The 57,671-nt window shown below is 67.4% G+C and carries 48 protein-coding genes (1 of these 48 running past the window's edge); 25 read left to right on the top strand and 23 right to left on the bottom strand.

Annotation, left to right across the window (positions count from 1 at the left end; all coding sequences use genetic code 11):
- On the top strand, positions 1 to 457 hold the 3' portion of the coding sequence (locus P0D62_RS03735; RefSeq protein ID WP_275701285.1) for a MarR family winged helix-turn-helix transcriptional regulator. 269 nt of this gene lie to the left of the window's left edge; 457 of the gene's 726 nt are visible here — the last part of the coding sequence; its start codon lies off the left edge, out of view; the stop codon is at positions 455 to 457.
- A gap of 93 nt (positions 458 to 550) precedes the next feature.
- Here the strand turns inward: P0D62_RS03735 and P0D62_RS03730 are convergent, their stop codons facing one another.
- Entirely contained in the window at positions 551 to 1,651 is a 1,101-nt protein-coding gene (locus tag P0D62_RS03730) for a glycerate kinase (protein ID WP_275701284.1), read from the bottom strand.
- 213 nt (positions 1,652 to 1,864) lie between these two features.
- Positions 1,865 to 2,737 (bottom strand): NAD(P)-dependent oxidoreductase, encoded by an 873-nt coding sequence (locus P0D62_RS03725; RefSeq protein ID WP_275701283.1) that lies wholly within the window; start codon positions 2,735 to 2,737, stop codon positions 1,865 to 1,867.
- Positions 2,738 to 2,782: 45 nt separating this feature from the next.
- Between P0D62_RS03725 and P0D62_RS03720 the strand changes: the two genes are divergently transcribed.
- The gene (locus P0D62_RS03720) at positions 2,783 to 4,186 is read left to right on the top strand and encodes an MFS transporter (RefSeq protein WP_275701282.1); all 1,404 of its coding nucleotides are present in this window, start codon (positions 2,783 to 2,785) and stop codon (positions 4,184 to 4,186) included.
- 75 nt (positions 4,187 to 4,261) lie between these two features.
- The gene (locus P0D62_RS03715; RefSeq protein WP_275701281.1) at positions 4,262 to 4,903 is read left to right on the top strand and encodes a DNA-3-methyladenine glycosylase; all 642 of its coding nucleotides are present in this window, start codon (positions 4,262 to 4,264) and stop codon (positions 4,901 to 4,903) included.
- Between the two features lie 79 nt (positions 4,904 to 4,982).
- Here P0D62_RS03715 and P0D62_RS03710 read toward each other — a convergent pair whose 3' ends face one another.
- Positions 4,983 to 6,014, bottom strand: coding sequence for a Gfo/Idh/MocA family protein (locus P0D62_RS03710; protein ID WP_275701280.1), 1,032 nt, complete (start codon positions 6,012 to 6,014; stop codon positions 4,983 to 4,985).
- Positions 6,015 to 6,135: 121 nt separating this feature from the next.
- Between P0D62_RS03710 and P0D62_RS03705 the strand changes: the two genes are divergently transcribed.
- From P0D62_RS03705 to P0D62_RS03685, 5 genes are all read left to right on the top strand, one after another.
- On the top strand, positions 6,136 to 7,047 hold the full coding sequence (locus P0D62_RS03705) for a hypothetical protein (RefSeq protein WP_275701279.1): 912 nt from the start codon (positions 6,136 to 6,138) through the stop codon (positions 7,045 to 7,047).
- 32 nt (positions 7,048 to 7,079) lie between these two features.
- Positions 7,080 to 8,027, top strand: coding sequence for a hypothetical protein (locus P0D62_RS03700; RefSeq protein WP_275701278.1), 948 nt, complete (start codon positions 7,080 to 7,082; stop codon positions 8,025 to 8,027).
- 252 nt (positions 8,028 to 8,279) lie between these two features.
- Positions 8,280 to 9,623 carry an adenylosuccinate synthetase gene (locus P0D62_RS03695; protein WP_275701277.1) on the top strand — a complete coding sequence of 448 codons (1,344 nt, stop codon included), beginning with the start codon at positions 8,280 to 8,282 and terminating at the stop codon, positions 9,621 to 9,623.
- Between the two features lie 169 nt (positions 9,624 to 9,792).
- A complete protein-coding gene (locus P0D62_RS03690) occupies positions 9,793 to 10,440 on the top strand; it encodes an NUDIX hydrolase (RefSeq protein ID WP_275701276.1) in 648 nt (215 codons plus the stop codon).
- Entirely contained in the window at positions 10,437 to 10,616 is a 180-nt protein-coding gene (locus tag P0D62_RS03685) for a hypothetical protein (RefSeq protein ID WP_275701275.1), read from the top strand. Before P0D62_RS03690 ends, P0D62_RS03685 begins: the two co-directional genes overlap by 4 nt.
- 453 nt (positions 10,617 to 11,069) lie before the next feature.
- Here the strand turns inward: P0D62_RS03685 and P0D62_RS03680 are convergent, their stop codons facing one another.
- The 7 genes from P0D62_RS03680 to P0D62_RS03650 form a co-directional block, all read right to left on the bottom strand.
- Positions 11,070 to 12,005 (bottom strand): aldo/keto reductase, encoded by a 936-nt coding sequence (locus P0D62_RS03680; RefSeq protein ID WP_275701274.1) that lies wholly within the window; start codon positions 12,003 to 12,005, stop codon positions 11,070 to 11,072.
- A 307-nt stretch (positions 12,006 to 12,312) separates the two neighbouring features.
- Positions 12,313 to 12,960, bottom strand: a complete 648-nt coding sequence (locus P0D62_RS03675) for a CBS domain-containing protein (protein ID WP_275701273.1) — start codon at positions 12,958 to 12,960, stop codon at positions 12,313 to 12,315.
- Position 12,961: 1 nt separating this feature from the next.
- Complete coding sequence (locus P0D62_RS03670; RefSeq protein WP_275701272.1) at positions 12,962 to 13,663, bottom strand: ABC transporter ATP-binding protein; 702 nt, start codon at positions 13,661 to 13,663, stop codon at positions 12,962 to 12,964.
- Positions 13,656 to 14,441 (bottom strand): ABC transporter ATP-binding protein, encoded by a 786-nt coding sequence (locus P0D62_RS03665; RefSeq protein ID WP_275701271.1) that lies wholly within the window; start codon positions 14,439 to 14,441, stop codon positions 13,656 to 13,658. Before P0D62_RS03665 ends, P0D62_RS03670 begins: the two co-directional genes overlap by 8 nt.
- Positions 14,438 to 15,415, bottom strand: coding sequence for a branched-chain amino acid ABC transporter permease (locus tag P0D62_RS03660; protein ID WP_275701270.1), 978 nt, complete (start codon positions 15,413 to 15,415; stop codon positions 14,438 to 14,440). Before P0D62_RS03660 ends, P0D62_RS03665 begins: the two co-directional genes overlap by 4 nt.
- 1 nt (position 15,416) lies before the next feature.
- Entirely contained in the window at positions 15,417 to 16,301 is an 885-nt protein-coding gene (locus tag P0D62_RS03655; RefSeq protein WP_275701269.1) for a branched-chain amino acid ABC transporter permease, read from the bottom strand.
- Between the two features lie 82 nt (positions 16,302 to 16,383).
- The gene (locus tag P0D62_RS03650; protein WP_275701268.1) at positions 16,384 to 17,607 is read right to left on the bottom strand and encodes an ABC transporter substrate-binding protein; all 1,224 of its coding nucleotides are present in this window, start codon (positions 17,605 to 17,607) and stop codon (positions 16,384 to 16,386) included.
- A 200-nt stretch (positions 17,608 to 17,807) separates the two neighbouring features.
- On the opposite strand from P0D62_RS03650, the gene P0D62_RS03645 reads away from it, so the two are divergent.
- Complete coding sequence (locus P0D62_RS03645; protein WP_275701267.1) at positions 17,808 to 18,386, top strand: thymidine kinase; 579 nt, start codon at positions 17,808 to 17,810, stop codon at positions 18,384 to 18,386.
- Positions 18,387 to 18,450: 64 nt separating this feature from the next.
- Positions 18,451 to 18,846 (top strand): sigma factor, encoded by a 396-nt coding sequence (locus tag P0D62_RS03640; RefSeq protein WP_275701266.1) that lies wholly within the window; start codon positions 18,451 to 18,453, stop codon positions 18,844 to 18,846.
- 12 nt (positions 18,847 to 18,858) lie between these two features.
- On the opposite strand, the gene P0D62_RS03635 is transcribed toward P0D62_RS03640, so the two are convergent.
- Both P0D62_RS03635 and P0D62_RS03630 read right to left on the bottom strand, forming a co-directional pair.
- Positions 18,859 to 20,457, bottom strand: a complete 1,599-nt coding sequence (locus P0D62_RS03635; RefSeq protein WP_275701265.1) for a cation:proton antiporter — start codon at positions 20,455 to 20,457, stop codon at positions 18,859 to 18,861.
- A 299-nt stretch (positions 20,458 to 20,756) separates the two neighbouring features.
- Entirely contained in the window at positions 20,757 to 22,469 is a 1,713-nt protein-coding gene (locus P0D62_RS03630; protein ID WP_275701264.1) for a glycerol-3-phosphate dehydrogenase/oxidase, read from the bottom strand.
- A 141-nt stretch (positions 22,470 to 22,610) separates the two neighbouring features.
- Here P0D62_RS03630 and P0D62_RS03625 point away from each other — a divergent pair, with 141 nt between their 5' ends.
- Positions 22,611 to 23,579: a sugar-binding transcriptional regulator gene (locus P0D62_RS03625; protein ID WP_275701263.1), complete on the top strand. Its 969-nt coding sequence runs from the start codon at positions 22,611 to 22,613 to the stop codon at positions 23,577 to 23,579.
- 88 nt (positions 23,580 to 23,667) lie between these two features.
- On the opposite strand, the gene glpK is transcribed toward P0D62_RS03625, so the two are convergent.
- Both glpK and P0D62_RS03615 read right to left on the bottom strand, forming a co-directional pair.
- Positions 23,668 to 25,188 (bottom strand): glycerol kinase GlpK, encoded by a 1,521-nt coding sequence (glpK, locus tag P0D62_RS03620; protein WP_275701262.1) that lies wholly within the window; start codon positions 25,186 to 25,188, stop codon positions 23,668 to 23,670.
- A gap of 56 nt (positions 25,189 to 25,244) precedes the next feature.
- On the bottom strand, positions 25,245 to 26,006 hold the full coding sequence (locus tag P0D62_RS03615; RefSeq protein ID WP_275701261.1) for an MIP/aquaporin family protein: 762 nt from the start codon (positions 26,004 to 26,006) through the stop codon (positions 25,245 to 25,247).
- A gap of 202 nt (positions 26,007 to 26,208) precedes the next feature.
- Between P0D62_RS03615 and P0D62_RS03610 the strand changes: the two genes are divergently transcribed.
- Positions 26,209 to 27,129: an enoyl-CoA hydratase/isomerase family protein gene (locus P0D62_RS03610; RefSeq protein WP_275701260.1), complete on the top strand. Its 921-nt coding sequence runs from the start codon at positions 26,209 to 26,211 to the stop codon at positions 27,127 to 27,129.
- Here the strand turns inward: P0D62_RS03610 and P0D62_RS03605 are convergent.
- The 6 genes from P0D62_RS03605 to P0D62_RS03580 all read right to left on the bottom strand — a co-directional run bounded on the left by P0D62_RS03605 (position 27,122) and on the right by P0D62_RS03580 (position 33,606).
- A complete protein-coding gene (locus tag P0D62_RS03605) occupies positions 27,122 to 28,153 on the bottom strand; it encodes a lactonase family protein (RefSeq protein WP_275701259.1) in 1,032 nt (343 codons plus the stop codon). The two genes, P0D62_RS03610 and P0D62_RS03605, sit on opposite strands and share 8 nt — an antisense overlap.
- A gap of 188 nt (positions 28,154 to 28,341) precedes the next feature.
- A complete protein-coding gene (gene trxB, locus P0D62_RS03600) occupies positions 28,342 to 29,283 on the bottom strand; it encodes a thioredoxin-disulfide reductase (protein WP_275701258.1) in 942 nt (313 codons plus the stop codon).
- Between the two features lie 128 nt (positions 29,284 to 29,411).
- Positions 29,412 to 29,630, bottom strand: coding sequence for a helix-turn-helix transcriptional regulator (locus P0D62_RS03595; protein WP_275701257.1), 219 nt, complete (start codon positions 29,628 to 29,630; stop codon positions 29,412 to 29,414).
- Positions 29,630 to 30,109 carry a hypothetical protein gene (locus P0D62_RS03590; protein ID WP_275701256.1) on the bottom strand — a complete coding sequence of 160 codons (480 nt, stop codon included), beginning with the start codon at positions 30,107 to 30,109 and terminating at the stop codon, positions 29,630 to 29,632. The genes P0D62_RS03595 and P0D62_RS03590 overlap by 1 nt, the downstream gene beginning before the upstream one ends.
- Positions 30,110 to 30,279: 170 nt before the next feature.
- Positions 30,280 to 31,620 (bottom strand): MATE family efflux transporter, encoded by a 1,341-nt coding sequence (locus P0D62_RS03585; RefSeq protein ID WP_275701255.1) that lies wholly within the window; start codon positions 31,618 to 31,620, stop codon positions 30,280 to 30,282.
- Positions 31,621 to 31,911: 291 nt separating this feature from the next.
- Positions 31,912 to 33,606 carry an Ig-like domain repeat protein gene (locus P0D62_RS03580; RefSeq protein WP_275701254.1) on the bottom strand — a complete coding sequence of 565 codons (1,695 nt, stop codon included), beginning with the start codon at positions 33,604 to 33,606 and terminating at the stop codon, positions 31,912 to 31,914.
- Positions 33,607 to 33,987: 381 nt separating this feature from the next.
- Here P0D62_RS03580 and P0D62_RS03575 point away from each other — a divergent pair, with 381 nt between their 5' ends.
- The 7 genes from P0D62_RS03575 to P0D62_RS03545 all read left to right on the top strand — a co-directional run bounded on the left by P0D62_RS03575 (position 33,988) and on the right by P0D62_RS03545 (position 44,061).
- Positions 33,988 to 35,160 carry an Ig-like domain-containing protein gene (locus P0D62_RS03575; RefSeq protein ID WP_275701253.1) on the top strand — a complete coding sequence of 391 codons (1,173 nt, stop codon included), beginning with the start codon at positions 33,988 to 33,990 and terminating at the stop codon, positions 35,158 to 35,160.
- 455 nt (positions 35,161 to 35,615) lie between these two features.
- Positions 35,616 to 36,620, top strand: coding sequence for an iron-siderophore ABC transporter substrate-binding protein (locus P0D62_RS03570; RefSeq protein WP_275701252.1), 1,005 nt, complete (start codon positions 35,616 to 35,618; stop codon positions 36,618 to 36,620).
- Positions 36,617 to 40,258, top strand: coding sequence for an immunoglobulin domain-containing family protein (locus tag P0D62_RS03565; RefSeq protein ID WP_275701251.1), 3,642 nt, complete (start codon positions 36,617 to 36,619; stop codon positions 40,256 to 40,258). The genes P0D62_RS03570 and P0D62_RS03565 overlap by 4 nt, the downstream gene beginning before the upstream one ends.
- Before the next feature lie 26 nt (positions 40,259 to 40,284).
- Entirely contained in the window at positions 40,285 to 41,157 is an 873-nt protein-coding gene (locus tag P0D62_RS03560) for a hypothetical protein (protein ID WP_275701250.1), read from the top strand.
- Complete coding sequence (locus P0D62_RS03555) at positions 41,154 to 42,206, top strand: FecCD family ABC transporter permease (RefSeq protein WP_275701249.1); 1,053 nt, start codon at positions 41,154 to 41,156, stop codon at positions 42,204 to 42,206. Before P0D62_RS03560 ends, P0D62_RS03555 begins: the two co-directional genes overlap by 4 nt.
- A complete protein-coding gene (locus P0D62_RS03550) occupies positions 42,203 to 43,267 on the top strand; it encodes a FecCD family ABC transporter permease (RefSeq protein ID WP_275701248.1) in 1,065 nt (354 codons plus the stop codon). Before P0D62_RS03555 ends, P0D62_RS03550 begins: the two co-directional genes overlap by 4 nt.
- Positions 43,264 to 44,061, top strand: coding sequence for an ABC transporter ATP-binding protein (locus tag P0D62_RS03545; RefSeq protein WP_275701247.1), 798 nt, complete (start codon positions 43,264 to 43,266; stop codon positions 44,059 to 44,061). The genes P0D62_RS03550 and P0D62_RS03545 overlap by 4 nt, the downstream gene beginning before the upstream one ends.
- A 22-nt stretch (positions 44,062 to 44,083) precedes the next feature.
- Here the strand turns inward: P0D62_RS03545 and P0D62_RS03540 are convergent, their stop codons facing one another.
- Both P0D62_RS03540 and P0D62_RS03535 read right to left on the bottom strand, forming a co-directional pair.
- Entirely contained in the window at positions 44,084 to 45,829 is a 1,746-nt protein-coding gene (locus tag P0D62_RS03540) for an Ig-like domain-containing protein (protein WP_275701246.1), read from the bottom strand.
- A 372-nt stretch (positions 45,830 to 46,201) separates the two neighbouring features.
- Positions 46,202 to 49,000: an Ig-like domain repeat protein gene (locus tag P0D62_RS03535; RefSeq protein WP_275701245.1), complete on the bottom strand. Its 2,799-nt coding sequence runs from the start codon at positions 48,998 to 49,000 to the stop codon at positions 46,202 to 46,204.
- Positions 49,001 to 49,348: 348 nt separating this feature from the next.
- On the opposite strand from P0D62_RS03535, the gene P0D62_RS03530 reads away from it, so the two are divergent.
- The 6 genes from P0D62_RS03530 to P0D62_RS03505 all read left to right on the top strand — a co-directional run bounded on the left by P0D62_RS03530 (position 49,349) and on the right by P0D62_RS03505 (position 56,742).
- Complete coding sequence (locus P0D62_RS03530) at positions 49,349 to 52,513, top strand: DEAD/DEAH box helicase (RefSeq protein ID WP_275701244.1); 3,165 nt, start codon at positions 49,349 to 49,351, stop codon at positions 52,511 to 52,513.
- Between the two features lie 99 nt (positions 52,514 to 52,612).
- Entirely contained in the window at positions 52,613 to 52,930 is a 318-nt protein-coding gene (trxA, locus tag P0D62_RS03525; RefSeq protein WP_275701243.1) for a thioredoxin, read from the top strand.
- Positions 52,930 to 53,538 carry a hypothetical protein gene (locus P0D62_RS03520; RefSeq protein WP_275701242.1) on the top strand — a complete coding sequence of 203 codons (609 nt, stop codon included), beginning with the start codon at positions 52,930 to 52,932 and terminating at the stop codon, positions 53,536 to 53,538. Before trxA ends, P0D62_RS03520 begins: the two co-directional genes overlap by 1 nt.
- A gap of 172 nt (positions 53,539 to 53,710) precedes the next feature.
- The gene (locus tag P0D62_RS03515) at positions 53,711 to 55,015 is read left to right on the top strand and encodes an aminotransferase-like domain-containing protein (protein WP_275701241.1); all 1,305 of its coding nucleotides are present in this window, start codon (positions 53,711 to 53,713) and stop codon (positions 55,013 to 55,015) included.
- 85 nt (positions 55,016 to 55,100) lie between these two features.
- Positions 55,101 to 56,039 carry a D-alanine--D-alanine ligase family protein gene (locus P0D62_RS03510; protein WP_275701240.1) on the top strand — a complete coding sequence of 313 codons (939 nt, stop codon included), beginning with the start codon at positions 55,101 to 55,103 and terminating at the stop codon, positions 56,037 to 56,039.
- A 7-nt stretch (positions 56,040 to 56,046) separates the two neighbouring features.
- The gene (locus P0D62_RS03505; RefSeq protein ID WP_275701239.1) at positions 56,047 to 56,742 is read left to right on the top strand and encodes an SURF1 family protein; all 696 of its coding nucleotides are present in this window, start codon (positions 56,047 to 56,049) and stop codon (positions 56,740 to 56,742) included.
- A 319-nt stretch (positions 56,743 to 57,061) separates the two neighbouring features.
- Here P0D62_RS03505 and P0D62_RS03500 read toward each other — a convergent pair whose 3' ends face one another.
- Positions 57,062 to 57,454, bottom strand: coding sequence for a DUF3817 domain-containing protein (locus tag P0D62_RS03500; RefSeq protein WP_275701238.1), 393 nt, complete (start codon positions 57,452 to 57,454; stop codon positions 57,062 to 57,064).
- Between the last annotated feature and the right edge of the window lie 217 nt (positions 57,455 to 57,671).

Genomic DNA, 57,671 nt, shown 5'->3' with positions numbered 1-57,671 from the left:
GCCATCCGAGACGGATCGTCGCGTGGTACAGGTTCGGCTCACCGACGCCGGCCACCGCGCGGCCGATGCCGCGGCGGCCCCGGGAAACGAGGCGAACACCTTGCTCGACTGCCTCTCCGACGACGAGGTGGCGCAGTTCGCCGACTACCTCGGCCGCATCATCGACAGCGTCCATGAGGAGCTGAGCGACGGCGAGGAGATGCGCCGCCAGATGTTCGGCGAGTTCATGCGCGGGCGCGCCGACGGCGACCCTCGGATGGGCGGCTTCCGTGGCGATCCGCGCCTTGGCGGCTTCCCCGGCGACCCCCGCTTCGGCGAATTCGGTCCGCCCGGTGGACCGGACGGACCCGGCGGACCCGGTCGCCCCGGTCGCCCGGGACGTCCCGGCGGCCGCGGACATCGCGGGCGTGGTCACGGACGCGGCTTCGATGAGCGCTTCCCCGATCAAGAGGACTGACTCCGGACGGCACCGCGACAAAGGCACCCACCTTTACGATGAGAACCGCACACTCGACGGCTCTACCCGACGAGAAAACCTCCCAGGGAGCCTCTAGTGTGCGTTTCTCATCGTTTGAGTGATCCACCTGGCGGGCTCCGCCATCGCCGCCTCCGCCGATCCCGTCACCTCCGTCAGCGAGACGACCTCCAGACCCGCCTCACGCCACTCCGTCGCCGGCGGATCGGTCCGGCCGGCGACGATCAACACAGGCACACCGGCCTCCATGGCCAGTTCCGCGACCCGCCAGGGCCCCTTGCCCTGGCGGCTCTGCGCGTCGAGGCTGCCCTCGCCGGTGATCACCAGGTCGTGCCGGGAGATCAACTCGGGCAGGTGATGCTGCTCCTCGACCAGATCGAAACCGGCCAGCACCCTGGCCCGCGGGGAGGCAGCCACCAGACCCGCACCCAAACCACCGGCAGCACCCGCACCGGGGAAGTCGATGGCCCGCCTGGCGCGGACAAGCAGCTCGCCCCAATGCCTCAGCCCGGCCTCGAGCACCTCGACCGCCGCTGCATCGGCGCCTTTCTGCGGGGCAAACACCTGCGCCGCCCCCGAAGGCCCGGTGAGCGGGGCGTTCACGTCGGTGGCGACGATGATCTCCTTGTCTGCGAGGCGGGCATCCAGGCCGTTCAACTCCAGCGTCTCCGCCCCACGCAACATCCCTCCGCCCAGCTCGACGGGCTGCCCATCGAGGTCCAGCAGCTCCGCCCCGAGCGCCCGCAGCGCCCCCGACCCACCGTCGGAGCAGGCGCTGCCACCCAGTCCGACGACCACCCGTAGCGCCCCCTCGTCCAAAGCCGCCCGGATCAGCTGCCCCACCCCGAAGGAGTGACTGGCCAGCGCCGTCTCGGGCGTGGGATCCACCAGGGCCAGACCGCAGGCGCGGGCCGACTCGATCACCGCGGTTCCGTCCGGCAGCAGCACCCACTCGGCATCGACGAACTCGCCGAGCGGCCCGAGCACCGGGGTGACCAGCCGACGACCACCGTCGACCCACAGCGCCTCCAATGTGCCCTCTCCCCCATCGGCGATCGGCACCACGGTGCAGGAGGCGTCCGGCCAGCGCTCTAGTACGCCTTCGCAGATGGCGTCGGCCGCCTGTACGGAGGTGAGGGTTCCTTTGAACTTGTCGGGCGCGATCAGCACTCGCATGTCGTCTCTACCTTCCACGTCCGCACGCACGGTCACGCCGGGTCATTTCGAGGCTCGCTAACGCTCGCACCTCAACGACCGAACGGGAAACCATCAGGACTCGCATATCGTCCCTACCTTCCACGTCCACACACACGGTCACGCCGGGTCATTTCGAGGCTCGCTAACGCTCGCACCTCAACGACCGAAGAACGAACCACCAACACTCGCATGTCAGTCACCGTTGAGTTCACGGGTGAGCTTGAGCAGGGCTGAGTCGTCGAGCTTGCCGTAGCCCCGGGCCTCGACGGCGACGAGCAACTGGGTGACCAGGGCGTTCAACGGCAAGGCCAGCCGGTTCTCCTGCACCGCGGCGGCGACGATGCGCATGTCCTTGTTGTGCAGTTCCGTTCGGAAGCCCGGGGTGAAGTCGTCGTGCAGCCAGGCCTTGCGCTTGGCCTCCATCACAGCGGAACCGGCGAAGCCTCCACCCAGGGCGGAGAGCGCCGCCTCCAGGTCGACGCCGGCGCTCTCCAGCAGCACCACGGCTTCGGCTACGGCCTGAATGTTGGCGGCGACGATGATCTGGTTGGCCGCCTTCGTCATCTGCCCACTGCCGGCGGGTCCGACGTGGGTGATCCGCGATGACATCGCCTCCAGCACCGGCCGCGCTCGCTCCAAGGCCTCGGCCTCGCCGCCCGCCATGACGGTGAGCGTGCCGTCGATCGCCCCCTGTTCTCCCCCGCTGACGGGGCAGTCGAGCGCGGCGACGTCGCGCTCGGCGAAGGCCTCGGCGATCCGCTTCGCGGCGGCGGGAACGATGGTGCTCATGTCGATGAAGATCCGGCCGGACGGCATCACAGAGGCCAAACCACCCGCGCCGAACACCGCCGCCTCCACGTCGGGGGTATCGGGCAACATGGTGATCACCACGTCGCAGTCGACGGCGGCGGAGAGATGGTCGCGCAGTTCCGCACCGGCGTCGACGGCTCTCCGACGCGACGTTTCCGAGCGTCCGATCGCACGCACGCGATGACCCGCTCGCACGAGGTTGGCGATCATGGGACCGCCCATCAAACCCGGACCGACAAACAGCACAGTGCTCATGGCCTCCATTGTTCCCCTGAACACCGCGTCGTGTTACGTTACCCCGTGCTTTCGACCCAAGCGACCCGCTCCCGCGCCTTCACCCACGTGCTCATCAACAGCGCCGCGGCGGGGCTCGGCACCGCCTTCATCTGGTTCGGCATCACCTTCTGGGCGTACCTCGAGACCCGCTCGGTACTCGCCACGTCGTTCCTCGGTGGCGCCTACATGCTGGGCATGGCGATCCTCGGCGTGCCGTTCGGCAGCCTGATCGACCGCTACCGCAAGCATCCCATCATGATGCTGTCGGCCGCGGGCACCGCCGTGTCCTTCGTGCTGGGCGGGCTGGTGTTCTGGCTCACCCCGCACGACGACCTCATCTCCCTCACCAAGCCGTGGTTCTGGATCTTCTGCGGGCTGATCCTGTTCGGCGCCCTGCTGGCCATGATCCGCGGGCTGGCGCTGACCACCTGCGTGACGATGCTCGTCGAGTCCGATAAGCGAGCCAACGCCAATGGGCTGGTCGGCGCCGTCAACGGCATGACCATGCTGGTGGTGGGCGTGCTGTCAGGCCTGTCCATCGGGCAGTTGGGCATCGGCTGGACGCTGCTGCTCGCCGTCGTCGTGGTGGTGGCGTCGCTGGTACATCTGCTGTTCATTCGGATCCCGGAGCCTGAGATCGTGCATGCCGACGGCGTGCCGAGTGCCGTCGACTTCAAGGGCGCCTGGCGCGCGATCGTCGTGGTGCCGGGTCTGATCGGGCTGATCATCTTCTCCACCTTCAACAACTTCCTGGGCGGCGTCTTCATGAGCCTGCTCGACCCCTACGGCCTGGAACTGATGTCGGTGGAGGCGTGGGGCATCCTCTTCGGCTTGAGCAGCATCGGCTTCGTCATCGGAGGCGCCCTGATCGCCAAGATGGGGCTGGGCGTCAAGCCGCTGCGCACGCTGCTGTTCGCCTGCCTGGCCATGTGGGTGGTCTCGGGCATCTTCACGCTGCGCGACAGCGTGTGGCTGCTGGCCGTCGGCGTCTTCGCCTACATGATCCTGGTGCCGTTCATCGAAGCCGCCGAGCAGACGATGATGCAGCGCGTGGTGCCGTTGGAGAAGCAGGGCCGTGTGTTCGGCTTCGCCCAGGCGGTGGAGGTGTCGGCGTCGCCGCTCAGCGCGCTGCTGATCGGCCCCGTCGCCCAGTTCTGGCTGCTGCCCTACGCCGACTCCGATCGCGGCCAGGCCCAATGGTCGTGGCTGCTCGGCACCGGCGACGCCCGCGGCATCGCCTTGGTGTTCGTGCTGGTCAGCGTGTTCGGTTTCATCCTCACCGCGCTGGTCTTCCTCACCCGCAGCTACCGGCTGCTGAACCAGGCCTACGACGCAGGCGACGTGAACGCCGACCTCACGACCGCCCCTGGCGCCTCGGACCCGATCCCCGGGCCGAACCCCCTGGGCAAGGGCCACGCCGAAAGCTGATCAGCCCACGGCGTCAGGCTAAGCCGCCACGTAACCCTCACCCGTGACCCCCGCACCCTTGTCATAATCGGGCGCATGGATCGGGACATATTCGTGGCGCACGCGCTGGAGGTGGCTCCCCAGCTGTTGGGAGCGAGCCTCACCGTCGGCTCCGACGACGGGCCGGTGACGATCCGGATCACCGAGGTGGAGGCCTACCACGGCGTGGGCGTTCCGGGGCCGTACGACGCCGGATCACACTCCCGCGACCGGAAGACCGCGCGCAACGCGTCGATGTTCGGCCCACCCGGCCACGCCTACGTCTACTTCACCTATGGGATGCACTTCGCGCTCAACCTGGTCTGCTCGCCGGAGCACACCGCGTCGGCGATCCTGCTGCGGGCCGGCGAGGTAGTGGCCGGCGCGGAGCTGGCCCGCTCGCGACGCACCGGCAACAGCGGCCGGATGATCGCGGACCGGGTGCTGGCCCGCGGCCCCGGCAATCTCGCCTCCGCGCTGGGCATCACGCGAGAGGCCCACGACGGTCTCGACCTGCTCGCTGCTCCCTTCCGGCTCGAGGCCCCGGATGCGCGGCCGACGGAGATCGCCACGGGCCCACGGGTCGGCGTCGCGGGAACAGCCGGCGGCCCGGAGTTCCCCTGGCGCTTCTGGCTCCCCGGCGATCCGACGGTCTCCGCCTTCCGCCCCGGCCGAGGCGCGCCCGTTCTCGCTCGTTGAGGTGCGAGCGCCAGCGAGCCTCGAAGCGGGCGCACTCACAGAGCCCACCCACAGGGCGTGAAATCGGCACCTCATCCGCCTACACCGTGACGGTGCGTCCCTCGTCGGCGCTCTGGCGCGCGGCGTCAAGGACGCGCAGCACGGCCACGCCCTGCTCCCCCGGCACCGGACCGGCGCCGCCGTTCTCGACGGCCGCCGCGAACTCGTCGTAGAGAACCGTGTAGTCGCCATGGGAGGACGGCAGACGCACCGGATCGGCACCGACGACGGCCAGCGTCCCCCACCGCGACTCCGCCTCGAGGCCCCATTCGCTCCGACGTCCGGCGGGGCGTTCTCCGCACTTGATGGCGGCGGCCTGCACGTCGGTGAAGTCGGACACGTACGACCCGAGAGTGCCGTGCACCCGGAGTTCTTTGGAGACCAGGCAGTTGATCTTGCTCGACGAGACGTGCGAGTGCCCGCCACTCGCGTGGGCGATGTTGATCACGAAGCCGCTGTCGGTGCGCCCGGCAGGTAGGTCGACATAGTCCATGTAGGCGGTGACGGAGACCGCCGGTCCCATCAGCGAGAGCGCTTGATCGACGACGTGGCTGCCCAGATCGCGCAGCAGCCCGCCTGTGGGCCCCGCCTCCAGGGTGCGGGCCTCGTCCAGGTCAAAACGCAGGTCGAGCCGCGTCACCTCACCCAGTTGCCCACCCGCGATGACGTCGCGAGCGGTCACCACGTCGGTGTCGTAGCGGCGGTTGTGAAAGACGTTGAGCACCACGCCGGCATCATTCGCGGCGTCGACCAGTTCCTGGGCGGCCTCCGCCGACGGCCCGAACGGCTTGTCAGCCAGCACGCTCACGCCACGCGCCACGGCCTCGAGCACCAAGTCGCGACGGGTCTCGGGCGGCGTCGAGATGGTCACGGCGTCCACCCCGGCATCGAGCAGATCCCTCAGCGAGGCGAACACGGCCACTCCCGGTAGATCCTCCTGCGCCTGACGGACGCGCTCGGGATTGCGCACGACGACGCCCACCAGGTCGCAGGCCTCCGATGCCTGGATGTAGGGCGCGTGATACAGCCGCCCGCCGTCGCCGTATCCGACCAACCCGATCCGGATCGCCATGTGAGACCTCCTCGTTCCGCCGCTCGACGTCACCCGACGTCCATTTGTACTTACATATTAGCGGCGACTTTCGGTGGCGAGAAGACTTGACAATCCAAATTACTCATATAGAGTAAAACTTATGAATCAGATGACCACCGCCAAGGCGATCCGCCACATCCTCGGGGCTCACGGACCCGCGGACGTGTTCGCGGGCGAGCCCGCAGTGCCCGCCGACACCAGGAGAGCGAAGCGGCATTACCGCACTCTCGTTGCGCTGATTCATCCGGATCTGGCCAGGGCGAACGGCGCACACATCGACGATGCCCAGCGCGCAACCGCGAGGCTAAACCAGCTCTACGACCAGTGGTTGGCGGGCGCTTCCGCGTCAGCGGCCAAGGCGGGACCGCACGTCGTCGGGCAGGACGCGGTCTACCGGCTGCGACAGAGGATCCGCCAGGCGAAGCGATTCAGCACCTACGCCACCGACACGGAGCGAACCTTCGTCGCCATCAGCCGCACCCCCGGCCCAGCCACCTCGACGCTGCGCCGGGCGCACCAGAGGCTCGCGCGAGCGGGGATGCAGGCCTTCGGCCCCGCGCTCGTCGATCGTGGGAGCGTCGGAGGCCGGGAATGGGTGGCGTACAGCCTGCCCGACGGCCTGCACACCTTGCGCGAGGTGCGCGACGCCTACCCCGCCGGCCTCGACGGGCGCGACTGGGCCTGGATGGCGCGACGGCTCTTCATGACGCTGGACGCGGCCACCGTCGCCCACGGGAACCTCGGGCTCGACACGGTGCTGATCCATCCGGAGGAACGCGGCGTCGTGCTCATCGGATGGGGCGACGACGACCACCCCGACGGTCAGTCCATCTCCGATCTCTTCGACGCCATGCTCAGCTCCTCCGAGCATCGCCAGCGCACCTTCGCCCGCCAGGCCGTCGGTCTCGCTCCAGGGCGTCGCCTCGGCGAATACGACCTGCTCCTGCAGGCCCTCTACGGCCCCCGCCGCTTCCGCCCCTTCACCATGCCGCCCTCCGGGCCGGCCGCCTGACCCATCAACCACCTCACGGATAGGAGCCCATCATGGGAACCGGATACTGGAACACCACCGCCTACACCAATGCCGCGTCGGCTCGCCGCGCCGCCGGCAAGGACGATTTCGGATACACCTCCGCCATGCGCAACACGCCTCGCAACCTCCGCAAGGCGGCCGCGAGCCTCGACGCCTTCGGCGCCACCGTGCGCGAGGCCAGGGACAGCGCCGACCACCCCAACTCGACGCCGATCGCCGTCCTCTTCGACGTCACCGGCTCGATGGGCGGCGTGCCCCGCACGCTGCAGAAGCGCCTGCCCGACCTGCTGGGCCTGCTCACCCGCGGCGGGTACGCGCAGGATCCGCAGATCCTCGTCGGCGCGATCGGCGACGACGTCTACGACCGGGTGCCGCTGCAGATCGGCCAGTTCGAGAGCGACAACCGCATCGACGAGCAACTGCGCGACATCTACCTGGAGGGCGGCGGAGGCGGCGACAGGCGCGAGGGCTACGCGCTGGCGTCGTGGTTCCTCGCCACTCGCGCACAGCTCGACAGCCTGGACAAGCGCGGCCGCAAGGGCTACTGCTTCCTGATCGGCGACGAGGCCAACAAGCGCTTCCTTTTCGCCGACTCGATCCGCCGCTACATCGGCGACGAGGTGGCTCAGGACCTGTCGATCGAAGAGGTCTACCGACTGCTGGAGGAAAAGTTCCACGTCTACTTCGTGGTGCCCAACCTCACTTCCTACTACGACCAGCCCTGGCTGGAGGAGCACTGGCGGGAGATCGTCGGCGAGCGCTTCCTGAAGCTCGACGACCCCGACGCGGTGTGCGACCTGATCGCGCTCACCGTCGGGATCATGGAGGAGTCGATCACCCTCGACGAGGGCCTGCAGGATCTCAACGACCTAGGCCTCAAGACCGGAGCGGCCGTCGGCAAGGCCCTCGCCACCCTCGGCGCCCCGAATGCCGGCGGCCTCCTCCCCGCCGACCTCTGACCCCCATCCACGCTCTTCGAGGTGCGGAGCACCAATGACGCTCTTTGAGGTGCGAAGCGCAGCGGAGCCTCGACAGTTAGGGCGAGCGCGGAGCACCAATGACGCTCTTTGAGGTGCGGAGCGCAGCGGAGCCTCGAAAAGAGCCACCGCAACCTCTGGCTGGGACCGTCCTTCGGCCCCCGCCAACTCCTTTCGAGGCTCGGCCGCGGGCGGCCTCGCACCTCAAGGAGCGTGAACTCAAAAGGAGACACCATGACACCGCTCACCACCGCGCCTCGGCAGGCCATCGTCGTCGTCGGGTTGGGCTATGGCGACGAGTCGAAGGGCGCCACCGTCGACTATCTCGCCTCCACCATCGACGACACGGTCGCCGTGGTGCGGTGGTCGGGCGGCGCCCAGGCCGCTCACAACGTGCGGCACGGGCCGCGGCACCACACGTTCCGCCAGTTCGGCTCGGCCACCTTCCTCGGCGTGCCCACCATCCTGCGGGCGCCGATGCTGGTCAATCCCCTCCTGCTGAACGCCGAAGCGGCTGAGCTGGAGACGAAAGGCGTGGCCGACCCGCTCGGCCTGATCACGGCCGATGCCACCTGCCTGGTCACCACCCCGATCCACGCGGCTATGAACCGCGCGCGAGAGATCCTGCGCGGCACCGCTCGGCACGGCTCGACCGGCCTGGGCATCGGCGAGACCGTCGCCTACGACCTGGCCATCCAGCAACTCGCCAAACGCAGCGAACTGATCGGCAACTTCCCCTGCCCCGCCGATGCACCTGCCGTTCCTGCCCTCCGTCTCGGCGACCTGGCCGATCGCACCACCACGACGGCAGCCCTGGACGCCCTCGCCACCTACGCCCGTCCTCTCCTCAACCTGGTCGACGACGCCGACGCCCGCCATCCCTCCGTCGCCGAGATGACCGACGAACTGATGACGGTCGCACGAGAGATCCGGATCGTCGACGACATCGACGCCGCCATCTCCGAGGCCCTCGACGCCGGCACGGTGATCTTCGAGGGCTCACAGGGCCTCCTTCTCGACGAGTGGCACGGCTTCCATCCGCACACCACCTGGGCGACGGTCACTCCGCGGCACCTCGTCGCGGGCCTGACCGCAGCCGGCCACCGACCGTACGTGCTGGGCCTCACCCGCACCTACGCCACGCGCCACGGCCACGGGCCGATGCCCACCGAGGACGGCACCCTGGAGCTGCCCGAGCCCGACAACGGTCCCGGCCTCTACCAGGGCAGCTGGCGCACCGGGCACCTCGACCTGCCGGCCCTGCGCTACGCCGCGAAGGTCGCCGGACGGATCGACGGCGTGGGCGTCTCGCATCTCGACGCCCTCGCGCACGGCGGGCTATGCGTCGCCCGTACCTGGGACGGCGACCCCGATCCCCTCCCCCTGCCAACTGGCCAAGACCTGAACCAGCTCGACGCCCTCACTGTCACCGCATCATCTGCCCACCCCAGCCTGGAACCGCTCCCCCACAACGACCACGAAGTCTTGGCGCTGATCTCAGAGGCCGTCGGCGCCCCCGTCGTCCTGACGTCCGACGGCCCATCTCGCCTCGACCGTCGGCTGATGGCATTCGTGTAGAGCGGTGAGCAACTCGAGCCAGGCCGACGCGCCCCTCAGCTCGACCAACGACGGGCCCCCTCCACGATGGGCGCGACCACCTCGGCAGCGTGCTGCGGCGGCATCCGGGTCGATCGCCTTCCCCTCGACCATCCCCAACCGACCGAGACGCGAGTAGGCTTGTCAGACCATGTCAGAGGGCATTTTCAGCGTAGTCTCGGTCGACGTCGTAGCCCTGGCCTACGACCGGTCGGCGCGTGAGGTGCTGCTCGGCGTGCATCACCGAACGGCGCCACCGTTCGACGGCGAACTGGCCCTGCCTGGCGTCGTCGTGCTCAGCGGCGAGCGGCTGGAGCACGCGGCTGGGCGGGCGCTCGACAAGCTGGGGCTGTCCCAACCGCCCACGGCACTCGGCCAGCTGCGCACCTTCGACGAACCGTCGCGAGATCCGCGCGGACCGTCCCTCTCCATCGCGATGTGGGCCGCGCTCCCCTCGCCGGACGACGGCGATGCGTCCATGCGCTGGGTTCGTCTGGACGATCCCCCGCAGCTGGCCTTCGACCACGACCAGATCGTCGCCCAATCGCGCCGGCTGCTGGCCGACCTGCTCTGGCGCGACCTCCACTTCACCCGGGCGCTCACCGGCCCACAGTTCACGGCCACTGACGCCGTCGCGATCACCACGCAGCTCGCCGGCCGCGAACCGCACCGGGCCAACCTCAATCGCGACCTGACCAAGACCCCCGGCCTCACCGAGGCCGGCCTGGCGCCCACCTCCGGCGGACGCCCACCCAAACTCTGGCGATGGACCGACGAAAACACCGAGGAGGAAAGATGACCGACGACCGCATCGACCCCACCACCGAGGTTCCCGAAGCCGACCTGGTGGATCAGCTCACCCCAACCGACCCCACCGAGGAACCCGACCGGATCACCTCGCCCTCCGACCTGGTCGACGAGGCCGACTGGCTCGACCAGCAGCGCACCGCCCCCCTCGACGACCCCGACAACTAACACCCGAGCCTGGAGTCCGTTCACGCTCTTTGAGGTGCGAGCGAAGCGAGCCTCGACAATCAAGGCCAGCGCGAAGCACCAACGACGCTCTTTGAGGTGCGAGCGAAGCGAGCCTCGAAAAGAGCCTGCGCGCAGCCGAAAGCAGACTCACCCACGGGTCCAAGTGCTCTGTTGATTAGATCAATTAGCTACTTACCAGGTGTATCAACTACGGGGTTCGCAGCACGAGTAGCCAACCGTGGCCAACTTCCTGCGGACCGTCGCGTGGGCTCTTTTCGAGGCTACGGCTCTGGGCTCGTTCCTCGCCTGACGCCTTCGCACCTCAAAGAGCGTGATCAGTGCTCCGCGCTCTCCCCACCTGTCGAGGCTACGGCTCTGGGCTCGTTCCTCGCCTGACGCCTACGCACCTCAAAGAGCGTCATCAGTGCTCCGCGCTCTCCCCAACTGTCGAGGTTACGGGACGAAGTAGCCGGCGGCGCGGAGCAGTTCGTACCACTCCGGGCGGGTGAGCACCACGTCGGAGCCGCGAGCGGCCTCGCCTATCCGCGATGGGGTGGTGGTGCCCAGCACCACCTGCATCTGCGCGGGATGCCGGGTGAGCCACGCGGTGACGATGCCGAGCGGGGTGACGTCGTAGGCCTTGGCCAGGCGGTCGATGGCCGCGTTCAGTTCCGGGAACTCGGGGGCGCCAAGGAAGGTGCCGACGCCCGGACGGCCCGACTGCAGCGGCGACCAGGCCTGCACCGTGACGCCGTTCAGTCGGCAGTAGTCGAGGACGCCACCGCCGTCGAGGGTCAGGGCTTGGTCGGCTCCGGCGATGTTCGCCGCGATGCCCTGCGCGATCGCCGGCGCGTGCGTGATCGACAGCTGGATCTGGTTGGCGACGATCGGCTGGCGCACGGCGGTGCGCAGCAAGTCGATCTGGCGAGGGGTGTGGTTCGAGACGCCGAACGCCCGCACCTTGCCGGAGGCCTCCAGGTGGTCGAAGGCCCGGGCCACCTCCTCGGGCTCGACGAGGGCGTCGGGACGGTGCAGCAGGAGGACGTCGATGTAGTCGGTGTTCAACGCCCGCAGCGACCCCTCCACCTGGCCGACGAGATGCTCGTAGGAGAAGTCGAAATAGGTTCCAGCCTCGGCGGGAACGATGCCGGCCTTGGTCTGGATCGTGATCTCTCCACGCTCCGCGGGGCTCAGTCGGAGTGCCTCGGCGAAGCGACGCTCGCAGCCGTGATCGCGTCCGTAGATGTCGGCATGATCGAAGAAGTCGACGCCCGAGCCACGCGCCGCGTCGTACAACTCGCGGATCTGCTCGTCGCTCTTGTCGATGATCCGCATCATCCCGGCGACTACCGCCGGTGCCTGTGCTCCCGCAAACGGAACGCTCTTCATCCTGATCCTCCTCGTTCGACCAGTCGACAGCCTATCGCCCACGCTCTTCGAGGTGCGACGAGCTCTGCGAGGAGCCTCGAGGAGAGCCAGCGTGACCTATGGCAGCGACCATTGTCAGGCTGCCAGTCAGCTCTTTTCGAGGCTTCGGCTTTGGGGCTCGTTCCTCGCCCCTGAGCCTTCGCACCTCAAAGAGCGTCATCAGTGCTCCGCGCTGGCCTTGATTGTCGAGGCTCCGCTGCGCTCCGCACCTCAAAGAGCGTCAGCCCGGCTTGGCCGACGGGGCACGCGGTTGTCGTCGTCTGGTCGGTCAGATGTGGACGTTGGTCAGTTTGGCGACGACCTTCATGCCCGCCGCAGCCAGATCGGCCTCGATCTCGTCGGTGTTCAACGTGTTCAACCCGACGATGACCACGCTGTACTCCCCGCTGCCGCGGTGCACTGCCAAGTGCGTGATGTTGGCGTCGTGGGCGGCCGTGATTCCGCTCATCTTCTCCAGCACGCCGGGCTCGTCCTTGGCCTCGATGGTGAGCCGGGTGCCATGCTCGCGGAAGCCGAGGATGTCGATGAACGAATCCAGGATGTCGCTCTCCGTGATCACACCGACCAACCGACCGTCGTCGACCACCGGCAGCATCTCGATCTTCTCGTCGCGCATGATGACGGCAGCTTCTTCCAGCAGCGCATCCGGCGAGATGGTCAACGCGGGCTTGCTCATCACCCGGTACACCTTCAGCTTGGACAGCAGATAGGTGGCCTCAGACGCGGCCAGCGTGGTGGCCTGCGACGGCCCCGCAGCGGCGATGTCGTTCTTCGAGATCACCCCGATCACCTGGCCTTCGTCGACGACGGGCAGGTGCCGCACGCCGTATCCGGCCATCAACTCGGCGGCCTCGGGGATGGGCACCCGTGGCCCCACGGTGAAGGGGTTCGCCGTCATCCGATACTTGACGAACATGTCAGCCTCCCAGGTACGCGCGTTTCACTTCGTCGGTCTGCGCCAGCTCCGCAGCTGTACCAGACAAGACTATCGAGCCCGTCTCCATCACGTAGGCGCGGTGGGCGATCTGCAGGGCCATATTCGCGTTCTGCTCCACCAGCAGCACGGTGGTGCCCGACTCCTTGTTGATCTTGACGATGATGTCGAAAATCTCCTGCACCAGCAGCGGCGCCAGACCCATCGACGGCTCGTCGAGCAGCAGCACCGACGGCTTGGCCATCATCGCGCGCCCCATGGCCAGCATCTGCTGCTCCCCGCCCGAGAGGGTGCCCGCCAGCTGCTTGCGTCGCTCGGCCAGCACGGGGAAGCGGTCGTAGACCTCGTCGTAGTCGGCCGCGTCGACGGTGCGCCGCAGGAAGGCCCCGAGTTCGAGGTTCTCGAGGACGCTCATCTCCGGGAACACGCGACGCCCTTCCGGCACCTGCGACAGGCCCTTGGTGACGCGCGCCTGCGCCGACATCTTGGTGATGTCGGCACCTTCCAGGGTGATGGTGCCCGACGTGGGCCTCTTCAGCCCGGACAGCGTGCGCAGCGTCGTGGTCTTGCCCGCGCCGTTGGCACCGATCAGGGTGACGATCTCGCCCTGAGCCACATCGAAGGAGATGCCCTTGATGGCGTTGATGACGCCGAAGTGCACCTGCAGATCGCGAACCTCAAGCATGGGGGGCCTCTTCTCCTAGGTACGCCTTGATCACCTTGGGATCGTTGCGCACCTCGGCGGGCAGGCCCGACGAGATCACGATCCCGTGGTCGAGCACGTAGATGCGCTCGCAGATCTTCATCACCAGCGACATGTCGTGCTCGATCAACAGCACGGTGAGCCCGAAGTCGCGACGGAGCTTGGCGATCAGGCCCGTCAGCTCCGCGGTCTCGTTGGGGTTCATGCCGGCAGCCGGTTCGTCGAGCAGCAGCAGCTTGGGTCGGGTGGCAAGAGCTCGCGCGATCTCAAGGTGGCGCTGCTCGCCGTAGGACAGGTTGCTGGCCAGCTCCTCGGCCTTGGCCGCGAGGCCCATCACGTCGAGCAGTTTCATCGACTCGTCGGTGATCCGCTGCTCCGTCGCCCGGTAGGGCGGGGTGTGCAGGAAGGCGGTGAACAACGAGTAGCGCTCGTTCTGCTGCAGCGCCGAGCGCACGTTCTCGAGCACCGTCAGTTCCTTGAACAGGCGGATGTTCTGGAACGTGCGACCCACGCCGGCGGCGCAGATCTTGTTGGGTGCCTTGCCACCGAGTGACGTGCTGACGCCGTCGAGGGTCAGCTCGATGGTGCCGCTCGACGGCGGGTAGACGCCGGTGAGCAGGTTGAACAACGTGGTCTTGCCGGCGCCGTTGGGGCCGATCAGGCCGACGAGTTCGCCCTCCTCCAGATGCATCGACACCTCGAAGACGGCGGTCAGGCCGCCGAAGTGCCGGGTGAGCTTGTCAACGGTCAAGACGCTCACTGCGCCACCTCCTTCTCGGCGGGCTTGGCGTCGTCCTTCTTCTTGCCGAGGCCGAAGACCTTCAGGCTCAGCTCGCGCGAGCCCATCAGTCCGCCCGGCCGGAAGATCATGGTGAGTATCAGCAGCAGCGCGTAGACGATCATGCGCGCGCTGGCGATGTCGGCCAGCATCACGGAGACGATCGCCAGCAGGGCCGCGGCGATGATGGTCCCGGTCATCGAGCCCAAGCCGCCGAGCACCACGATCACCAGGATGTCGATCGACTTCAGGAAGCCGAACTGTTCCGGCTTCAGCACGTAGAAGTACGACGCGTACAGCGCACCCCCGACGCCCGCGAAGAAGGCGCCGATGGTGAACGCCTGCACCTTGGCCCGCGTCGTGTTGATGCCGATCGCCTCGGCCGCGATCTCGTCCTCGCGCACCGCGATGGCACGACGACCCTGCGAGCTGCGGATGTAGTTCCACAGCAGCGCCAAGGTGAGGGCGGTGAACAGGAACAGCGAGTTCCAGTCGACGAAGCGCGGGATCCCCGAGAGGCCGGCGGCGCCGTTGGTGACGTCGTCCATGTTGAGCACCGCGACGCGGATGATCTCGGCCATGCCGAGGGTCGCGATGGCCAGGTAGTCGCCGCGCAGCCGCAGCGTCGGCAACCCGACGAGCACGCCCGCGACGGCGGCCAGCGCCGCTCCGGCGAAGACGCCGATGACGAAGCCCAGCAACGTCGGCATCCGCATGGTGATGATGGCGCAGGTGTACGCGCCGATCGCCATGAACCCCGCGTGCCCCAGCGACAGCTGGCCGGTGAAACCCACCACCAGGTTGAGGCTGGCGGCCAGGATGATGTTGATGCAGATGGTCACCAGAGTGGCGAAGTAGTAGTCGTCGATGATGCCAAGGTTCAACAGGGCCAGCACGATGAGGTACGCGGCGAGGAACGGAATCAACCGCAATGCAATGTTCTTGACGGCGCTCATCTCACACCTTCTCCCGCACGTTCTTGCCCAACAGGCCCGTGGGCTTGACGATGAGCACGACGATCAGAATCGCGAACACCACGCCGTCGCGGAAGAGCGAGTAGCCCAGCCCGGAGACGAGGGTCTCGGCTCCACCGATGACGTAGGCGCCGATGAGGGCGCCGGGGATGATGCCGATGCCGCCGAAGACGGCCGCGACGAACGCCTTCAGGCCCGGCAGCACGCCCATCAGCGGGTTGATCGAGTTGTAGTAGACGCCCACCAGCACGCCGGCCGCACCGGCGAGGGCGGAGCCGAGGGCGAAGGTGAAGGAGATGGTGCGGTCGACGGAGATGCCCATCAGCCGCGCGGCGTCCGGATCCTGGGAGACGGCCCGCATGGCCTTGCCCATCTTGGTCTTCTTCACCACGAACTGCAGCAGCACCATCAGTGCCACCGAGACTCCGATGATCACCAGCTGGCTGTTCTTGATCAGCACGCCACCGACGCTGAACGAGCCGGTCATGAAGCTCGGCAGGCCCGGGTAGGCGCGCGAGTCGGGACCGACGATGGCCATCGTCGTGTACTGCAGGAGCAGCGACATGCCGATGGCCGTGATCAACGCCGCGAGCCGCGTCGAGTTCCGCAACGGCCGATAGGCGATGCGTTCGATCGTCACGCCCAGCACGGTGCAGAAGATCATCGCGAGCAACAGGGCCACGAAGAAGTTCACGTGCAAGTGAGCCATCGCGTAGTAGCCCGTGTAGGCACCCAGCATGTAGATCTCACCATGGGCGAAGTTGATCAGTTTGATGATGCCGTAGACCATCGTGTAGCCCAGCGCGATCAGCGCATAGATGCTGCCCAGCGACAGTGAGTTGACGATCTGTTGAAACAGCTCGGTCACGCGGCCACCTCCCCTCAATCGTTTCGGGTGCGGACCGGAAGTTCCCTTCCGGTCCGCACCCTGACTAGACACGTGAATACGGTCAGATGATCTTCTCGCTGGTGTCCTGCTTGCCGTCCTTGAGGCCGACCACGACGATCGACTTCACCGGGTTGTGGTGCTCGTCCATGTCGAAGGTGCCGGTGATGCCGACGAAGCCCTTGGTCTCCGCCATGGCTTTCTGCACGGCCTCGCCGGTCAGCGCGCTCGCGCGGCCCACCGCGTCGGCGACGAACTTGGCCAGGTCGTAACCGAGGGCGTTGAAGGCGCTGGGCTCCTCGTCGTTGTTGGCCGCCTTGAAGGCCTCGATGAAGGCGGCGACGTTCTCGTCCTCGTCGAGAGACGAGTAGTGGTTGGTGAAGTACACGTCGTTGAGCGCGGAAGCGCCACCCAGCTCCAGCAGAACGGGCGAGTCGAAGCCATCGCCGCCCAGCACCGGCTGCTCCATGCCCAGCTCGCGCGCCTGCTTGATGATCAGGCCGGCCTCGCTGTAGTAGCCGGGCAGGTAGATCACGTCGAAGCTCTGGCCCTTGAGGCGGGTCAGGATGGTGTTGAAGTCGGTCTCCTTAGCCACGAAGGACTCCTCGGCGACGATGCTGCCGCCCAGGGTGCCGAACTCCGCGGTGAACGCGGCGGCCAGGCCCTTCGAGTAGTCGGAGCTGTTGTCCTTGACGATCGCGGCCTTCTTGGCCGACAGGTTGTTGGCCGCGAAGCGGGCCATGATCGTGCCCTGGAAGGAGTCGTTGAAGCAGATGCGGAAGGCGTACTCCTGGACGGTGGTGCCGTCCCAGGTCACGTCGTCGGCGGTGGCGGAACCGGAGACCACCGGAACCTTCTTGTCATTGGCGACCGGAATGGTGGCCTTGAAGCCGCCGGAAGTCGCGGGGCCCATCACCGCGATGACGCCGTCCTGGGTCATCAGGCGGGTGGCGAGGCTGGTGGCCTCCTCAGCCTTGGACTGGTTGTCCACCTGCACGAGCTCGATCTTCTTGCCGTTCACGCCGCCGGCGTCGTTGATCTCCTCGACCGCCAGATTGATGCCGGCCACCGACGCGAGGCCGTAGGTGGCGACGTCGCCGGAGAGCTCGTAGTTCACGCCCAGCTTGACGGTGTCGCCACCGCCCTCGCTGCCGCCGTCCTTCGGCGTCGAAGCCTGAGGGCTGGCGTTACAGGCGGTGGCGCCAACCACCGCGACGGCCGCGGTTGCACCCAAGAGCGTGCGTCGGCTCACATTCATGTTGATCTCCCATTGATTGATCGTCGTCATGGCGTGGCAACAAGACGGTCAGCACGCCGTTCTGCCTTGAATCTAAGCACTCCGCGTCGAGGCGCGCCCACCTGGGGTGCATTTCGGACGCGATTGTGACCCTATTGCAACCTTCTTCCCCAGCCGCTCGACGCCGAGCGTGGCGCTTTTCGCGGTCACCCCCGCGTCGTAAACCAGGGCCTGCCCTACTCTTGGCGTCCATGGCCAAGCTGTATTTCCGCTACGGGGCGATGAACTCCGGCAAGTCGACCGCCTTGCTCCAGGCCGTCTACAACTACGAGGAGCGCGGCCGGAAGGTGCTGGTGCTCAAGCCCGCCGTCGACACCAAGGGCAACACGACGGTGGTCTCCCGGCTCGGCGTCGCCCGCGAAGTGGATGCGCTGGTGCATCACGACGACGACGTCACCGCCCTGCTCACCCCGCTGCTGGATGGCGGCGACTATTCGGCGGTGTTCATCGACGAGGCGCAGTTCCTCGCCCGGGAGCAGGTAGACCAGCTGATGCAGGTGGTGGTCCGCCACGGCTTGCCCGTGCTGGCCTACGGCCTGCGCACTGACTTCCTGACCCAGCCCTTCCCGGGCGCGCAGCGCCTGCTGGAGCTGGCCCACAGCATCGAGGAGCTGAAGACCATCTGCCGCTGCGGCAAGAAGGCGGTGTTCAACACGCGCATGGTCGACGGGAAGGTGGTCTTCGACGGCGACCAGGTGAGCATCGAAGGCCAGAACGTCACCTACGAGAGCCGCTGCGCCGAGTGCTACTGGGCCGAGCGCTCAGCGTAGATCCTCCCCACCCCAACCCGAAGAGCCACCCGCTACGTCTAAGGGGTAATAAGAGGAGGTGGCGGTGAACATCGACGATGAGTTCGACCGGTTCGTGAGGGAGCATTTCGTCACGCTGTGCCGCACCGGCTATCTGCTCTGCGGCGACCGGCAACGCGCCGAGGACGCCGTGCAGGATGCGCTTCTGCGACTGCATCGGCGTTGGCGACGCGTCGACAACCGCTTGGCCTACGTACGGCGAGCCCTGGTGACGATCGTCGTCGACCAAGCACGTCGTCCCTGGCGCCGCGAGGTGCCCACCGAGATCACCCACGACCGACGGGCCGCCGACGCGAGCGGCACCGCCGACGACTGGTCGTCCGAGAAGTTCCACATTGTCGGCGTGGACGAGCACGACGACGATCTCGGAGGCGGCGGCATCGCCATCCCTCGCGCCAGCGAAGCGGACGAGGATTCGTAGCCTCGGCGGGCGCTACAACTCCGGGTTGCGCAGCCGCAGGCTGATCTCGTCGGCATCCAGGGCGGCAAGCTGGGTGGTCAGAGCCGCCGCGTCGAACAGGCCGTCGTCCCTGGCGACGAGCAGCGCCTCGCGTTTGGCCTCGATCACGGCCAGCTCGTAGCCGGGGCCGACGGGGTCGCCTGCCACCTCGGCAGCCGCCTGTTCGGTGAGGCCCACCAGGTCGGCCCGCTCGAGCGCCTGCTCCTCCTCCGACGGCCCCGGCGTGGGCTTGACCCGTCGCACGAAACCACGCAGCGTGCCGCCTTGGATGAGCAGCGAGAGGCCCGCCACCAGGAACGCGATCAACACGAGCAGCGACCGGTTGGGCGCCTCCACCGGAAGGGTCTGCGCCGCGGCCAGCGTCACGGCGCCGCGCATGCCGGCCCACACGACGACGGCACCGTCGCGGGCCGTGAGCGGGGAGGCGAGGAAATAGTCGATGTCGGCCAACATCCGACGCAGCCGCACCCGAAGCTGTTCGGGATCGCGGCCGAAGCGCGAGTTCTCCACCCGTTTCGGAATGACGCCCTGGTCGATGGCGTATTGCATCTTCTGCAGCATCGGCTGGATCTGGCGGCGCCGTCGCGAGCGGCCCTTCAACCAGTACAGCAGGGGCGCCACGAAGCCGGCCCTGACCAGCACCGACGCCACCAGCACCAGCAGCGCGACGCCCACGGCATGCAGCAGCACGGAGGACGCGTCGACGGGGAGGTCGAGGATCAGCGCATGCAGCTCCAGGCCCATCAGCAGGAAGATCGTGCCCTCCAGCACGAACTCGAGCGTGTGCCAGTTCTGGGTGTCGGAGAGACGCTGCATGGGTGAGAGGTGCCGCGCGGCCCCGTGTCCTGTGATCAGCCCGGCGACCACGGCCGCCACCAGACCGGACGCCTCCAGTCCCTCCGCGGGCAAGGCCGCGACGAAGGGCACCACGAAGCTGAGCGCGGTGGTCGCCGTCGGGTGAGCGATGCGGGACCGGATCTTGAGATTCAGCTTCCCCACCACCAAGCCGATCAGCGCCGCCACCACGACGGAGTACAACAGCTGCCCGGCCACACCCCAGAACGAGACCGACACGGCCGTCGCGGCGATCGCGGTGCGCAGCATCACCAGCGCCGTGGCGTCGTTCAGCAGGCCCTCGCCGTCGAGGATCGCGGTGATCCGGGGCGAGATCCCGATCGACTTCACGATCGACGTGGCCACCGCGTCGGTGGGGCTGACGATGGCGCCAAGCGCGATCGACCACCACAGTCCCAACCCGGGCATCAGCCACCACACCAGCAAGCCGATCAGGACGGAGCTGACGATCACCAGCAGCACCGACAGCCCGGCGATCGGGGCGAACTCGCGACGGAAGTTCATGGCCGGCATCGACACCGCCGACGAGTAGAGCAGCGGCGGCAGCAGTCCCGCGAGGATCCACTCCGGATCCACCTCTATGGGCGGGATCCCCGGCAGGAAGCCCACGACGATGCCCAGGGCAACCAACAACAGCGGGGCCGCGACGTTCAGCCGCGGGGCCAGCACGGCGGCACCACAGATCGCCACCATCGCCAGGAGCAACGCGATTTCCATGCTCATTTCCTACCTAAAATCGGCTCTCACACGACAAATCCGGACAAAACACGATCTCGACTTGATCGATGCGACCTACACAAGGCACAATAGGGGAGTGCTACGGCGCGCTGGTGCCCCCCAAGAGCCAGCGAGGTGCCGAGCACACTTAGGCCGGGTGTCCGCCCCCCAAGGGACGCCCGGCCTCTTACTTGCCCTTCGCTTCCCATGGCGAAACAGCGGCAAGCCGGAGGGCCGGGGTGCATCGATACGCACCTCGGCCCTCTGGCTTTCCGCCCCCTAGCGGTCCATCTTGGCGACTACCCGACGATGTCCTCCGCCACCACACGCGCCGCGGAAGCGGCCGCGTCGGACGACTCGTTCTCGGCCGCCAGCTCGGCTGCGGCTCGGGCCAGGTAGTTCTCCTTCTCCTTCGCGACGCGGGCCTCGTCCCACCCGAGCGCCTCGGCCGCGATCTCGGCCACCTCGTCGACGACGGAGGCGCCACGGTCGCGGGACTCGGAGTTGAGTCGCACGCGGGCCACCAGGATGTCCTCGATGTGCATCGCACCCTCCGTGGTGCAGGCCCAGCGCACCTCGGCTCGGAGGAACCGCGGGGCGTTCTTCAACGGCGCAGCCAGCGACGGGTCGGCGTCTATGGTGGCCAGCACCTCGGGCAGCTCCGAGCCGTACCGGGCCAGCAGGTGCTTCATCCGGTCGGCGTCGTAGCCGTAACGCGCGCCAAGGCTCTGGCTCCGGTTGCGCACGGCCGCGAAGCCGTCGGCACCGAGCAGCGGCAGCGTCTCCGTCACGGACGGACGGCGCTTCGCCTCGGGCTCGCCCAGGGCGAAGTCGACGGCGTCCTCCGCCATCACGCGGTAGGTGGTCAGCTTGCCGCCGGCGATGGCCACCATCCCGGGAACCACCTCGCTGACGGTGTGCTCGCGCGAGACCTTCGTCGACTTCGACTCGTCCAGCACCTTCGGCTGCAGCAGCGGACGCAGGCCGGCGTAGGTGCCGATGATGTCGTCGCGGGTGAGCGGCGTGGAGAGCACCGCGTTGGCGTGCTCGAGGACGTAGTCGATGTCGGCCGACGTGGGCACGGGATGCTTCAGCTGCTCGCGCCACGCCGTGTCGGTGGTGCCGATCACCCAGTAGTGCTGCCACGGGATGATGAACAGCACCGACTTCTCGGTGCGCAGGAACATGCCCGACTGGCCCTTCAGCCGCTCCTTCGGAACGACGATGTGGATGCCCTTGCTGGCCAGCACCTTGAGCCCGCCGGTGCCGCCGGCCAGATCCTGGGTCTGCTCGGTCCACACGCCCGTCGCATTGATGATGCGCTTGGCCCGGATCACCAGCGACTCGCCGGTCTCCAGGTCGGTGGCCTCGACGCCGACCGCGCGTCCGCCCTCCTTGAGGATGCCGGTCACGCGGACCCGGCTGGCGGCCTCGGCGCCGTACTTCAGGGCGGTGCGGATCAGCGTGATCACCAGGCGGGCGTCGTCGACACGGGCGTCGTAGAACTCGATGGCGCCGATCAGCGAGTCGGGAGCGATGTCGGGGAAGCGGGCGATGGCGCCCTTCTTGGACAGGTGCTTCTGGAAGGGCACCGTTTTCTTGCCGCCGGTGCCGATCCGAGCCAGAGCGTCGTACATGCCGACGCCCACCGCCGAGTAGGCGCGCTCGATGGCACGGGTGCGCAGCGGCCACAGGAAGGGCTGCGCCTCCACCAGATGAGGGGCGGTGACGCTCAACAGGCGTCCGCGTTCGCGAAGCGCCTCCGCCACCAGCTTGAAGTCGAGGTTGTAGAGGTAGCGCAGGCCACCGTGCACCAGGCGCGACGACCGCGACGAGGTCCCCGCTGCCCAGTCCTGCGCGTCGATGACGGCCGTGCTGAGGCCGCGCGCGGACGCGTCCAGCGCGATGCCGGCGCCCGTCACACCCCCGCCGACGACCAACACGTCGAACTCCTGCGATCGCATCGCCTCGATCGACCGATTCCGCTGACCAAGTGATAGCTCCACCGACATATCTGCTCCTTTGCGTGATGTAGGACACGGCCCTTAGGCCCACCTAAGTACGTTTGCACGAATAACTCAAGCCTTCTGAACGTTCATGCAGGCTGCGGGTAGGGTGAGTGCACGGATGCCGAGGAAGGTAGGCAGAGCACGATGGATGAGCAGCACTCACGCCGGCTGATGACGGTCGCCCAGATGTACTACATCCAGGCCGAGACGATGGAGTCGATCGCCCACCAGATCGGGGTGTCGCGCTCCACGGTCTCGCGACTGCTCAAGGAGGCCCGGGAGACCGGACTGGTGCAGGTCAAGATCGTCGACCCGGCCAAACCCCTCAACCACATCGCCGAGCAGTTCTCGCGCCGCTTCGGCATCACCGCGCACCTGGTGCGGGTGCGTCCCGGCGCATCGAGCCTCTACCGTCTCGACCAGGTGAGCAAGCTCGCCGCCGATGTCCTCGGCAGGTGGGTCACCGACGGCGACGTGCTGGGCATCGCGTGGGGCACCACCGTCGAGGCCGTGGCCCGTCATCTCCGTCCCCGTGCGCTCAACGGCGTGATGGTCACCGGCATGAACGGCGGCGCCAACCACCAGACCACCGGCCTGCCCTACACCGGAACGATCCTCGCGCAGTTCGCGCAGGCCTTCGGCGGCCAGGAGCAGCTGTTCGCACTGCCGGCCTTCTTCGACGACCCCGCCACCCGCGCGGCGATGTGGAAGGAGCGCAGCACCCGGCACATGCTGCGGGTCCGCTCCGAGTGCCGGATCGCGCTGTTCGGCGTCGGGAGCCTCGATTCGGAACTCCAGTCGCACGTCTATTCGGCGAACTACCTGAGCGGCGAGGATCTCGCCGAGCTCAGACGCGACCGGGTCGTCGGCGACGTCTGCACCGTGATGGTCCGCAGCGACGGCAGCTGGCGCGACATCCCCATCAACCAGCGCGCCACCGGCATCACCCCGTCGGAACTGCGCACCATCCCCAAGCGCCTATGCGTCGTCGCCGGCACCTCCAAGGTGGCACCCCTGCTGGGCGCGCTCCGGCTCGGCGTGATGACTGACCTGGTGATCGACGAGGAGACCGCGCGCGAGACCCTCCGTCGCATGGACGCCCACGGCGGCTGAGCTCCTGACCGTTGTGTTCCGGACGGGGCCACAACGCAGCGGTGCCGCCGGGCTGAGCCCGGCGGCACCGCTGTCGTGTGGTGTCAGTTCACTCCTTGACGTCGTCGTCGACCCAGTCGAGGGTCTTGCCGACGGCCTTCTTCCAGTTGCGGTAGAGGCGCTCGCGCTCGTCGGAGTCCGCGGCGGGCTCCCAGTTCTTGTCCTCGGCCCAGTTGTCGATGACGTCCTGCTCGCCCTCCCAGAAGCCGGTGGCGATACCGGCTGCGTAGGCGGCGCCGAGCGCGGTGGTCTCGGCGACCACCGGACGCACGACCTTGACGCCCAGCTGATCGGCCTGGAACTGCATCAGCAGTTCGTTGGCGGTCATGCCGCCGTCGACCTTCAGCTCGGCCAGCTTCACGCCGGAGTCGGCTTCCATGGCGTCCAGCACCTCGCGGGTCTGGTAGGCGGTGGCCTCCAGAGCGGCGCGGGCGATGTGGCCACGGTTGACGTAGCGGGTGAGGCCGACGATCGCACCGCGGGCGTCGGCACGCCAGTACGGGGCGAACAGGCCCGAGAACGCCGGCACGAAGTAGGCGCCGCCATTGTCGTCGACCGACTTCGCCAGCTCCTCGACCTCAGGAGCCGAGTCGAACATCTGCAGGTTGTCGCGCAGCCACTGCACCAGCGAGCCGGTGACGGCGATCGAGCCCTCGAGTGCGTAGATCGGGGCGTTGTCGCCGATCTTGTAGCAGACGGTGGTCAGCAGGCCGTTCTTGGACGGGACGATCTCGGTGCCGGTGTTCATGATCATGAAGTTGCCGGTGCCGTAGGTGTTCTTCGCCATGCCGGGCTCGAAGCAGGCCTGGCCGAAGGTGGCGGCCTGCTGGTCGCCGAGGATGCCGGCGATTGGCACGCCGGCCAGCATGCCGTGCGCGCGGCCCTCGCCGTAGACCTCGGCCGAGCTCTTGATCTGCGGCAGCATCGACAGCGGGATGGTCATGTCCGCGGCGATCTCGGCGTCCCAGTCGAGGGTCTTGAGATCCATCAGCATGGTGCGCGACGCGTTGGTCACGTCGGTGACGTGCACGCCGCCATCGACACCACCGGTCATGTTCCACAGCACCCAGGTGTCCATGGTTCCCATGACCAGGTCGCCGGCCTCCGCACGCTCGCGGGCACCGTCGACGTTGTCGAGGATCCACTTGACCTTCGGACCACAGAAGTAGGTGGCCAGCGGCAGGCCGACGCGCTCCTTGTAGCGGTCCTGGCCGATCTCGCCGCCGAGCTCGTCGACGATCTTGCCGGTGCGGGTGTCCTGCCAGACGATGGCGTTGTAGACGGGCTCACCGGTGGTCTTGTCCCACACGACGGTGGTCTCGCGCTGGTTGGTGATGCCGACGGCATGGATGTCGGCGGCGTTCAGCGAGGCCTTGCTCAGCGCCTCGGCCACCACGACGCGGACGTTCTCCCACACCTCGATGGGGTTGTGCTCGACCCACCCGGCGCGCGGGAAGATCTGCTCGTGTTCCTTCTGACCGACGGAGACGATGCGTCCCTCGCGGTTGAAGACGATGGCTCGCGACGAGGTGGTTCCCTGGTCGATGGCGAGGATGAATTTCTCAGTCATTTAGTGTGTGTTCCTTTCACAACGTTGTGGCTTGTGGCTGACGGGGACGGAGCGGATCAGGGGAGCAGGACGAAGGACGCTGCGCCGGCCAGGACGCCGCCGATGAGGGGGCCGACCACCGGAACCCAGGCGTAGCCCCAGTCGGAGGAACCCTTGCCCTTGATCGGCAGCACGGCGTGCGCGATGCGGGGACCCAGGTCACGAGCGGGGTTGATGGCGTAGCCGGTCGGGCCACCGAGGGAGGCGCCGATGCCGACGACCAGCATGGCCACGCCGAGCGCGCCGAGCCAGCCGAGGCCACCCGGGGTGGCGGTGTTGGAATCGCCCCAATTGCCGGAGGCGAGAACGACGAAGACCAGCACGAAGGTGGCGATGATCTCGGTCATGGTGTTCCAGAAGGGGCTGCGCACCTCGGGACCGGTGGAGAAGACGCCGAGCTTGGTAGCGGCCGGAGCGTCCTGATCGAACTGGTTCTTGTACGCGAGGAAGGCGAGAACGGCGCCGATGAAGGCACCCACCATCTGCGCAGCGATGTAGGTGAGGATCGAGGTGGCGTTGACGGGGATGCCCTCGACGAAGGTCTCAGCACCCGAGACCGCAACGCCGACGGTGACGGCAGGGTTCAGGTGTCCGCCGGACTTGTAGGAGACGAGCACACCGGCGAAGACCGCGAGGCCCCAGCCGAAGTTGATGTGCAGCGCACCGGTCCCGAATCCCTTGTTCTTCGGGAGGATGTTGTTGGCCACCACACCAGCACCAAGGAGGATCAGCATCGCAGTGCCGACTACCTCCGAGAGGAAGATCGTGCCTAGAGTCATGGTTGCTCACTTTCCGACACCAGCTCTGGTGTCAGTAGGGCGTCTGTCGTAGACGCAAAGGACTTACCCGCCATTGTTGTCCTGCGATGCACGCATGCGCCATATCTCTGAACGAACGTGCAAATCCCGTCTGGGAATCTGAACACTGGCCCGTGGCTAGGCACAAAACGTGCACCCCTTCTAGCAGGCGTATCCTTCGGCCATGACCGACGAGCTGCTCTTCGAGGTCCGCGACGGCGTGGGCCGGATCACCCTCAACCGTCCTCGGCCCATCAACGCCCTCACCCCCGCCATGATCGACGGCCTGCTCGACACGCTGAAGGAATGGGCGGATTCAGACGAGATCGTCGCCGTCGAACTGCACGGCGCCGGGGAACGCGGGTACTGCGCCGGCGCCGACATCCGCCAGCTCGCGGGCCTGGTCACCGACGGTGCCGATTGGGAGCGGTTCTTCGTCCGCGAGTACGAGATGAACGCCCTCATCGGCGCCTACCCCAAGCCGATCACCGCCTACATGCGCGGCGTCACCATGGGCGGCGGGCTGGGGCTGACCGCGCACGCCTCGCATCGCATCGTCTACGCCAACACCCTGTGCGCGATGCCGGAGACCAAGATCGGCTTCGCCCCAGACGTCGGCATCATGTATCAGCTCTCTCGAGCGGGTGCCCGCGGCGTGCACATCGCGCTGTCCTCGGCCACCTTCACGGGAGGCGACGCCATCCGGCTGGGCATGGCCGACGAGTCCGCCGACGGGGAGCTGCCCGCACCGATGTTCGACGACGACAAGGCCTGGATCGAGGAGTGTTACGTCGGCGACGACGCGCTGGAGATCGTGCGCCGACTGGAGGCCCATCCGCATCCCGACGCCAACAAGGCCGCCGCCGACATCCGAGAGCGCAGCCCGCTGGGCGTGCACGTCGCCCTCCGCGCCCTGCGCAACGCCACGTCGATGACACTGCCCGAGGTGCTGGCCCAGGACCTGGCTCTGGTGAAGGTGACGCTGCCCATCGACTTCCCCGAAGGCGTCCGGGCCCTACTGATCGACAAGGACAACTCCCCGAAGTGGCGCCACGACCGCCTGGAAGACGTCACCCCCGCCGAGATCGACGCCCTCTTCAGCTGACGAAGCGGACCCAGTTGGGCCCGGCTCCGGTGGCGATGTGGTCGAGGGTGGTGAGCTTTCCGTCGTCCTCGAGGCGGTAGAGCGTCGCGGCACCCGAGGCCTCGCCCACCACGACGACGTGCCGGCCATCGGGCGCGACGCCGAAGCCACGGGGTTGGGTCTCGGTACCGGTGAAGTCGACGACCTCGGCCAGCTCCCCGTGATCCCCCAGCCGCACGCTGGCCAGCGTCGATCCGGAACGCTCGGAGCACAACAGCCAGCGATCCCCGACGGCGAGGTGGAGGTCGGCGCCCCAGATCAGATGCTCGGCCTGGGGGTTCGCACCGTATCGGCTGACCGCCAGCCCGAAGGCCGGGTCGACGATGTCGACGGACTCGGCCATCGTCAATGCGCCGGTGGAGAGATCGCGGTCGAAGCGGATGGCCTTGCCGGTGTACTCGGTGACCAGATATGCGGAACGCTGGTCACTCGACAGCACGAGGTGCCTCGCCCCTGACCCCACCGGGACGCTCACGGTCTCGGGCGCAAGCGGCGACAAAGCGCCGTCACGGCCCACTTCGTACTGCGCCACTAGGTCGTCACCGAGGGAGACGAAGTACGCATGCTTTCCTTGGCGGTCGGCGAGCACGCAGTGCACGTTGCGATACTCGATCGCGGGCCCGGGCTCCCCGAGCACGCCGTCGACGATCGGCCACGCCCGACCCCAGCCTCCGTGATACGACGCCGCCAGCAGCACGGCCCCGTCACTGGCGAGCTCGACGTAGGCGACGGTGTCACTGATCGCCCGTCGCGAGACCTCCACCAGTTCGCCGGTCTCCCGGTTCAGGCGCAGCGTGACCAGGCCCGGCTCTGGCTCCCTCGTCGCGCAATAGACCAGATCACGGGCCGCGTCGACGGCGAAGGTGGCGCATCCCACGCCGACGGCGTTGCGCGAGACCGGCTCCAGCCGACCCTCCGTGAGCCGAAGGACGGAGACGCTGCCGTCCTTCGCATTGCCGACCAGAACCAAGGGCGTGTGAGTCATGGGCGCCATCGTAGTCACCCCACGCTCCTCGGATCGTGCTGCTCGCGTGACGAGAGCACCTTCCGCACGCTCCTCGAAGCGCAACGCCCCCTGGCCCCGCAGCTCCAGCCACCGTCGGTGAACGCACCTTCCTCACGCTCCTTGAGGAGCGACGAGCTCTGCGAGGAGCCTCGAAAGGAGCGTCCGTATCAGTCGGCCAGCGACTGCAGGTACTTCTCCGCGTCGAGCGCGGCCGAGCAGCCGCTGCCGGCGGCAGTGATGGCCTGGCGGTAACGGTGATCCACCAGGTCGCCGCAGGCGAAGACGCCGGGGAGGTTGGTGGCAGTGGAGTCGTTGGCGGTGAGCACATAGCCCTCGGCGTCCAGATCCACCTGGCCGGTGATCAGCTCGGAGCGCGGGTCGTGGCCGATGGCGACGAACAGCCCGCTCACGGGCAGCTCACGCTGCTCGCCGGTGACGGTGTCGGTCAAGGTGACGGACTCCACCTTGTTCTCGCCGTTGATGCCGCTCACCACGGAGTTCCATGCGAAGTCGATCTTGGGGTCGCGCTCGGCGCGGTCGGCCATGATCTTGGAGGCGCGCAGCTGATCGCGACGGTGCACGATGGTGACGCTGGACCCGAAACGCGACAGGAAGGTGGCCTCTTCGACGGCGGAGTCGCCGCCGCCGATCACGGCGATGGGCACGTCGCGGAAGAAGGCGCCGTCGCAGGTGGCGCACCACGAGACGCCACGGCCGGACAGCCGATCCTCATCGGGCAGGCCAAGCTTGCGATAGCCGGAGCCCATGGCAAGGATCACGGTCTTGGCGCGGTACTCCTCGTCGGAGGAGTCCTTCACGATCTTGATGTCGCCGGTGAGGTCGAGTTCGATGGCATCGTCGGTGATCAGCTCCGCGCCGAAGCGCTCAGCCTGGGCGCGCATGTTGTTCATGAGATCCGGGCCCATGATGCCCTCGGGGAAACCGGGGAAGTTCTCCACCTCGGTGGTGTTCATCAGCGCACCGCCACCGGTGAACGCCCCCTCGAACACGATCGGCTTCAAGTTGGCGCGCGCCGCGTAGATGGCGGCGGTGTATCCCGCGGGACCCGACCCAACGATGATGACCTCGTGTACCTGTGCCTCGGACATGATCCTCCTGACGAATGACAACCCCCTCATCCTATGCGCCCCTGGGTATAGGACTCACCTCGTTCTCTGCTGGCGTGCACAAGAGGCTCCGCGGATAGGCAACACCTACCGGCAGAACCTCTTGCGTGTCAGGATCCGTCGCCCGCAGCGGCAGGTGGATCCGGGAAGAACACGTCTTCGATGGTGCATTCGAACTCGGCCGCGATCCGGAACGCCAGGGGAAGCGACGGATCGAACCGCCCCTTTTCCAATGAGATGACCGTCTGACGAGAGACCCCGAGTTGGTCGGCGAGATGCTGTTGCGACCAGCCCCGGTCGGCCCGCAGCTCTGACAACGAGTTGCGCATCAGCCTTCCCTCCTCGTGAGCACGAAGTAGCGGATGCTGAAGTCCACTGAGCCGACGAAGAACAGCCCCAGCAGCACCCACGTGATGTCCAGGTCGATCTCGACGAAGCTGAGGACGCCGGCGACGACGCCGATCGTGACCATCAGATCGAGGAAGGCCGACGCGCCGGCTCGCAGCAGCCATCTGCTCTCGACCGAGTCCTCCGCATCCTCAACCGTCCCGGGAAGACTGTTGAAGTCGACGAGGATCCCCCACATGAGCCCCACAGAGAAGGGCAGGAAGACCAAGAACCCGACGATGAAGATCGCCAAGGGGGAGATGTCGGCTGGCTCGAGAAGAACGAACAGCCACCCGAGTCCGGCATCGAGCAGAAGACCGAGCACCACGGAGAGCACGATCAAGGTGCGGGTATTGCCGCCGAACCACGGGCGTCCCCAGCGGCTTTCGGTTGGCTGGGGTGTGGGGGTCGAGGTGTTCATGTCGGCTCCTTTCTACGCCTGTCTTGTAAAGTTGACTGTACAGTCAAGCTCACTTGACGTCAAGCACCCTTGACAGAACTTTCTCGTCCCCGTGCCCCTCCGGGCGCAGCGACGCTACTCCGTCCCGTTCCCAGCCGTATCTGGGTTTTCAGATATGTCGGGTGGATGGGCTACGTCAGAGACGGACGCGACACCCAACTGCCGCGCAGCAGGCGCCCCAAGAGCAGCACCGCCTTGACCCCCTCGGCCGCAGCGAGCGCCCAGAAGGCTCCGGCGACGCCCAGGCCCAGCTGGGAGACGAGCAGCCAGGACAGCGGCACCAGCACCACGACGCTGGAGGCCACCGAGTAGATCATCGGGATCACCACGTCGCCGGACGAGCGAAGGGCCCCGTAGACGACGGCGGTCACCGCCGAGAGCGGCAGTAGCACGATGCTGATCGCCAGCGCTTCCTTCGCACCGGCGAGGACCGTGGCGTTCGGGCCGAAGATGGACAAGGCCACATCTGCCCCCGCCCAGAGCGCGGCTGCGAGCAGCGCCGAGGCGACAGCCGTTCCGACGGCCGTGCGCAGCGTCTGGCGACGGGCATGGGCCGCGTCGCGCTCACCGACATCCCATCCGACGATCGTCTCGTTGCCCTGCGCCAACGCGAGGATCACTCCGGTGACCAATGCCGTCAGGGTGAGCGCATAGGAACGGGCGTTGATGGTGTCGGTGCCGAGCGCGTTGATCAGGGAGACGGTGGCGACGATGGCCAGGTTGTAGACCGCGTTCTCCACCACACTCGGCAGCGACAACTTCGCCATCCGAGCGGGCCCGCCATCCACCGTCCGTTCCCGCGGCGGCAGCGCACCCAGCACCCGCACGCCCGTGGCGCGCCGAACGAGCCACCACAGCAGCAGCATGCCCAGGCCGCGCACGATCAGTGTGGGCATCGCGGCGCCCACTGGACCCCACTGCAGCACCAACAGGAAGAAGGCGAGCAGCGCGACGTCGAGCAGGTTGACGAGGACGCCCAGCACCAGCAGGGCCACCGTGCGTCCGTAAGCGCGAAGCACCGCCGACGCAGTGACGATGTAGGCGTTGAAGAACAGGCCCGCTGCCACCACCCAGAGGTAGGCGACCGCGTCGTCGACGATCTCCGCCGGCGTGTTGATCCAGCGGACGAGCACCGGTGCCAGCGCCGCGATGCCCCCGGCGATCACCAGGCCGAGCACCATGCTGGCCCGCAGCGCCAGCACCGAGGAGCGCTGCGCCTCCCCGATCGCCCCGGCTCCCAGCAGCTGCGCGATCACCACGAGAGCGCCGATGCTGAAGATCACCGAGAGGTCGTAGACCACGCCCAGCAGCTGATTGGCCGTCGCCACGGCGGCATTCAGGTCTGCTGAGGCCATGCTGAGCAGCACCACGTTGCCCAGCGTCGCCAGCAACGTGAGCACCGTGACCACCAGCAGCGGCCAACTCAGTCGCAGAAGACCCTTGCGCTGAAATACAGGAGCAGTGCGCACCATGAAACCTCCGAATTAGTTAGGTGAGGTTAACCTAACGTATCCCGACCAGACCCCTACGGACGACCACCCTCCCAAGGCGAGCGCTGGTGGATTCGCAGCAGTTTGCTGGTCGATTCGCAGCGCTTTTCTGGTGGATCCGCAGTAACAGGAAGGGGCCGCCGGGTGGTCACCGGCGGCCCCTGGTCATTCACGCTCCTCGAGGTACAAGGCCATTCACGGGCCGAGCCTCCAGCGTTCTACGCTCTTCGAGGTGCAAGGCCGCTTGCGGCCGAGCCTCGAGGAGAGCGTCGACTACTTCAGCCGCGTGCTATTCGACACCTTCAGCGTCTTGGTCACAGACTTCGAGGCAGCCGTCGACTTCGCAGTCGAGCCCGAAGGCTTGAAGGAGACACTCACCTTGTACGAGCCCTTCTTCGAGATCTTCGGCAGCTTCACCGACACCTTGCCCTTCGCAGACGACGAGACGGTCTTCTTGACGGTCTTGCCATTCACCTTCACCGTCACCGTACCGGTCGGCTTCGACGTCGCCGCAGAGATGCTCACCTTGATCGTGGCCTGCTTACCCTTGGCCACCAAGGACGGCACGGACACCTTCACAGACGAAGCAACCTTCGCAACAGAGACAGTCTTCGACGTCTTCGACACCGTCTTGTAGCCCGACTTCGAGCCGGTCACCTTCACCGAGAGCTTCTTACCCGCGTCAGACTTCGTCACCTTGTACGAAGACTTCGTCGCACCCGAGATCGACTTACCATCGCGGAGCCACTGGTACTTCAGGGTCACCTTGGCCGGGGTCCAAGCCACCGACTTGGAGTCCACCTTCAGCGTCTTGCCGACCTTCGCCGAACCCGTGATCTTCGGGGTCTTGGTCGTCAGGTTCTTCACCTCGGGCTTCGGATCCACCGGATCAACCGAACCGGTGACCGTGAACGGGGACGATTTCATCGTCCGCGACGGACCGCCGTCGAGGTTTCCGGTGAGGAATCGCAGCGTGTACCCCTCCCCCGGCGTCAGGGCCGGCATGGAGCCCAGCGTCCCGCTGCTATCGGCAGTGGTGCCGTTGGGAACGGGCATATCGATCTCGAAGGAGCCGTTCTCATCGGCCTGCACGATCCACCAGATCGTCTGATTCTGGTGAAGCGACGCATCAACCCGCGAGTAGGCGCCATCGTCGATCTTGATCGCAATCTTCGAACCACCGTTGACCGGATGCGTGAACCCGACCCCGGTCACCTTGAGCGTGCCGCCCAGCTCGACCGACGGCGCAACCGTCACCGCAGACTCCACCGGCTCCTCCACCGTCAGCGTCCGCTCCACCGTCTTGGTTCCGTCGGTGAGGGTCACCTCGAAATCACCAGGCTCCACGTCGGCGGGGATCTGGACGCGCGCGTATTCCGCGCGGCTGACGTCGCCGTTCGCATCCAACTGCCAGGCCTTCTCCGAAGAGCTGATCTGACCGATACCACTCAACACGACGGCGTTGCCATCCAGCACCGCAGACGCGGTCAGCTTCCCTCCGGGCGCGAACCCGGAAGCCCGGAAGGTCCACACGCCACCGCGCTGCACCAGCACGTCTTCTTCGCCGCCGGCATGGTCGCCGGGGTTGTACACGCGAGTGGTCAGGGGCGTCACCGTCACCGCAGCGCTCGTGGCGAGCACCCCTCCGGTACCCGCATCGACGACGCGCAACACGTAGTCAGAGCCCGGAGCCACATCGCGCGGCAACGTCACGCGACGATAAGTCTGCCCGTCAGGATTGGCCGTGTTGCCGTCTGCACCGATCGTGAACGACGCCGAAACCACCGGATCCCCCACACCCTTCGCCAACTCGACGCGCACCTTGGCGCCCTCGGTGAAGTCCGAAAGGTTGAACCACAGGTTGTCGAACTGTTCGACCGCACTATTGGTCACCTGCACCGCTTGCTGAGCCGCCGCTGCCTGCGCCACCGGTCCGACGAGCGGGGCGACCAATAGCGCGACGAGCATCGCTAGGAACCTCCGGGACATCGCACCGCGACGTCGAGGAGAGGAACCCCGCAAGGCTGGCCTGGTCAGTTGTGTCATCTTGCTTCCTTCATCGAATCGCTTCACACGCTCAGCTCAACGAGCCTTCGAACGCACGTTCACACCACCACCTGGGCAACCTGGATCTCAAAACCACACCAATAAACGTCACGTCTTAGGGTTACCTAAGTTAGGTACCCCTAACGTATCCGAACCAACGGCATAGGCGCACCCCAGCGTGCGCCATCTGGACGCGAGCGACGCCGAGTTGCCCAGTCGACCAGTGGCGACGTAGCCTGGGTTGACTTGAGATTAGGTGAGCCTAACCAAATTTCCGACGTGAACCGCGAAGCAGGAGCAGTCATGGCACAACAGACAAAGAATCGGATGGCGGGACGGATCGTCGCCGCGTTGACGGCGGCGATGCTGGCAACCGCCGGATCGATCGGAGGAATGGCCACGGCACACGCCGATGACCTGGACCCCTTCACCCCCGTCGAGATCCACGGCGAGTCCTACGGACCCGTTCAGCCTGCCCAGCCGTTCAGCGTGAGCGCGCCGAACGCCGTGATCCAGGGCCAGCCCATCGTCATCACCGGCAAGAACTACCTGGCCACCGACGGCAAGACCGGCTCCGTGGCCAACTTCATGGTCGACGCCGAGCGCTCCGGCGACCCGAACACGCTGCTCACCTCCCGCACGATCATCAACCCGGTCGACGGCAAGGTGTTCGGCGACAAGCGGTCGCACGGCGTCGTCCAGGCCAACGCCGACGGCACCTGGCGGATGGAGATCCCGTGGCCCACCCTCTCCAATACCCAGGGGCGTGACGCCGCCTACTTCGCCAACAACTGGGCGCCCGGCACCCAGCACAGCGTGCGCATCCTGACCGGCTCGATGCTGACCAGCCCCGCCGACTACCAGCGCGGCATCAGCGTGCGGTTCACCGTCGTCCCGCAGCAGGATCTGACGACGAAGACCCCGAAGATCACGGGCACCGCGAAGGTCGGCAAGACGCTGAAGGTGGACTCGACGTCGGTGGCATGGACCCCGGCGAAGGTGACCCTGAAGTACCAGTGGCTCCGCGACGGCAAGTCCATCAAGGGCGCAACCAAGAGCTCCTACAAGCTGACCAACTCGGACGCTGGCAAGAAGATCAGCGTCAAGGTGACCGGCTCGAAGAGCGGCTACAAGACGGTGTCCAAGACCTCGAAGACCGTCTCTGTCGCCAAGGTGACCTCCTCTGTGAAGGTGACGGTTCCTTCCTCGGTGGCCAAGAGCAAGCAGGCCACCATCAAGGTGACGGTGTCTTCTGCGGCGACGAGCAAGCCCACCGGCAAGGTAACGGTGAAGGTAAACGGCAAGACCGTCACCAAGACGGTGTCGTCGTCGGCCAAGGGCAAGGTGTCGGTGAAGCTGCCGAAGATCTCGAAGAAGGGCTCCTACAAGGTGAGCGTCTCCTTCAAGCCTTCGGGTGATACCGCGAAGTCGACGGCCACCTCGAAGACGGTGACCAAGACGCTGAAGGTCAAGTAGTCGACTGACGCTCCCTTCGAGGCTCGGCCGCAGACGGCCTCGCACCTCACGGAGCGTGATCATGACGCTCCGTGAGGTGCAAGCTTGCGAGCCTCGACAATCAAGGCCAGCGCGGAGCACTGATGACGCTCTTTGAGGTGCGGAGCGCAGCGGAGCCTCGAAAAGAGCCGGCGTGAGCTATGGCAGGGATTGTCGTTCGGCTGCCGGCTGGCTCTTTTCGAGGCCCCGCACCTCAGAGAGCGTGGTGTGCGGTGTCACGTCAGACATGAGAAAGGCTTTCGTGACGCAATCCGCTAAGGTAAGCCTTACTAGTGCATGTGAGGCGGGCGTCGCTCGCCGCGAAGGGGTGGACCTTGACTCTCCAGGACGTACCGGCGCGCGCCCGCTCGTTCCCGCAGTCTCGATCGGATCGCCGGCGCCGCTCGTGGCGTGTTCTCCTGTGCGCGGCGGTCAGCGTGGTGGTGACCGCATGCGGTTCCACTCCCCCCGCTGAGCCAGAACAACCGACGACTCCCGCCGCAACCGGCGACGTGGCCCAGGGCATCCCGGGCCTGGCCGACGGCACTCCGATCCGCGTGATCGAGGACGTCAAACACGACGAGGTGATCGTCCCCGTCGAGCCGCAGCGCGTCGTCACGCTCTCCGAGCCCACCCTCGACGGCGCCCTCGCGCTAGGCGTGATGCCCGTCGGGTCGGTGAACGGCCGCGGCCAGAGCACCATGCCCAACTACCTGCTGGACATGGCCGACGGCATCCCGACGGTGGGCAGCGTCGCGCAGTTCAACTTCGAGGCGATCGCGCAGCTGAAGCCCGACCTGATCCTCACCTACGCGTCGGGCGGCAACAACCCCGAGGCCGTGCAGATCCTGGAGCAGATCGCCCCGGTCTATTTCGTCGGCTACGCCGGAGCGGACTGGCGCACCACCTTCACCAACGTGGCCAACGCGCTGAACAAGGCAGATCAGGCCGAGGACGTCCTCGCCGACTTCGACACCTACGCCGAGGATCTCAAGACCCGGCTCTACGAGGCCGGCTTCGAGGACAAGACGTTCTCCATCGTGCGCTGGCAAGGGTCCAACGCCTCCTTGATCCTGAAGGATCTGCCCCCCGGCATGGCGCTGGAGACGATCGGCCTGAAGCGCCCGCCCGCCCAGGATCGCGAGGGCCGGGGCCACTCCGAGCCCATCTCGCTGGAGAACCTGGCCGACGCCGACGCCGACTACATGTTCTTCGGCACCCTCGGCGGTTCCAGCGTCAACAACCCGGTTGCCGGCGGCACCGCCGACGTCACCGGCGCGGAGGCCGCCTACGCCGAGGCGCAGGAGGTGCCCGGCTTCCGCGAACTGACCGCCTACCGCGACGGCCACGTGATCCTGGTCGACGGATCCCTGTGGACCTCCACCGGAGGCCCCATCCTGATGCGCCGGATCATCGAGTTCGTCGAGAAGGAACTGCTGTGAGCTCCCCGCACCCCCTGGCACGCACCATTCGACTCTGGACCGCGGCGCTGATCGCGGCCGGCCTGCTGCTGCAGCCCTCGTTCGCGGCCGCCGACGACACCACCGCTCCCGACGCGACGCCGCCCGTCGCCTCAGCGGAACCAGCATCGGAGGAGTCGGCTTCCCCGGAGACGCCAGAACCCGCAGCCGAGCCCGAGTCGCAACCGAGCCGCACGCAGGCAGACGCTGCGGATCAGCCGACGGCCAACCCCGACCCGGCGCGCACCGCCACCCCGAAACCCGCTTCGGAAAAATCGGCCAATGGTCGATTCTCGGCAACAGACACCGAAAAATCGGCCATTGGCCGATTTTCGGAGGGGGGTGAGACGGAGACGACAGCGTCTGCCGATGCACCCGCAGACGCCGCCAAGCCAGCGGACGAGACCGAAGCCACCGTGGCGCCCCTAGCCGACGGCGACTTCGTCACCGGGACAACCACCACCTACACCCACTTCGGCGGCGAGACCGTCGTCTACAACGCCGAGGTCGAGCCCGGTCAGCCGATCCGGCTCTCCGGCACGGGGTGGACCGCCAAGCCCGAGCGCACCGTCGAGGGCGAACGGGGCTCCGTGATCGGCGTGAAGCTGATCGACGACGACCTCGGCCAGCTGCAACGCAAGACCGTGCTGGCCAACCCGCGGCCAGGCGTGCCGAACACCAACGACACCGTCTGGGGCGCCGTCTGGGCCGACAACGACGGCTCCTTCGAGCTCGAGCTCGAGTGGCCTTCCGCCGCCAACGCCGTCAAGGTTCCGGCATGGAAGCCCGGCAGCAGCTTCACGGTGCAGCTCCTCTCGGGCACCATGTACAGCGACCAGGCGGGCGTCGACCCGAACGAACGGCCCGACGTGTCGCGCACCGTCCCGCTGACGATCACCATCGCGGGCGCGGCCCCCGTCGATCCGACGGATCCCACCGATCCAGAGGAGCCGACGAAGGGCCAGGTGGCGATCACCACGCACCCGCAGAGCGCCTCCGTGGAGGCCGGCGAGAACGTCACCTTCACGGCGGCGGCAAAGGGCAGTCCCACCCCCACCGTGAGGTGGCAGCGCTCCCTCGACGGCGGCGAGACCTGGACCGACCTCCGCGGCGCCACCTCCACGAGCTACACCATGGAACGTGTGTTCCTGGCCCAGTCGTCGCAGCGGTACCGCGCGGTGTTCACCAACTCTGCCTCGCCGAAGGGTGTCGCGACGCAGGAGGCGACGCTGATCGTCACCCCGCGCGGCACGGTGCAGACCACCTGTGGCGCCTCATACGGGCCCGGCACGGCCCACACCGGGGTCGAGTTCTGCTTCAAGGGCCCCGAAAAGGTCGTCGCCGGCCAGGACATCGTGATCGAGGGCGTCGGCGGCTACCTGGCCACCGACGGCAAGACCGGATCGGTCATCAACTTCTTGCTCGACGCGCAGTACTCCGGCGACCCCAACACCGTCTACTCCACGCGCACTCTCCGCAATCCCGCCACCGGCAAGGCGCTCAGCGACACCCGCTCCCACGCCGTCGTGCAGGCACGTCCCGACGGCACCTGGACGGCCACCATTCCGTGGCCGACACCGACGGGCACCACGCTCACCAAGACCGAGATCGCCCAGCGCTTCGCACCCGGCACCGAGCACTCCATCCGGATGCTCACCGGATCGCTGCTGACCGACCCCGCCGATCGCCAGCGCGGCGGCTCGCTGTTCTTCACCGTGGTGAAGAGCCTGAGCGACGACGTGTCGCTGAAGGAGCCGGTCTACGAGCACCACACGTTCCGCTCGACGGTGGCGAAGGACCGCGCGGTGGCATGGCTGCCGACGCAGGTCGAGTCGAAGTCCGCGTTCCCGCTGACCGGCACCGGCTGGCTGACCAAGGACAAGTCGTGGGGATCGACGATCAACGTCCGCCTCCTGGACGCCAAGGGCAAGGCCTACACGCGGCCGAAGGCCGAGCGTCCCGTGTCCTCCGATTCGACGGTGTGGCAGGTGATCCGGGCCAACGAACTGGGCGAGATCGCGACCACCATCGCCATGCCCTCGGGCCTGACCGGCGGCGACCATCTCGCCGTGCAGCTGACCACCACCGACGACGGCACCGCGCTCGGCGACGTCGCCCGGACGTGGACCTCGTCGCCGCTGATCATCGACAACATCCCCTACGTCCCGAAGGTCTCCGACGGCGCCACCTGCAAGGCCAAGTCCACTGACTACAGCTTCCAGCTGGCTCCCGGCATGAAGCGCCCGGCGGCCAACGTCGGCGGCAGCATCCGGTTGAAGGGCGAGGACTGGTGCAACCTGGTGGGCGGCGGCTCGCTGATCGCGATCAAGATCAATGCCGGCGGCTACCAGCACCTGCCCACCGCGACGGCGGCGCACTACGACGCCAACCGGGGCAAGGAAGTTGGCACCTCCCCCGCGGGCATCAGCAAGACCAACAAGACCATCTGGTACGTGATCGAGGCCGACGAGCACGGCTCCTTCGACGTCGACATCCCGCTGCCGACGCGCACCAACTCCAAGCCGGGCTTCGCCGAGGGCTCCTACACGCTCCAGCTGCTCACCCGCACGCTCAGCGCGGATCCCTACTACGCGGGATCTCGTCCCGACCCGTCGCGCAGCGTCGTGACGCCCGAGTTCACCGTCGTGGCCGAGGGCGCCTCCCTCGACAACGTGAAGCCGGGCAAGCCGGCCGCCGCGCCCGATCCGCTGCACACCAAGGACGACCTGAAGAAGTCGCGAAAGGGCGGCGTCGAGGTGTCGAAGCAGAAGAAGCACTGGGTGATCTCGGTGCCCAAGGCCAAGGCCGGCGACTGGGTCTACGTCAACGTCTACGACGGCACCTCGCCCCGCTTCCCGTGGGGCGCGGAGTGGTTCAAGGTGAACAAGAAGGGCACCGTCAGCCTTCCGCTGGCCTCCGCGAAGCTGCCCTCCGGCACCAACAAGCTGTCCGTGCAGGACCGCAAGGGCAAGCTGCTCGGCTGGACGACGGTCACCGTCGCGAAGCCGAAGGCAGCGGCCAAGCCCACGGTCAACAAGAAACCGACGACGGTGACCAAGGCGCCGGTGAAGGTCAGCGCGCCGAAGCCCGCCAAGCCCGCCGCGCAGCCCGTCACCGAGTGGGCCGATCTGGACGAGAAGAACGCCGGCAAGGCCAGCGTGAGCGGCGCCGACGGCAAGCTCGTCGTCACCGTGCCGGAGGTGCAGGGCGGCGACTGGGCCTATCTGTTCCTCTACACCGAGACCGGCAAGGTGGTCGGCATCGACTGGGTGCAGGTGGGCACCGACCACAAGCTGAACGTCACCGTCGGGAAGCTGCCCGACGGCGCCCACAAGCTGGCGCTGGTCAGCGCCAAGGGCCAGCTCGTCGGCTGGGTGGGCGTCGACGGTCCCAAGCCGCTTGAGAAGCCGGAGGCCGAGGCCGCCATCAACGCCGAGGTGCCCCCGCTGGCCGAAGTCGACGCGACCACGCAGCTCGCCACGACCGACGCACCGGCCCCTGTCGCCAGCGGCTCCAACACCACCTGGACGCTGATCCTGGCCGGCGTCGCCGTCCTCGTCCTCGCCGGCTCCGCCGCGGGCGTCATCATCCTGCAAACCCCACCCCGGCCGCGCCCGTGAAAAACATGCCTGAGAAGGAACGACACATGATCAACCGATCCCTGACCGCCCTGCGCCGCGGCGCCGCCGCGTTGGCCCTCGCCGCCGGGCTCGCCATCGGCCTGACCAGCGCGGCCAGCGCGCTCCCGCCGGACGGCGCGGGCCCCGACTCCCCGGGCACCAGCTCCAGCGTCTGGCCCAGCGAGGTGAAGGCGGGCGAGACGCTCAACTTCAAGGTCTCCGGCTACCCGGCCGGGGAGACCGTCTATATCAAGATCGACGACGGCGAGATGTGCACGGACACCTCGCACGGCGCCTGCGTCTATCACACGCAGAAGCTGGACAAGAACGGCTCGGCGACCGGATCGATCGTCGTGCCCGACCTCGAGCCCGGCAAGCACTGGCTGCGGATGCTGGCCACGGGCGATGTCTTCGACGAGGAGACGGGCGAGAAGCTCGGCTACGAGGGCTACACCCGTCGTGGCGGCAACGACTTCACCGTCGTCGCCGGCGGTTCGTCGGACAAGAGCGCCGGCGGCTCCGACGAGGTGAAGGGCGGCGGCTCGACGAAGTCCGACGGCAAGGTCACCGGTGGGTCGGTGACCGTCGACCTAGGCGACGACGAGAGCGCGTCACCCTCCCCTGAGGCGTCGGCCAGCGCGAGCGAAAGCGCCTCCGTCGATCCAAGCACCGAACCGACCGCTTCGGTCGACGCTGCCCAGGCTACGCCCACCAGCAGCCCTGAGGCGGCCGTCGTCGACGCCGCGCAGGCGCCTCCCGGTGCCGCCGGTGGCGTGCCCGTCGCGGGCATCGCGATCCTGGCGGGAGCCGTGGTAGTGGGCGGCGGCGCAGTGGCCTGGGCCCTGGCGCGTCGCAACCGGCTGACGAAGCAGGCGGCCGCCACCGCCAGCCAGGGATGACGGCACCAGCGACGCCTGCGCCGACCTCGACGACCCCAGCACCACTGACGCGCCCCGGCACCGTGCGCGGTGCGGCCCTGGTGGGCGCGGTGGCGGTGCTGGCGCTGGCCGTGCTGCTGTCGCTGTCGCTGGGCTCGAAGGACATCCCGTTCCTGGACACCTGGTCGTTGCTGCTGGCGCCCGACGGGTCCAGCGAGTCCACTGTCCTGCATGAGCTGCGCGTGCCGCGCACCCTGCTGGGCATCGTCGTGGGCGCGGCGCTGGGCATCGCCGGCGGGCTCATGCAGTCGCTCACCCGCAACCCCCTGGCCGATCCCGGAATCCTCGGCGTGAACGCCGGCGCCTCCGTAGCCGTGGTGCTCGCCGTCGCCCTCACCGGCGTGAGCGGCATGTCCTTCTACCTGTGGTTCGCCTTCGCGGGCGCGGCGCTGGCGTCGACGGCCGTCTACCTGCTGGGCACCGCTCACCACCACGTGGCGACGCCCACCCGCTTGGCGTTGGCCGGCGTCGCGATCAGCGCGGCGCTCCAGGCCCTGACCCAGACGATCATCCTGGCCGACCAGACCGCCTTCAACGAGTTCCGGTTCTGGGTCTCCGGTTCCTTGGAAGGCCGGCTGTATCCGGTGCTGTGGACGGTGCTGCCGTTCATCGCGCTCGGCCTGCTCATCGCCCTCATCCTTGCCCCTGCGCTCAACGCACTGGCGCTGGGCACCGAGGCCGGCAAGGCGCTCGGCGTGCGGATTCAACGCACCCGCGTGGGCACCATGATCGCCATCACCCTGCTGTGCGGCGCCGCCACCGCCGCCGTCGGGCCCATCAGCTTCGTCGGCTTGGCCGTGCCCTTCGCCGCGCGGCTGCTCGTCGGCTCCGACCAGCGCTGGGTCACCGTCTTCTCCGCGCTCCTCGGCCCCGCCTGGCTGCTCGGCGCCGACGTGATCGCCCGCGTCGTCGTGCGTCCCGAGGAGGCCCCCGTGGGCGTGATCGCGGCGCTGATCGGGGCGCCGGTGTTCGTGGCCATCGTGCGTCGCAGGAAGATCGCAGCCCTATGAGCGCGCTCCAGGTGGTCCAGGCCAGCCTGCACCGTCGGCATGCCACGTTGCGGTTCGGGCCGTTCAGCCTCCGCTTCGAGCGGCGGGCCGCCATCATCTATCTGATTCTTCTCGCGGCCGCCGTCGCCGCCGCGATCGTCGGCATCGGCATCGGCGACTACACGATGGGGCCCGGCCAGATCCTTGCGGCCCTGCAAGGCACCGCCGAGGATCCCTTGGCCCAGTACTTCGTCACCCAGGTGCGGCTGCCTCGCGCGGTGACGGCCCTGCTGGTGGGCATGGCGCTCGGCATGTCGGGCGCGATCTTCCAGACCGTCTCCGGCAACCCCCTCGGCAGCCCCGACGTGATCGGCTTCACCACCGGCGCGGCAACCGGGGCGCTGGTGCAGATCATCCTGCTGGGCGGGGACACCCTCGCTATCGCGCTGGCATCCGTCGCCGGAGGGCTGGCGACGGCCGCCGTCGTGTACAGCCTGTCCTGGCGCTCCGGCGTGGCCGGCTTCCGGTTGGTGCTGGTGGGCATCGGGGTGGGCGCGGTGCTCGCGGCGGTCAACTCGCTGCTCGTCGTCAAGGCGCCACTGGAGGCCGCTCAGACGGCCACGCAGTGGCTGGCCGGGTCGTTGAACAGCACACTCTGGCCCGAAGCGGCGATCGTGGCCATCGCACTCGCTGTGCTGACACCCGTCGCCGTGTCCCTCGTCCGGCCGCTCGCCCAGCTTCCGCTCGGCGACGCCGCCGCGACGGGGCTGGGAGTCCGGGTGGAGCGTTCGCGCCTGGTGCTGATCATCATCGGGGTCGCCCTGATGGGCGTCGCGACGGCGTCCACCGGACCGATCGCCTTCATCGCCCTGGCCGCCCCCCATCTCGTCCGTAGGCTCACCCACACGCCGGGAGTGCCGCTGTTCGGTGCGGGGCTGATGGGTGCGGTGCTGGTACTGGTCAGCGACCTCATCGCCCGACGTCTCTTCGCCCCCACCGAGCTCGCCGTCGGCGTCATCACCGGATCGCTGGGCGGGCTCTATCTGGTGTGGCTCCTCGCCGTCGAAAGGAAACGACTATGACGACCCCGGCACGGCTCTCCGGCGAGGCATTGCGCGTCGGCTACAGCGCGCAGCGCACGGTGCTGCACGACGTCGACGTCGTCATCCCCGAGGGCGAGCTGACGGTGATCGTCGGACCCAACGCCTGCGGCAAGTCGACGCTGCTGAAGACCCTGGCGCGAATGCTCCAGCCCCAGGCCGGGTTGGTGTTGCTGGACGGCCAGCCGATCGGCAAGCTCGCCCCGAAGGCGGTGGCTCGGCGGTTGGGCCTGCTGCCGCAGGGGCCGACGGCCCCGGACGGCATCACCGTGTCCGACCTGGTGGCGCGCGGGCGCTATCCGCACCAGAACCTGCTGCGCCAGTGGTCGAAGGAGGACGAGCGCGCGGTGCTGGATGCGCTGGTGGCGGCCAACGTCGCGGAGCTTGCCGACCGGAACGTCGACGAGCTGTCCGGCGGCCAGCGGCAGCGCGTCTGGGTGGCCATGGCGCTCGCCCAGGAGACCCCGCTGCTGCTGCTCGACGAGCCCACCACCTATCTCGACGTGGCCCACCAGATCGAGGTGCTCAACCTCACCCGCCGGCTGCACCGCGAGGGACGCACCGTCGTGCTGGTGCTGCACGAGCTGCATCTGGCCTTCCGCTACGCCACCCACCTGATCGTGATGCGAGACGGGGTGATCGTCGCCGAGGGCCGCCCGGAGGACATCGTCACCGCCGAGCTGATCGAGAGGGTCTACGACCTCCCCTGCCAGGTGATCCCCGACCCCGTCACCGGTCGCCCCCTGGTACTCCCCCTCGACATCGACGCTCTCTGAGGTGCCACAGCTCCCCTGACGATCACGTCACCTTCAGGGTCTTCGTCACCGACTTCGACGTGGACGTCGACTTCGCGGTATCACCCGAAGGCTTGAACGAGACCTTCACTGCGTAGGATCCCTTCTTCGAGATCTTCGGCAGCTTCACCGACACCTGGCCCTTGGCCGACGCCTTCACCGACTTGGTGACCTTCTTGCCATTCACGGTCACCGTCACCGTGCCGGTGGGCTTCGACGTCGCAGCGGACACACCCACCGTGATCGTGGCCTGCTTACCCGCCTTCACCGACTTCGGCACCGTCACCTTCACGGAGGAGACCACCTTGGCCACGGTGACCGTCTTCGACGTCTTCGACACCGACGAGTAGCCCGACTTCGAGCCGGTGACCTTCACCGAGATCTTCTTGCCCGCATCCGACTTCGTCAGCTTGTAAGACGACTTCGTCGCTCCCTTGATCGCCTTGCCATCGCGCAACCACTGATAGGCGAACGTCACCCCCGACGGCTTCCAGGCCTTCACCGACGCCTTCACCGTCTTGCCGACGGCTTTCGTCCCGGTGATCGTCGGCGCCGAGGTACTGCCCAGCGCCCGGGTGGCCTTCAGCGTGTACTCGTGACCCCAGCTCGAGTAGGTGTACGAACCCGCCACTCGGAGATAGGAGCGGCCGGCGGGCAGAGCGATGTCCATGCGGTGCGTCTTGCCGACCGGCACGTCGTCGAACTGGAGCGTGACCTGGGATTCACTCAGCACGCGCAGCTCATAGGCCCGACTCGAGCCCTGCACCGCTGGTGCAGTGAGCTCCACGGCCAGCGTCGCGGCCGAGGAAAGGTCGACGTAGAAGTAGTCGTAGTCCCACGTGTTGTTGATCAGACTGGAGCCCTTCAGGCTCTTTCCCAGCGGAAGCTCGGTGGCGAGCTGGGCAGAGCCGTTCGGCTCCAGCTCGACGAGCCCCGCCGCGTGCGTCACCTTGAGCGTGTACTGCTTCGCCCATGTGTCCCAGGTCTGGGAACCCGAGAGCCTGAGGTAGAAGGTGCCCTTCGGCAGGAACAGCGCCTGAGAGCGAAGCCAGGCACCATCACGATGCGCAGAGGTGAGATCGAATCCCTGAACCGTACGACCCTTGTCGTCGAGGATCAGCAGACCGTAAGCAGCGGACGACCCGGACGGAGGGAACCGAAGGTCGATCGTGGTGCGGCCGGCCGCCGGCACATCGATGGCGTAGTAGTCGTAGTCCCACGTGCTGTTGATCAGCATGGAGCCGGCAATCGTCGTCCCCAACGGCAGTGTGGTTGCGAGTTGGCTGCTGCCGTTGGGCTCCAGTTCGACGTCGCCCGGCGCGTGGGTGACGGTGAGGCTGTACTGCTTGCCCCAGCTGTCCCAGCTCTTGGACCCGGAAAGCCTGAGGTAGAAGGTGCCCTTCGGCAGGAACAGCGCCTGAGAGCGAAGCCAGGCACCATCACGATGCCCAGAGGTGAGGTCGAATGCCTGAACCGTACGACCCTTGTCGTCGAGGATCAGCAGACCATAAGCGGCGGACGAAGTGAGCTCTGGGAAGCGAAGGTCGATGGTGGTGCGTCCCGCCGCAGGAATGTCGACCGCGTAGTGGTCATAGTCCCAGTTCGACGTTCCCTGCATTGAGCCTTGCATCGTCGAGCCGAGGGGCAGCACGTTCGCCGTAGAAGTGGAGTCATTCGGTTCTGTCTCGCTGATAGTGGCGGCCTGGGCTGGACTCAGGCTCGTCGACAGAAGCGCGAGGCCAGCGGCCACGGCCACCAATCCTCGTCTGATACGGATGGCGGATGGGTTGGACACGACTTTGCCCCCTGGCCTTATGGGATTGAGCGATCTCAGGTGGCGAGGTGGGTCGCGAACCGTTGACCTCTGGAAGGCCGACGCTATCAGCGAGAGCAGTCCGGCTTCGAGGGTTTTCGCTACCACCAGAACACAACAAGAGGCCGCCGGACTGAGTCCGGCGGCCCCTGGTCGTTCACGCTCCTCGAGGTACAAGGCCATTCGCGGGCCGAGCCTCCAGCGTTCCACGCTCTTCGAGGTGCGAGGCCGCTTGCGGCCGAGCCTTGAGCGTTCTACGCTCTTCGAGGTGCGAGGCCGCTTGCGGCCGAGCCTCGAGGAGAGCGTCGACTACTTCAGCCGCGTGCTATTCGACACCTTCAGCGTCTTGGTCACAGACTTCGAGGCAGCCGTCGACTTCGCAGTCGAGCCCGAAGGCTTGAAGGAGACACTCACCTTGTACGAGCCCTTCTTCGAGATCTTCGGCAGCTTCACCGACACCTTGCCCTTCGCAGACGACGAGACGGTCTTCTTGACGGTCTTGCCATTCACCTTCACCGTCACCGTACCGGTCGGCTTCGACGTCGCCGCAGAGATGCTCACCTTGATCGTGGCCTGCTTACCCTTGGCCACCAAGGACGGCACGGACACCTTCACAGACGAAGCAACCTTCGCAACAGAGACAGTCTTCGACGTCTTCGACACCGTCTTGTAGCCCGACTTCGAGCCGGTCACCTTCACCGAGAGCTTCTTACCCGCGTCAGACTTCGTCACCTTGTACGAAGACTTCGTCGCACCCGAGATCGACTTACCATCGCGGAGCCACTGGTACTTCAGGGTCACCTTGGCCGGGGTCCAAGCCACCGACTTGGAGTCCACCTTCAGCGTCTTGCCGACCTTCGCCGTGCCCGTGATCTTCGGGGTCTTGGTCGTCAGGTTCTTCACCTCGGGCTTCGGATCCACCGGGGGCTTCGGGGCCGCGACGGTCTTCACCGTCACCGGAACGCCGCGGACGCGGTCGCCGGGAGCCAGGCTACCCGTGAGCAGGTTGATGGTGATGTCCTCGCCGACCGTCGCCGGGGTCTTGGAGACACCCTCACCCGGGAAGGGCAGCGTGAGGCTCCAGTTGCCGGTGGTGTCGTCGGCCTTCACGACCGCCCACACGTCGTCGGGGAAGTCCACGCCGAGGGGGGTGACGGGAACCAGCGCGCCACGGTTCAGCTTGACGCCGACGGTGGAGCCGGTGCCGTTCTCCCAGGTCCAGCCGGTGCCGGTGATGGTGAGCGGCTTGCCCTCGACCCACTCGGCGGGGGCCTCGACTGCTGCCTTGTCCTCGCTGGGCTCGGGATCGACGGCGGGAGCGACCACGGTGAACGGGGCCGCGATGCTGCGCGACTGATCAGTGCCGCCCGGAGCGAGGCTGCCGGTCAGGATCCGGATGTACTGCACGTCGCCGGCCTTCCATGCGGTCGCCGGGGTCAGGGTGGAGTTCTCCGGGGTGGGGAACGGGATGGTGATGGTCCAGTTGCCCTCCGCGTCGCTCTTGAACACGCCATGCGCACGGGCGTCGCTGTACTCGACCTCCGGAGCCTGGTTCTCGATGGTGCGGTTCTCGACGTTCACCGGGCCGGTGCCCTGGGAGCCGCCGCCCTGGTTCACGAAGACCGGGCCGATGGAGCCGCCGCTACCGTCCTTGAGGAAGAAACCCTTGCCGGAGATGACGATGTCGGAGCCCAGCACCACCTGGCGCGGGGTGACCAGCGTGCCGCCGTTGGGAGACGTGGTCTCCGTGGTGGTCGGCTCGGTGATGGTGAACACGTCGACCTTGCCGGCGTTGCTGAAGTTGGACACCCACACATCGCGGCTCACCGGGTCGATGCCGATGTTGATCGCGTTGCCCGAGGTGGGCAGGGTGAGCAGCTTCTCGTAGGTGGTGGCGTCGAACACGACGACGTTCTGGTCACCCAGATTGGCCGAGTACAGCAGGTTGCGCTCACCGTCGATCTCCACCGCATTGGTGGGGCCGGTCTCGATGGTGTGCAGAACCTTGCCGTAGCCCGCGCTGGCGGGGTCGGCGTCGATGACGCTGATGGTCTTGGCATCGAACGAGGCGACGTAGAGACGCTTCAGCTCCGGGCTGTAGGCCGGGCGCTGGTTGGACGGGAGGGTGGCCTCGAGCGCGGTGATCGCGTCGTTGTTGAGCTCCAGGTTCTTGGCGTCGGTGGTCTTCACCTTCGAGCCGTCGATCACGTACAGGCGGCTTTCCTTCATGGCGCCCACGTAGATCCGGTTGTTGTCCTCGTCGACGGCCACGCCGACGGCGCCGACGGCCTCGGGCACGGTGATGCGCGCATCGACCTTCTTGGTCAGCAGGTCGATCTGCGTGATGAAGCCGTCAGAACCCTTGCCACGGGAGTTGCCCAGGCTGGTGACGTAGGCCTTGTGCGTCTTGGTGTTGACCGCGATGCGGCGCGGGCCGGCGAAGATCGGGCTGCCGTCTTCGAACTCGAAGACGCGATCGGCATCGGTGGGCGCGCCCTGGGACACGTTGTACACGACGACGCCACCGCCGAAGCCCTCGTCTGCGTCCTGCTGACGCGCGGTGGTGGTGACGACGGTCGCTCCACCGGGGGTGGTGCCGTCGACGGCTACGCCGTAGGGCGAGAAGGTGGTGCGCATCGAGTTGATCGACTTCGCATCCACGGCCGCGTTGGCCCAGCTGAAGGGCTCGCTCTCGCGGCCATTGCCGTCGTTGCGGGTCAGGTCGAGGAACGACTGGTCGGGCTCGCGCGTACGGCTGGCCGAGTCGAACACGGCCAGCTTGCCGCTGCCGATGGTGAACTCGTCGGGCCCGTAGGTGAAGGTGCCGTCTTCGTTCGCGGTGACCTCACGGGTCTGCCGGCTCCAGTACGCATCGCTCAGGTAGACCTTGCGGTTGGCGGTGTCCAGCGCGAGCTGGTAACCATTCTGCACGCCGGTGTCGAAGGACTCCTTCTCGTACGACCAGCCGTTCTCGGCGACCACGGGATCCGCGGCGGCGGTGGGCGCTCCAAGGATGGACGCCGAGCCGATAAGAGACAGGGATAGTGCTGCGATCAGGGGGGTTCGTAACCTCGACGCCTTCAGGGCGCCGTCAGGCACAGGGGACATGTTGCTCCTCGCACGTGCTTGGGGGGCCGGAGAATCGACCCAAAAGGACAAGGTAAGGCTCGCCTTACCCATGTTTCGCAAGGTTAACCTAACCTAAACGGCCTAAGCCAATCGGTTCGCTGAATGAGATCAAGGGGCGAAAAGGGCCCCGCGGAGGCGTCCGCTTCAGCAATCGGATCCACTCACGACGGCGGTCAGGGGTAAACTTGGCGGCTGTCGTGTGGTCGGGAGGTAACGCATGAAAACCGGATGGCGGATCGCTGGATTGGTTCTGCCGCACCACACCCAGCCCGGCCACCGGGTTCAACCTCCCCGATACGCAAGAGAAGCAGCCGCCCGTTGTCCGTCATGATGAGCTCTTTCCCGGCCTGGGTGCTGGAACCGGACGACGGCGATCTCCTCGCCTACTTCGGCAGCCGCACGATGCAGCGCGGTGCCGACTACATGAGCGCCGGACGGCTGGTGAACGTACGCACGACTCCCAAACTGCTCACCGCCCAGGTGCGCGGCTCCGGGTTTCACGTCTACCAGACCTCGGTGGTGTGCGAGTCGAGCTTCGAGAAGCTGATCACCATCTGCACCTGCCCGGTGCACAACCGCTGCAAGCATGCGGCGGCCCTGCTGCTGCACGCGCGTGCCGCCGGCGCCGCCGCTGCCGCCCCGGACTGGCGACGCGCCCTGGATCCGCTGCTCGCCTCCGTCCACGACGAGGACGAGGGCGCACAGCTGGCTCTGGAGATCGACGACACCGGCTACGGCCCGACGCTGCGCCCACTCAAGCGCGGTCGGCATGGCAAGTGGGTGAAGACGGGCGCCACCTGGGACGACCTGGCCTCGCGGGCCCGCGACGTGAACCAGGCCCAGCGCCAGATCCTCGCTTCCCTTCTCGATACCCGCCGGCACAGCCACGGCTCGTTCCGGGTGGACGCCCTCCCGCTCAACGAGACACGCCCCGACGCCTGGGAACTGCTTCGCAGGGCCGTCGACCGCGGCGTCGAACTGCTGCCCGGAACCGGGATCAACAGGGCCGCGCTCCCCCAGCCGATGCTGCTCGAGGAACCGCTGGTGCCCGAGATGATGGTGCTCGGCTCCGACGGCGACCTCCGCCTGGCACCCGCCGTCCAGTTGGCCCGCGGCCGCCATCCCCTCACCCGCAAGGAACTCATCGGGCAGCCCGCCCATGGCGTGATGGTGCACGCGGGCGACCGCCTGCTGCTCGCACCGCTCACCCGCCAGCTCGACAGCGAGGAGCACCGGCTGTTCTCCGGGGGCACACTCACCGTGCCGGGGGAGGACATCGGCCTCTTCGCCACCGGCTTCCTCCCTCAGCTGCGCGAACGGGTGAAGGTCTTCGTCGGCCCCGACGTCGACCTCCCCGAGCCCCAGCCGCCGGTCTTGCGCTGCCTCATCGAGACGGGCGACGCTCGCCTCGGCATCCGGTGGGGCTTCCGCTACCGGGTGGGCGACGGCGTGCACGACGTGCGTCCCCTGCCCTCCCCGGCCGATCCGCCCCTGCGTCAGCCTGCCGCCGAGGCGGCGCTCGTGGCGTCGGTGCCCGCGGGCGCCTGGCGCGACCGCGACGAACGCGAGCGTCCCCGCCTGCGCGACGCCGACCTGACGGGCTTCGCGATGGTGACCTTCGCCACCGAAGTACTGCCCGCCCTGCACGAACGCGACGACGTGGAGGTGGAGCTCACCGGTGTGATCCCTCAGTTCCAGGAAGCCGAGCATGCCCCGCAGATCGCGTTGCGCATCGAGGAGTCCGAGCATGGCGACTGGTTCGACCTCGACGTCCAGGTCACCATCGGCGACGAAACAGTGCCGTTCGGCCCACTGTTCGCGGCCCTCGCGATGGGCCAAGGGCACCTGATCCTGGACTCCGGCACCTGGTTCTCGCTCGACGTGCCCCAGCTCGACCAGCTGCGGGCGATCATCGAGGAGGCCCGGCTGCTCGTCGATCACGACGGCGACACCTTCCATCTGCGTCCCGAACATGCGGGCCTGTGGGAGGAGCTCGTCGAGTTGGGCGTCGTCGCGGAGCAGTCGCGGGCCTGGCGGGAGGCCGTCGGGGCACTGCTGAATCACGACGAGTTGGCGCAGGTCGAGCCGCCGGCGGGCCTGCGGGCCGATCTTCGTCCCTACCAGCGCGACGGCTACGCCTGGCTGCGCTTCCTCTGGCAGAGCCGGCTGGGCGGCATCCTCGCCGACGAGATGGGCCTGGGCAAGACCGTGCAGTCGCTGGCCATGGCGCAGGCCGCCTTGGAGGACGGTCGGCTGGACCGCCCGATGCTGGTGGTGGCGCCCACGTCGGTGCTCGGCACCTGGGCGTCGGAGGCCGCGCGCTTCGCCCCGGAACTCAGGGTGGTGGCGATCACCGAGACCCAACGCCGCCGCGGCCTGCCGCTGGAGGAGGCCATCGCCGGCGCCCACATCGTGCTGACCTCTTATACCCTGCTGCGCCTGGAGGCCCCCGAGTATCGAGAGATCGTCTGGTCGGCGGTGCTGCTGGACGAGGCGCAGTTCGTCAAGAACCAGGCGTCGAAGGTGTATCAGGCGGTGCGTCGCCTGAAGGCGCGCGTGAAGGTGGCGCTGACCGGCACCCCGCTGGAGAACAACCTGATGGACTTGTGGTCGCTGCTGTCGATCGCTGCCCCCGGCCTGTTCCACGACCCCCGAGCCTTCGCCGAGGCGTATCGCAAGCCGATCGAGGCCGGCGACTCCGAGGCCCTCGCGCGCCTGCACCGTCGCATCAAGCCGCTGATCCTGCGCCGGACGAAGGCGTCGGTGGCCACCGAGCTGCCCGACAAGCAGGAGCAGGTGATCGCTGTGCCGCTCGAGCCGGCGCACCGCAAGCTCTATGACCGCCACCTCGCTCGCGAGCGCCAGAAGGTGATGGGCTTGGTGGGCGACCTGCATCGCAACCGCATCACGATCCTGCGCTCGCTGACCATGCTGCGTCAGCTGAGCCTGTCGCCGTCGCTGGTCGACCCCGACTACCCCGCGGTCTCGTCCAAGATCGACGCCCTGCTGGAGCACCTCGACGAGGTGGTCTCCGCCGGCCACCGCGCGCTGGTGTTCAGCCAGTTCACCGGGTTCCTCGCCCTGGTGAAAAAGCGGCTCGACGAAGAGGGCATCGGCTACGAGTACCTCGACGGCCGCACGCGAGACCGCGCCACCCGGATCGACGCCTTCCGCGAGGGCGACGCCCCGGTGTTCCTGATCAGCCTGAAGGCCGGCGGTTTCGGTCTCACCCTCACCGAGGCCGATTACGTCTTCATTCTTGACCCCTGGTGGAACCCCGCCACCGAGAGCCAGGCCATCGACCGCACGCACCGAATCGGTCAGGACAAGCCCGTCAACGTCTACCGCCTGGTGAGCGCAGACACCATCGAGGAGAAGGTGGTGGCGCTCCAAGAGCGCAAGCGCGACCTCTTCGACGCCGTCGTCGGCCGCACAACCGACATCGCTTCGCCCCTCACCGCCGACGACATCCGCGGCCTCCTCGACGCCTGACAAAGAGCGACCTATCTCCACCCCATTTCGGCCAAGTATCGCTCGGCGTTATTCTGGACGACGCTGCACGTACACCGGAAGCTAACTCGAAGGAGCACCATGGCCGTCACCGACATCACCGAACAGCAGTTCGCCGACGAGGTATTGATGGCACCTGGCCTGGTCATCGTCGATTACTGGGCCGACTGGTGCGCACCGTGCAAGCAGATGGCCCCCATCCTCGACGAGCTGGCTCGGGCCTACCCCGACGTGAAGATCGTCAAGGTCGACACCAACTCCTACCCCAACCTGGCCGCTCAGCAAGGTGTGCTGAGCCTGCCTACGTTGCAGTTCTTCCAGGCCGGGCGCGTCGCGAAGTCGCTCACCGGCGGCAAGACCAAGACGGCGCTGAAGAAGGCCATCGAAGAGCTTCTGTGATGTCCGCACAGAGCCCCGCTCCCGACGAACCCGGCTGGCGTCCCGCTGAGGACGCCCCGCCGGGCGATGTCGAGGCGCCTCGGGCCGACACCCCTTCCGCACCGCACAAGCCCCCGCTGCCCACCAGCGTGAAGGTGGGGGGCGCGCTCATCGGTGCCGCGGTGATCGGCATCGCCGCGTGGATCGGCGTGGCGCTCGGCAGCGGTGAACCGGAGGAACCCCAGCCGACCTGGCCGCTGGAGGCACCGCAGCAGGTGGGCGACTACGTCATCGGCACCTCCACCCAATCGCCGGCACCCGCCGACGAGGGCCGCAGCATCCTGCGCGCCGACTACGCCGACGGGCAGAACCAGATCGCGCTGCTCATGTCTCGCCCGGAGGAGGATCTCGGCGTCTACATGCTCAACGCAGGCATCGAAGATGCCACCGGCGCCGGGGAGGACGACCTCTGCGGCACCTCGGTCGACACCGGCCTGACGGTCTGCGGCCGCATGGTGGACTCCACCGGCATCCTGATGGTGGGCCTCACCCAGCAGGACGCCGCGACGATCGCGCCCATCCTCGACGAGTTCCTCGTCGCTCTCCGTGGCGAGGTTCCCCCCGAGTAGCAGCCCAACACGCTCTTTGAGGTGCGAAGGCCCAGGGCGAGGAACGAGCCCCAGGCCGAAGCCTCGAAAAGAGCCACCGCACACCTCCGCAGGACCATCGCCACCCCAATTGGGGTATGAAATTTGGCGAAATCCTTTACCGAACGCGCCTTTTAGAGGCAAGGTTGACGGCGTGAACAATACGCCTCGATACGACACCCGGCTCGACCGGTTCGTCGACAACTATGCAGATCGCACCCACGGCATGCGGGTTTCCGCCGTGCGAGCTCTGTTCGCTGTCGCCAACCGACCGGAGATCGTGTCGCTGGCCGGCGGCATGCCCAACATCAAGGATCTGCCGCTCGGAGACATCGCCGACCACCTGGCGGAGATGATCCGCACCAATGGCACCCAGGTGATGCAGTACGGCTCCGGCCAGGGCGAGCCAGCCATCCGCGAGCAGATCTGCGAGGTGATGGCGGAGGAAGGCATCACCGCCCATCCCGACGACGTCGTGATCACGGCGGGCTCGCAGCAGGCGCTCGACCTGGTCACCCGCGTCTTCTGCAACCCGGGCGACGTGATCCTGGCGGAGTCGCCGTCGTACGTCGGCGCGCTCGGCACTTTCGCGAGCTATCAGGCTGAGGTGGTGCACTGCCCGTGCGACGACGAGGGCCTCGACCCCGACGCGCTGCTGGCCACCATCGAGCGGGTTCGCGCGGAGGGCAAGCGGATCAAGTTCCTCTACACGATCCCCAACTTCAACAACCCGTCGGGCGTGACCCAGCCACCGGAGCGCCGCCGGCGCATCGTCGAGGTATGCCACGATAACGGGGTGCTGGTTCTCGAGGACAACCCTTACGGCCTGCTCACCCTGGACTCCGAGCCGTTGCCCGCGATGCGTTCCTTCGACGACGAGGTGATCTACCTCGGGTCGTTCTCGAAGACCTTCGCCCCCGGTTTCCGGGTCGGCTGGGTGGTGGCTCCCCACGCGGTACGCGAGAAGCTGGTGCTGGCGCAGGAGTCGGCGACGCTGTGCCCGCCGGTGTTCTCTCAGTTCGCCATCTCCAACTACCTCTCGACCACCGACTGGCGACGCCAGGTGGTCGTGTTCCGCGACATGTACCGCGAGCGCCGCGACGCGATGCTGGAGGAGCTTGAGGAGCACATGCCCGACGGCGTCAGCTGGACCAAGCCGAAGGGCGGCTTCTTCGTCTGGGTCACGCTGCCCGACGGGCTCGACTCGCAGGCCATGGTGCCGCGCGGCGTCAACGCCCGCGTCGCCTTCGTGCCGGGCAACGCGTTCTACCTCGACGGACAGGGCGCGCGAAACATGCGCTTGTCGTTCTGCTTCCCGCCGCCCGACCGGATTCGCCTGGGCGTGCAGCGCCTGGCCGACGTGGTGACCAACGAGTTGGAGATCCACAACACCTTCGGCATCTTCCACACCGCGGCGGCACAGAGTCGTCTCGGCGCGCCCGCCCCCGACCTGTCATGACTGACATACGCTCCTTGAGGTGCGACGAGCTCTGCGAGGAGCCTCGAAAGGAGCGTCACAAGACCCAACGAACTAGGATTCAGTAATGACTGTCATCGTGATCGCCGGCGGACTCAGCCATGAGCGCGACGTGTCGCTCCGTTCCGGGCGCCGAGTTGCCAAGGCCCTTCAGAAGCTGGGACGTGAGGTGATCGAGACCGATCTCAACACCGACCTGCTCCCCCTGATCGCACGCACCCCGGATCCGGTGGTGCTGCCGATGCTGCACGGCGGGCTGGGCGAGAACGGCGCGCTGCGCGAGGTGCTCGACGTGCTGGGCGTGCCGTTCGTCGGCGCCACGGGGGCCGCGTCGCGGATCACCTTCGACAAGTCGATCGCCACCGCCGTGGTGCGCGAGCACGGCCTGCGGACGCCCAAGCAGGTGGCCCTGCCCTCCGACATCTTCCGTGAGCTCGGCGCGCCGATGATCATGGAGTCGCTGGGAAAGGCCGTCGGCTATCCCGCCATGGTCAAGCCCACTCGTTCCGGCTCCGCGCTCGGCGCGTCCAAGGTCAACGCCGCCGACGAGCTGCCCAACGCGCTGGTGTCCGCCTACGCATACGGCCCGGTGGCTGTGGTGGAGGAGTTCATCACCGGGCGCGAGATCGCCGTCACGGTGCTCGACGACGCCGACGGCTGCCGCGCGCTGCCTCCCGTTGAGATCCGCCCGCAGTCGGGCATCTACGATTACGAGTCGCGCTACACGGCGGGCGCCACCCGCTTCGTCACCCCCGCCGAGCTGCCCGCGGAGACACTGGAGGCCGCGCAGGAACTCGCCGTCGCCGCGCACCGCGCACTGGGGCTGAGGCATCTGTCGCGCACCGACATCATCGTCGACGAGTCGGGCGAGCCCGTCTTCATCGAGGGCAACGTGGCGCCGGGCATGACGGAGACCTCGCTGGCTCCCCTCGCCTTCGAGGCGGCCGGGCTGAAACTGGGAGAGGTGTTCGCGTCGCTGGTCGACCTGGCGAGCGCGGAGAAGTGAGGCAGCAGTGAGCCTGCGGCTCAAGCAGGCCCTCACGATCCTGATCGGGATCGTGCTGGCGGTGGTGATGCTCGGGCTCGGGCTCTGGCAGATGGCGCAGTTCCAGCGCTCCGCGCTCGACGTGGCTACGCAGCGCGCGGAGATGGAACAGGTCGATCTGGCCGGCAATATCCGCCCGGATGGGGTCGTCGAGGACATCTACGGCCGCTACGCCACCGCGTCGGGCAGCTATCTGCCCGAGTATGAGGTGCTCGTCGGGAACGAGGCTCCCCTACGCGTCGTGACTGCCTTCCGGCTGTCGGATGACCGCACGGTCGCCGTCGTGCGCGGCAGCGTCTCACCCGGAGACCCGATTCCCGAACCACCCGCGGGCCCCCAGGACATCGTCGGGGTCTTCCTGGCCAGCGACAGCCCCGCTGAGCCCGGCGTGGAGCCCTTGGGTGATCTATCCACGGTCCGCCTGCAGCAGCTGGCGCAGGAGTGGCCAGCAGGCCTGGTGGGCGGATACCTCACCCTCTCGGGGGACGACTCTGCCGCCCAAGGCCTGGGCACGGCAGAGGTCGTGCTCCCCGAGGGCGAAGGCTCGGCCACGCACCGCGGCTACGCGATGCAGTGGTGGGTGTTCGCCGGGGCTGCCATCGCCTTCAGCATCTTCATCGCCCGCGGAATGGACCCCGCGAGAAGGAAGATCCACGCTCTTTGAGGTGCGAAGCGCAGCGGAGCCTCGACAATCAAGGCCAGCGCGAAGCACCCTCCACGCTCTTTGAGGTGCGGAGCGCAGCGGAGCCTCGACAATCAAGACGAGCGCGAAGCACCCTCCACGCTCTTTGAGGTGCGGAGCGCAGCGGAGCCTCGACAATCAAGACGAGCGCGGAGCACCCTCCACGCTCTTTGAGGTGCGGAGCGCAGCGGAGCCTCGAAAAGAGCGACCGGCAGCCGAACAACAGTCCCAACCAGGGGTCGCGCTGGCTCTTTTCGAGGCTCAGGCTTGGGGCTCGTTCCTCGCCCTGAGCCTTCGCACCTCAAAGAGCGTGGTTGGTGACCTCGGCCACGATGGCTCGGGCGTTCTTCGTCGCGTAGTGCTCAGCGACGAAGGACAGGAACGGGACGGTGCCCGCGAGCATGATCATGATGAACCATTTGATGCTCCAGCGGAGGCGACGACCCAGGTCGTAGGCGGTGATCAACAGCACGAGGTAGAGCCAGCCATGACCGACGCCGACATAGGTGACGACCGTGCTGCCGAACTCGTTGTAACCCGGGATGAGGTACTTGAACACCACCCCGACCGTCAGCACCACCAGCAGGGTGCCGACCACCCAGGCCATCACCCGGTAGCGGGTCAGGGCTGAACGGATGCCGGGCAGGTCTTCAGCGGTGATGTCGTTGGTGGGATCCTCGGTGGTTTCGCTCACCCTCCCACCCTATCGCTGTGACGACGGTGCCTCCTCACTCCCCTTCCGCTGCACAGGGGGGACGACGGCCCTGTTCGGTGTGGCTAATGCGGTTGCGGGGGGGGGGGGGGGGCCCCCCCCCCCCCCCCGGGGGGCCCCGGCCCCCCCCCCCCCCCCCGCCGCCCGGGGGCGAAAATAGCGGGGCGGTTTTCCCCCGTTGGGTTGGCGGCCCGAAGCC

Source organism: Tessaracoccus caeni (genome assembly GCF_029211185.1).
Taxonomy (GTDB): domain Bacteria; phylum Actinomycetota; class Actinomycetes; order Propionibacteriales; family Propionibacteriaceae; genus Arachnia; species Arachnia caeni.
Note: the sequence above shows the minus strand (reverse complement) of the source record. Positions and strands in the feature narration are given on the sequence as shown.

Bases quoted from the DNA above. Each gene is read 5' to 3' on its own strand.
- P0D62_RS03535 (WP_275701245.1), bottom strand. From the start codon at position 49,000: ATGTCCCCTGTGCCTGACGGCGCCCTGAAGGCGTCGAGGTTACGAACC.
- P0D62_RS03635 (WP_275701265.1), bottom strand. From the start codon at position 20,457: ATGGAAATCGCGTTGCTCCTGGCGATGGTGGCGATCTGTGGTGCCGCC.
- P0D62_RS03725 (WP_275701283.1), bottom strand. From the start codon at position 2,737: ATGAGCACTGTGCTGTTTGTCGGTCCGGGTTTGATGGGCGGTCCCATG.
- P0D62_RS03510 (WP_275701240.1), top strand. From the start codon at position 55,101: ATGACTGTCATCGTGATCGCCGGCGGACTCAGCCATGAGCGCGACGTG.
- P0D62_RS03650 (WP_275701268.1), bottom strand. From the start codon at position 17,607: ATGACGACGATCAATCAATGGGAGATCAACATGAATGTGAGCCGACGC.
- P0D62_RS03705 (WP_275701279.1), top strand. From the start codon at position 6,136: ATGAATCAGATGACCACCGCCAAGGCGATCCGCCACATCCTCGGGGCT.
- trxB (WP_275701258.1), bottom strand. From the start codon at position 29,283: ATGTCCGAGGCACAGGTACACGAGGTCATCATCGTTGGGTCGGGTCCC.
- P0D62_RS03700 (WP_275701278.1), top strand. From the start codon at position 7,080: ATGGGAACCGGATACTGGAACACCACCGCCTACACCAATGCCGCGTCG.
- P0D62_RS03645 (WP_275701267.1), top strand. From the start codon at position 17,808: ATGGCCAAGCTGTATTTCCGCTACGGGGCGATGAACTCCGGCAAGTCG.
- P0D62_RS03610 (WP_275701260.1), top strand. From the start codon at position 26,209: ATGACCGACGAGCTGCTCTTCGAGGTCCGCGACGGCGTGGGCCGGATC.
- P0D62_RS03680 (WP_275701274.1), bottom strand. From the start codon at position 12,005: ATGAAGAGCGTTCCGTTTGCGGGAGCACAGGCACCGGCGGTAGTCGCC.
- P0D62_RS03730 (WP_275701284.1), bottom strand. From the start codon at position 1,651: ATGCGAGTGCTGATCGCGCCCGACAAGTTCAAAGGAACCCTCACCTCC.
- P0D62_RS03520 (WP_275701242.1), top strand. From the start codon at position 52,930: ATGTCCGCACAGAGCCCCGCTCCCGACGAACCCGGCTGGCGTCCCGCT.
- P0D62_RS03615 (WP_275701261.1), bottom strand. From the start codon at position 26,006: ATGACTCTAGGCACGATCTTCCTCTCGGAGGTAGTCGGCACTGCGATG.
- P0D62_RS03550 (WP_275701248.1), top strand. From the start codon at position 42,203: ATGAGCGCGCTCCAGGTGGTCCAGGCCAGCCTGCACCGTCGGCATGCC.
- P0D62_RS03710 (WP_275701280.1), bottom strand. From the start codon at position 6,014: ATGGCGATCCGGATCGGGTTGGTCGGATACGGCGACGGCGGGCGGCTG.
- P0D62_RS03580 (WP_275701254.1), bottom strand. From the start codon at position 33,606: ATGCTCGTCGCGCTATTGGTCGCCCCGCTCGTCGGACCGGTGGCGCAG.
- glpK (WP_275701262.1), bottom strand. From the start codon at position 25,188: ATGACTGAGAAATTCATCCTCGCCATCGACCAGGGAACCACCTCGTCG.
- P0D62_RS03660 (WP_275701270.1), bottom strand. From the start codon at position 15,415: ATGAGCGCCGTCAAGAACATTGCATTGCGGTTGATTCCGTTCCTCGCC.
- P0D62_RS03530 (WP_275701244.1), top strand. From the start codon at position 49,349: ATGATGAGCTCTTTCCCGGCCTGGGTGCTGGAACCGGACGACGGCGAT.
- P0D62_RS03595 (WP_275701257.1), bottom strand. From the start codon at position 29,630: ATGCGCAACTCGTTGTCAGAGCTGCGGGCCGACCGGGGCTGGTCGCAA.
- P0D62_RS03670 (WP_275701272.1), bottom strand. From the start codon at position 13,663: ATGCTTGAGGTTCGCGATCTGCAGGTGCACTTCGGCGTCATCAACGCC.
- P0D62_RS03630 (WP_275701264.1), bottom strand. From the start codon at position 22,469: ATGTCGGTGGAGCTATCACTTGGTCAGCGGAATCGGTCGATCGAGGCG.
- P0D62_RS03715 (WP_275701281.1), top strand. From the start codon at position 4,262: ATGGATCGGGACATATTCGTGGCGCACGCGCTGGAGGTGGCTCCCCAG.
- P0D62_RS03685 (WP_275701275.1), top strand. From the start codon at position 10,437: ATGACCGACGACCGCATCGACCCCACCACCGAGGTTCCCGAAGCCGAC.
- P0D62_RS03575 (WP_275701253.1), top strand. From the start codon at position 33,988: ATGGCACAACAGACAAAGAATCGGATGGCGGGACGGATCGTCGCCGCG.
- trxA (WP_275701243.1), top strand. From the start codon at position 52,613: ATGGCCGTCACCGACATCACCGAACAGCAGTTCGCCGACGAGGTATTG.
- P0D62_RS03560 (WP_275701250.1), top strand. From the start codon at position 40,285: ATGATCAACCGATCCCTGACCGCCCTGCGCCGCGGCGCCGCCGCGTTG.
- P0D62_RS03675 (WP_275701273.1), bottom strand. From the start codon at position 12,960: ATGTTCGTCAAGTATCGGATGACGGCGAACCCCTTCACCGTGGGGCCA.
- P0D62_RS03545 (WP_275701247.1), top strand. From the start codon at position 43,264: ATGACGACCCCGGCACGGCTCTCCGGCGAGGCATTGCGCGTCGGCTAC.
- P0D62_RS03585 (WP_275701255.1), bottom strand. From the start codon at position 31,620: ATGGTGCGCACTGCTCCTGTATTTCAGCGCAAGGGTCTTCTGCGACTG.
- P0D62_RS03555 (WP_275701249.1), top strand. From the start codon at position 41,154: ATGACGGCACCAGCGACGCCTGCGCCGACCTCGACGACCCCAGCACCA.
- P0D62_RS03590 (WP_275701256.1), bottom strand. From the start codon at position 30,109: ATGAACACCTCGACCCCCACACCCCAGCCAACCGAAAGCCGCTGGGGA.
- P0D62_RS03690 (WP_275701276.1), top strand. From the start codon at position 9,793: ATGTCAGAGGGCATTTTCAGCGTAGTCTCGGTCGACGTCGTAGCCCTG.
- P0D62_RS03625 (WP_275701263.1), top strand. From the start codon at position 22,611: ATGGATGAGCAGCACTCACGCCGGCTGATGACGGTCGCCCAGATGTAC.
- P0D62_RS03695 (WP_275701277.1), top strand. From the start codon at position 8,280: ATGACACCGCTCACCACCGCGCCTCGGCAGGCCATCGTCGTCGTCGGG.
- P0D62_RS03605 (WP_275701259.1), bottom strand. From the start codon at position 28,153: ATGACTCACACGCCCTTGGTTCTGGTCGGCAATGCGAAGGACGGCAGC.